The organism is Alicyclobacillus acidiphilus NBRC 100859 (genome assembly GCF_001544355.1).
Classification (GTDB): domain Bacteria; phylum Bacillota; class Bacilli; order Alicyclobacillales; family Alicyclobacillaceae; genus Alicyclobacillus; species Alicyclobacillus acidiphilus.
Map to the genome: position 1 here is coordinate 1 of NZ_BCQI01000016.1, position 57,442 is coordinate 57,442.

General features: G+C 56.7%; 59 protein-coding genes, 1 tRNA gene, 1 other RNA gene and 2 pseudogenes (1 of these 63 cut by a window edge). 55 read left to right on the forward strand and 8 right to left on the reverse strand.

The genetic code is table 11. The annotated features are described in order from the left end of the window. Together AAC01S_RS08260 and AAC01S_RS08265 are read left to right on the forward strand one after the other, a co-directional pair. On the forward strand, positions 1-293 hold a 293-nt coding region (locus tag AAC01S_RS08260; protein WP_217997819.1), incomplete at its 5' end, for a hypothetical protein. A gap of 141 nt (positions 294-434) precedes the next feature. Then, on the forward strand, positions 435-2,111 hold the full coding sequence (locus tag AAC01S_RS08265; RefSeq protein ID WP_067621226.1) for an outer membrane protein assembly factor BamB family protein: 1,677 nt from the start codon (positions 435-437) through the stop codon (positions 2,109-2,111). Here AAC01S_RS08265 and AAC01S_RS08270 read toward each other — a convergent pair. The 3 genes from AAC01S_RS08270 to AAC01S_RS08280 all read right to left on the reverse strand — a co-directional run bounded on the left by AAC01S_RS08270 (position 2,086) and on the right by AAC01S_RS08280 (position 7,136). Continuing rightward, positions 2,086-3,498, reverse strand: a complete 1,413-nt coding sequence (locus tag AAC01S_RS08270) for a multicopper oxidase domain-containing protein (RefSeq protein WP_067621227.1) — start codon at positions 3,496-3,498, stop codon at positions 2,086-2,088. The two genes, AAC01S_RS08265 and AAC01S_RS08270, sit on opposite strands and share 26 nt — an antisense overlap. 821 nt (positions 3,499-4,319) lie before the next feature. Further along, positions 4,320-6,167 carry an asparagine synthase (glutamine-hydrolyzing) gene (gene asnB, locus AAC01S_RS08275; protein ID WP_067621228.1) on the reverse strand — a complete coding sequence of 616 codons (1,848 nt, stop codon included), beginning with the start codon at positions 6,165-6,167 and terminating at the stop codon, positions 4,320-4,322. Between the two features lie 162 nt (positions 6,168-6,329). Further along, the gene (locus tag AAC01S_RS08280) at positions 6,330-7,136 is read right to left on the reverse strand and encodes a YheC/YheD family protein (RefSeq protein WP_067621229.1); all 807 of its coding nucleotides are present in this window, start codon (positions 7,134-7,136) and stop codon (positions 6,330-6,332) included. Positions 7,137-7,193: 57 nt separating this feature from the next. Between AAC01S_RS08280 and AAC01S_RS08285 the strand changes: the two genes are divergently transcribed. The 10 genes from AAC01S_RS08285 (at position 7,194) to AAC01S_RS08330 (ending at position 13,129) form a co-directional block, all read left to right on the forward strand. Next, positions 7,194-7,484 carry a late competence development ComFB family protein gene (locus tag AAC01S_RS08285; protein ID WP_067621230.1) on the forward strand — a complete coding sequence of 97 codons (291 nt, stop codon included), beginning with the start codon at positions 7,194-7,196 and terminating at the stop codon, positions 7,482-7,484. A gap of 5 nt (positions 7,485-7,489) precedes the next feature. Beyond that, a complete protein-coding gene (gene tadA / locus AAC01S_RS08290) occupies positions 7,490-7,981 on the forward strand; it encodes a tRNA adenosine(34) deaminase TadA (protein WP_067621231.1) in 492 nt (163 codons plus the stop codon). A gap of 13 nt (positions 7,982-7,994) precedes the next feature. Further along, positions 7,995-8,084, forward strand: a tRNA-Ser gene (locus AAC01S_RS08295). 86 nt (positions 8,085-8,170) lie between these two features. Further along, positions 8,171-8,270, forward strand: an RNA gene (ffs, locus tag AAC01S_RS20370) — signal recognition particle sRNA small type. Between the two features lie 212 nt (positions 8,271-8,482). Beyond that, the gene (locus AAC01S_RS08305) at positions 8,483-9,598 is read left to right on the forward strand and encodes a two-component system sensor histidine kinase NtrB (protein ID WP_245630128.1); all 1,116 of its coding nucleotides are present in this window, start codon (positions 8,483-8,485) and stop codon (positions 9,596-9,598) included. Positions 9,599-9,684: 86 nt separating this feature from the next. Continuing rightward, positions 9,685-11,421 (forward strand): DNA polymerase III subunit gamma/tau, encoded by a 1,737-nt coding sequence (gene dnaX, locus AAC01S_RS08310; RefSeq protein ID WP_067621233.1) that lies wholly within the window; start codon positions 9,685-9,687, stop codon positions 11,419-11,421. Between the two features lie 6 nt (positions 11,422-11,427). Continuing rightward, positions 11,428-11,739: a YbaB/EbfC family nucleoid-associated protein gene (locus AAC01S_RS08315; protein ID WP_067621234.1), complete on the forward strand. Its 312-nt coding sequence runs from the start codon at positions 11,428-11,430 to the stop codon at positions 11,737-11,739. A gap of 1 nt (position 11,740) precedes the next feature. After that, positions 11,741-12,340, forward strand: coding sequence for a recombination mediator RecR (recR, locus tag AAC01S_RS08320; protein ID WP_067621235.1), 600 nt, complete (start codon positions 11,741-11,743; stop codon positions 12,338-12,340). A gap of 112 nt (positions 12,341-12,452) precedes the next feature. Further along, positions 12,453-12,821: a YaaL family protein gene (locus tag AAC01S_RS08325; protein ID WP_083511623.1), complete on the forward strand. Its 369-nt coding sequence runs from the start codon at positions 12,453-12,455 to the stop codon at positions 12,819-12,821. A gap of 29 nt (positions 12,822-12,850) precedes the next feature. Next, complete coding sequence (locus AAC01S_RS08330) at positions 12,851-13,129, forward strand: pro-sigmaK processing inhibitor BofA family protein (RefSeq protein ID WP_157071101.1); 279 nt, start codon at positions 12,851-12,853, stop codon at positions 13,127-13,129. Between the two features lie 11 nt (positions 13,130-13,140). On the opposite strand, the gene AAC01S_RS08335 is transcribed toward AAC01S_RS08330, so the two are convergent. Further along, positions 13,141-14,835: a putative polysaccharide biosynthesis protein gene (locus AAC01S_RS08335; RefSeq protein ID WP_083511624.1), complete on the reverse strand. Its 1,695-nt coding sequence runs from the start codon at positions 14,833-14,835 to the stop codon at positions 13,141-13,143. 127 nt (positions 14,836-14,962) lie between these two features. Here AAC01S_RS08335 and ytaF point away from each other — a divergent pair, with 127 nt between their 5' ends. From ytaF to rsmI, 9 genes and pseudogenes are all read left to right on the forward strand, one after another. Further along, on the forward strand, positions 14,963-15,577 hold the full coding sequence (ytaF, locus tag AAC01S_RS08340; protein WP_067621280.1) for a sporulation membrane protein YtaF: 615 nt from the start codon (positions 14,963-14,965) through the stop codon (positions 15,575-15,577). Between the two features lie 68 nt (positions 15,578-15,645). Next, positions 15,646-15,876, forward strand: coding sequence for a sigma factor G inhibitor Gin (locus tag AAC01S_RS08345; RefSeq protein WP_067621236.1), 231 nt, complete (start codon positions 15,646-15,648; stop codon positions 15,874-15,876). 149 nt (positions 15,877-16,025) lie between these two features. Beyond that, positions 16,026-17,507, forward strand: a complete 1,482-nt coding sequence (locus AAC01S_RS08350; RefSeq protein ID WP_157071102.1) for an aminotransferase class I/II-fold pyridoxal phosphate-dependent enzyme — start codon at positions 16,026-16,028, stop codon at positions 17,505-17,507. Next, entirely contained in the window at positions 17,494-18,138 is a 645-nt protein-coding gene (gene tmk / locus AAC01S_RS08355; RefSeq protein ID WP_157071103.1) for a dTMP kinase, read from the forward strand. The genes AAC01S_RS08350 and tmk overlap by 14 nt, the downstream gene beginning before the upstream one ends. Positions 18,139-18,178: 40 nt before the next feature. After that, positions 18,179-18,508: a cyclic di-AMP receptor DarA gene (gene darA, locus AAC01S_RS08360; RefSeq protein ID WP_067621237.1), complete on the forward strand. Its 330-nt coding sequence runs from the start codon at positions 18,179-18,181 to the stop codon at positions 18,506-18,508. Positions 18,509-18,564: 56 nt separating this feature from the next. Further along, a complete protein-coding gene (locus AAC01S_RS08365) occupies positions 18,565-19,512 on the forward strand; it encodes a DNA polymerase III subunit (RefSeq protein WP_067621238.1) in 948 nt (315 codons plus the stop codon). Then, positions 19,512-20,150: pseudogene (locus tag AAC01S_RS08370) on the forward strand (PSP1 domain-containing protein); the annotation flags it as partial. The gene AAC01S_RS08365 and the pseudogene AAC01S_RS08370, both read left to right, overlap by 1 nt. Positions 20,151-20,187: 37 nt before the next feature. Then, entirely contained in the window at positions 20,188-20,496 is a 309-nt protein-coding gene (locus AAC01S_RS08375; protein ID WP_067621240.1) for an initiation-control protein YabA, read from the forward strand. A 117-nt stretch (positions 20,497-20,613) separates the two neighbouring features. Beyond that, positions 20,614-21,489, forward strand: coding sequence for a 16S rRNA (cytidine(1402)-2'-O)-methyltransferase (gene rsmI / locus AAC01S_RS08380; protein ID WP_067621241.1), 876 nt, complete (start codon positions 20,614-20,616; stop codon positions 21,487-21,489). A gap of 78 nt (positions 21,490-21,567) precedes the next feature. Here the strand turns inward: rsmI and AAC01S_RS08385 are convergent, their stop codons facing one another. Next, entirely contained in the window at positions 21,568-21,810 is a 243-nt protein-coding gene (locus AAC01S_RS08385; protein ID WP_067621242.1) for an AbrB/MazE/SpoVT family DNA-binding domain-containing protein, read from the reverse strand. A gap of 603 nt (positions 21,811-22,413) precedes the next feature. Between AAC01S_RS08385 and metG the strand changes: the two genes are divergently transcribed. The 5 genes from metG (at position 22,414) to AAC01S_RS08410 (ending at position 27,202) form a co-directional block, all read left to right on the forward strand. Next, positions 22,414-24,399 (forward strand): methionine--tRNA ligase, encoded by a 1,986-nt coding sequence (gene metG / locus AAC01S_RS08390; RefSeq protein WP_067621243.1) that lies wholly within the window; start codon positions 22,414-22,416, stop codon positions 24,397-24,399. Further along, positions 24,399-25,172 (forward strand): TatD family hydrolase, encoded by a 774-nt coding sequence (locus AAC01S_RS08395; RefSeq protein WP_174520840.1) that lies wholly within the window; start codon positions 24,399-24,401, stop codon positions 25,170-25,172. The genes metG and AAC01S_RS08395 overlap by 1 nt, the downstream gene beginning before the upstream one ends. Next, positions 25,172-25,753 carry a ribonuclease M5 gene (rnmV, locus tag AAC01S_RS08400; RefSeq protein ID WP_245630129.1) on the forward strand — a complete coding sequence of 194 codons (582 nt, stop codon included), beginning with the start codon at positions 25,172-25,174 and terminating at the stop codon, positions 25,751-25,753. The genes AAC01S_RS08395 and rnmV overlap by 1 nt, the downstream gene beginning before the upstream one ends. Before the next feature lie 2 nt (positions 25,754-25,755). Beyond that, complete coding sequence (gene rsmA, locus AAC01S_RS08405) at positions 25,756-26,610, forward strand: 16S rRNA (adenine(1518)-N(6)/adenine(1519)-N(6))-dimethyltransferase RsmA (RefSeq protein WP_067621245.1); 855 nt, start codon at positions 25,756-25,758, stop codon at positions 26,608-26,610. A gap of 115 nt (positions 26,611-26,725) precedes the next feature. Next, positions 26,726-27,202, forward strand: a complete 477-nt coding sequence (locus AAC01S_RS08410; RefSeq protein WP_067621284.1) for a ribonuclease H-like YkuK family protein — start codon at positions 26,726-26,728, stop codon at positions 27,200-27,202. A 32-nt stretch (positions 27,203-27,234) separates the two neighbouring features. Here the strand turns inward: AAC01S_RS08410 and AAC01S_RS08415 are convergent, their stop codons facing one another. Further along, entirely contained in the window at positions 27,235-28,089 is an 855-nt protein-coding gene (locus AAC01S_RS08415; protein WP_067621246.1) for a glycosyltransferase family protein, read from the reverse strand. A 76-nt stretch (positions 28,090-28,165) separates the two neighbouring features. Here AAC01S_RS08415 and yabG point away from each other — a divergent pair, with 76 nt between their 5' ends. The 23 genes from yabG (at position 28,166) to AAC01S_RS08530 (ending at position 48,461) form a co-directional block, all read left to right on the forward strand. Beyond that, the gene (yabG, locus tag AAC01S_RS08420) at positions 28,166-29,029 is read left to right on the forward strand and encodes a sporulation peptidase YabG (RefSeq protein WP_067621247.1); all 864 of its coding nucleotides are present in this window, start codon (positions 28,166-28,168) and stop codon (positions 29,027-29,029) included. Positions 29,030-29,148: 119 nt separating this feature from the next. Beyond that, the gene (veg, locus tag AAC01S_RS08425; protein ID WP_067621285.1) at positions 29,149-29,427 is read left to right on the forward strand and encodes a biofilm formation stimulator Veg; all 279 of its coding nucleotides are present in this window, start codon (positions 29,149-29,151) and stop codon (positions 29,425-29,427) included. Positions 29,428-29,594: 167 nt separating this feature from the next. After that, a complete protein-coding gene (locus AAC01S_RS08430; protein ID WP_169794027.1) occupies positions 29,595-29,780 on the forward strand; it encodes a small, acid-soluble spore protein, alpha/beta type in 186 nt (61 codons plus the stop codon). Positions 29,781-29,953: 173 nt separating this feature from the next. After that, positions 29,954-30,787, forward strand: coding sequence for a cyanophycinase (locus AAC01S_RS08435; RefSeq protein WP_067621248.1), 834 nt, complete (start codon positions 29,954-29,956; stop codon positions 30,785-30,787). Next, positions 30,784-33,426: a cyanophycin synthetase gene (gene cphA, locus AAC01S_RS08440; RefSeq protein ID WP_067621249.1), complete on the forward strand. Its 2,643-nt coding sequence runs from the start codon at positions 30,784-30,786 to the stop codon at positions 33,424-33,426. The genes AAC01S_RS08435 and cphA overlap by 4 nt, the downstream gene beginning before the upstream one ends. 105 nt (positions 33,427-33,531) lie before the next feature. Further along, a complete protein-coding gene (gene ispE, locus AAC01S_RS08445; protein ID WP_067621250.1) occupies positions 33,532-34,422 on the forward strand; it encodes a 4-(cytidine 5'-diphospho)-2-C-methyl-D-erythritol kinase in 891 nt (296 codons plus the stop codon). A 38-nt stretch (positions 34,423-34,460) separates the two neighbouring features. Further along, on the forward strand, positions 34,461-35,264 hold the full coding sequence (gene purR / locus AAC01S_RS08450; protein WP_067621251.1) for a pur operon repressor: 804 nt from the start codon (positions 34,461-34,463) through the stop codon (positions 35,262-35,264). 35 nt (positions 35,265-35,299) lie between these two features. Next, positions 35,300-35,677 (forward strand): RidA family protein, encoded by a 378-nt coding sequence (locus AAC01S_RS08455; RefSeq protein WP_067621252.1) that lies wholly within the window; start codon positions 35,300-35,302, stop codon positions 35,675-35,677. Positions 35,678-35,832: 155 nt separating this feature from the next. Further along, complete coding sequence (gene spoVG / locus AAC01S_RS08460) at positions 35,833-36,150, forward strand: septation regulator SpoVG (RefSeq protein WP_067621253.1); 318 nt, start codon at positions 35,833-35,835, stop codon at positions 36,148-36,150. Between the two features lie 181 nt (positions 36,151-36,331). Further along, positions 36,332-37,747, forward strand: coding sequence for a bifunctional UDP-N-acetylglucosamine diphosphorylase/glucosamine-1-phosphate N-acetyltransferase GlmU (glmU, locus tag AAC01S_RS08465; protein WP_067621254.1), 1,416 nt, complete (start codon positions 36,332-36,334; stop codon positions 37,745-37,747). Further along, positions 37,737-38,681, forward strand: a complete 945-nt coding sequence (locus AAC01S_RS08470) for a ribose-phosphate diphosphokinase (RefSeq protein ID WP_067621255.1) — start codon at positions 37,737-37,739, stop codon at positions 38,679-38,681. Before glmU ends, AAC01S_RS08470 begins: the two co-directional genes overlap by 11 nt. Positions 38,682-38,715: 34 nt before the next feature. Continuing rightward, complete coding sequence (gene pth / locus AAC01S_RS08475) at positions 38,716-39,288, forward strand: aminoacyl-tRNA hydrolase (RefSeq protein ID WP_067621256.1); 573 nt, start codon at positions 38,716-38,718, stop codon at positions 39,286-39,288. A 93-nt stretch (positions 39,289-39,381) separates the two neighbouring features. Beyond that, positions 39,382-39,621, forward strand: coding sequence for an anti-sigma-F factor Fin (locus AAC01S_RS08480; protein WP_067621257.1), 240 nt, complete (start codon positions 39,382-39,384; stop codon positions 39,619-39,621). Positions 39,622-39,652: 31 nt separating this feature from the next. Continuing rightward, a complete protein-coding gene (gene mfd / locus AAC01S_RS08485) occupies positions 39,653-43,207 on the forward strand; it encodes a transcription-repair coupling factor (RefSeq protein WP_067621258.1) in 3,555 nt (1,184 codons plus the stop codon). A gap of 135 nt (positions 43,208-43,342) precedes the next feature. After that, a complete protein-coding gene (spoVT, locus tag AAC01S_RS08490) occupies positions 43,343-43,885 on the forward strand; it encodes a stage V sporulation protein T (protein ID WP_067621259.1) in 543 nt (180 codons plus the stop codon). Between the two features lie 180 nt (positions 43,886-44,065). Next, complete coding sequence (gene yabN / locus AAC01S_RS08495) at positions 44,066-45,538, forward strand: bifunctional methyltransferase/pyrophosphohydrolase YabN (protein WP_245630132.1); 1,473 nt, start codon at positions 44,066-44,068, stop codon at positions 45,536-45,538. A 63-nt stretch (positions 45,539-45,601) separates the two neighbouring features. Further along, positions 45,602-45,874 (forward strand): non-specific DNA-binding protein Hbs, encoded by a 273-nt coding sequence (hbs, locus tag AAC01S_RS08500; RefSeq protein WP_067621260.1) that lies wholly within the window; start codon positions 45,602-45,604, stop codon positions 45,872-45,874. Positions 45,875-45,877: 3 nt separating this feature from the next. Further along, positions 45,878-46,171 (forward strand): RNA-binding S4 domain-containing protein, encoded by a 294-nt coding sequence (locus AAC01S_RS08505; RefSeq protein ID WP_067621261.1) that lies wholly within the window; start codon positions 45,878-45,880, stop codon positions 46,169-46,171. Positions 46,172-46,320: 149 nt separating this feature from the next. After that, positions 46,321-46,569, forward strand: a complete 249-nt coding sequence (locus AAC01S_RS08510; RefSeq protein WP_067621262.1) for a YabP/YqfC family sporulation protein — start codon at positions 46,321-46,323, stop codon at positions 46,567-46,569. Further along, the gene (gene yabQ, locus AAC01S_RS08515; RefSeq protein ID WP_067621263.1) at positions 46,566-47,162 is read left to right on the forward strand and encodes a spore cortex biosynthesis protein YabQ; all 597 of its coding nucleotides are present in this window, start codon (positions 46,566-46,568) and stop codon (positions 47,160-47,162) included. Before AAC01S_RS08510 ends, yabQ begins: the two co-directional genes overlap by 4 nt. A gap of 22 nt (positions 47,163-47,184) precedes the next feature. Continuing rightward, positions 47,185-47,529, forward strand: coding sequence for an FtsB family cell division protein (locus tag AAC01S_RS08520; protein WP_245630130.1), 345 nt, complete (start codon positions 47,185-47,187; stop codon positions 47,527-47,529). Between the two features lie 139 nt (positions 47,530-47,668). Then, positions 47,669-48,121 carry a S1 domain-containing RNA-binding protein gene (locus AAC01S_RS08525; protein ID WP_067621264.1) on the forward strand — a complete coding sequence of 151 codons (453 nt, stop codon included), beginning with the start codon at positions 47,669-47,671 and terminating at the stop codon, positions 48,119-48,121. A gap of 148 nt (positions 48,122-48,269) precedes the next feature. Then, positions 48,270-48,461, forward strand: coding sequence for a hypothetical protein (locus AAC01S_RS08530; protein ID WP_067621289.1), 192 nt, complete (start codon positions 48,270-48,272; stop codon positions 48,459-48,461). A 17-nt stretch (positions 48,462-48,478) separates the two neighbouring features. Here AAC01S_RS08530 and cmpA read toward each other — a convergent pair whose 3' ends face one another. Further along, on the reverse strand, positions 48,479-48,589 hold the full coding sequence (gene cmpA, locus AAC01S_RS20080; RefSeq protein WP_157071104.1) for a cortex morphogenetic protein CmpA: 111 nt from the start codon (positions 48,587-48,589) through the stop codon (positions 48,479-48,481). A 132-nt stretch (positions 48,590-48,721) separates the two neighbouring features. Beyond that, positions 48,722-49,180: pseudogene (locus AAC01S_RS08535) on the reverse strand (ComE operon protein 2); the annotation flags it as partial. A gap of 138 nt (positions 49,181-49,318) precedes the next feature. Here AAC01S_RS08535 and spoIIE point away from each other — a divergent pair. From spoIIE to ftsH, 6 genes are all read left to right on the forward strand, one after another. Continuing rightward, a complete protein-coding gene (gene spoIIE, locus AAC01S_RS08540) occupies positions 49,319-51,781 on the forward strand; it encodes a stage II sporulation protein E (protein WP_083511625.1) in 2,463 nt (820 codons plus the stop codon). Positions 51,782-51,873: 92 nt separating this feature from the next. Beyond that, positions 51,874-52,608: a VWA domain-containing protein gene (locus AAC01S_RS08545; protein WP_245630131.1), complete on the forward strand. Its 735-nt coding sequence runs from the start codon at positions 51,874-51,876 to the stop codon at positions 52,606-52,608. Continuing rightward, on the forward strand, positions 52,605-53,519 hold the full coding sequence (locus AAC01S_RS08550; protein WP_067621267.1) for a protein kinase domain-containing protein: 915 nt from the start codon (positions 52,605-52,607) through the stop codon (positions 53,517-53,519). The genes AAC01S_RS08545 and AAC01S_RS08550 overlap by 4 nt, the downstream gene beginning before the upstream one ends. Positions 53,520-53,582: 63 nt before the next feature. After that, on the forward strand, positions 53,583-55,001 hold the full coding sequence (gene tilS, locus AAC01S_RS08555; RefSeq protein ID WP_169794028.1) for a tRNA lysidine(34) synthetase TilS: 1,419 nt from the start codon (positions 53,583-53,585) through the stop codon (positions 54,999-55,001). Positions 55,002-55,060: 59 nt separating this feature from the next. Then, complete coding sequence (gene hpt / locus AAC01S_RS08560; protein ID WP_067621269.1) at positions 55,061-55,612, forward strand: hypoxanthine phosphoribosyltransferase; 552 nt, start codon at positions 55,061-55,063, stop codon at positions 55,610-55,612. A gap of 81 nt (positions 55,613-55,693) precedes the next feature. After that, positions 55,694-57,442: the 5' portion of an ATP-dependent zinc metalloprotease FtsH gene (gene ftsH, locus AAC01S_RS08565; protein WP_067621270.1), read on the forward strand. It continues 60 nt past the right edge of the window; only the first 1,749 of its 1,809 coding nucleotides appear in the window; its start codon is at positions 55,694-55,696; the stop codon falls past the right edge of the window.

Consider the following 57,442-nt stretch of genomic DNA (forward strand, 5'->3'; position numbering starts at 1 on the left):
TATTTCAAAATTCAACAGGCAGTTTAGTTATGGATACGGAAATGGTTGGGAAGAAAGAGGTCGCAAAGACCACGCAATCCACCTTCGTGATCAAGTTGAATCAGCAGCAGTTGGACCAAATCAACGGCCAAAGCGACGCGGACGCTGGTTCGACGGGGAACAGTGTGACGAACAGCGTCTATGGACCAAGCGACGATGACGGATCGGCCAAGACCGTCATGGTGATTCAATTGAATATCAAAACGACCTTCGCCTACGCGAAGAAGCCTGTTTCAAAGCCGAAGGGTCTGTAAACGAGTCGCGAATGCGTTGTGACATGGTGGTTCAACGAATGAAAAGGATCGCCCGGCACTTGCGACTGCTTGTGGCGGCCTTTTTTTTGTGTGTGTCACAAAAACAGGCGTTGCCTCGTCACCTCGGTAAGAGGTGATCCCGTGCAACGGCGATATTCGTGGATGATAGGCGTCGTGATCGCAATCGGCGCCGCGGGCGTGGGCTTGGGAATGGAAAGGTGGGAGCGCGGCGGAGATCGAGTGAAAGCGCAGCCTGCAACAATCGTGCGGCAGGCAGCCAACGCAACTGTTGTCCGCAGTGCTCAGACTCCAGCGGCCAAGCCAGCCGCGAAACTGCAGTTGTCGGCCGACTGGCCGACCTTTGGAAACAACCTGTGGCAGGACAGGGTGTCCCCCATCTCGTTTTCGGCGACGGGGCAGCAATGGACAAAACGATACGAGATCCCCATCGCGTCCGGTGGGAGCAGCGAAACCTTCCCGCTGGAGCAAAACGGGACGCTGTACGTGACGACGATGCAGGGGGCCGTGATGGCCATCGATGCGGCCACAGGCAAGCGGCGCTGGACGTATTCGCCGACGCTCCATCTGGATCAGGGAATTCCGACCATCAACCGTGGAGTCGCGCTCGGCCTTGGCGACGTCTTTGTGCTGACGCCGGATGATAAGCTGGTTGCGCTGTCGCAGAAGACTGGGCAAGTCCGCTACGAGGTGACGGTGGCGGACGAGGACGAAGGGTATTTTGAGTCGATGGCGCCGCTCTATGCGGATGGCAAGGTGTTCGTCGGCAGCGCAGGTGGAGACGAAGGCGTGCGCGGCTTTGAAGCGTGCTACAACGCTAGCAGCGGCAAATTACTGTGGAGGACCTTCACGATACCCCAACGCGGCCAGGGGTGGGTGCCGAAGACGGGCGATCACGGCGGCGGCGCGGTATGGAACTCCCCTGCCTACGACCCGGCCACCAACCAACTGTTTTTTGGAACAGGGAATCCGTCACCGGACTATTTTGGCGAGCAGCGATCCGGGCCGGATCCCATGACGGACGCGATTGTTTCCGTTCGCGCTGACAGCGGCCGCGTCAACTGGTACCGCCAAGAGGTGGCGCACGACTTGTGGGATTACGATGTCGCATCGCCGCCGATGTTGTTTCAGGTAAACGGCCAACTGGCCGTCGGCGAAGCGGGCAAGGACGGACGATGGTATGAATGGTATACGAAGACGGGTCGCCCGGTGTTTGGACCCGTCGCGTTTGTGAAGGAGCATCATGTGCCGCCGACGAGCGAGGCGACCCTGGAATGGCCGGGATCGGAAGGCGGTGCGAACTACGGGCCGAGCGCCTACGATCCGGCTGACGGCGACGTGATCGTCAGCGGCATCAATGGTCCCGAATACGTTCGCGCAGCCCCGACCACGCACACCAGCTATCGCGTGGACGACGGAACCGACGCCACCGCCGCGCCTGCGGGAGATTGGACAGGAACACTGACCAGTATCGACACGGCGACCGGGAACGTGGTGTGGCAAAAGACATTGGCCACGCCCGCGATCGGCGGCGTCACCGCGTCGATTGGAGGCACCGCGTATTTCGGCGAAGCAAACGGATGGCTTTACGGCGTCGACATGGCGACAGGGAAGACCGTCTGGTCGTACAACGCGCATATTCCAGCCGGCAGCGCGCCCATCCTCTATCGCGCGGGCGGGCACACCTTCCTCACTTTCGCGCTTGGCGAAAGCGCGTCCCTGCAAGGACTGTTCCCGTATGACGGCGATGTGGAGATCGTGACCTTCCAGTTGGCTACTTCGTCACGTCGAACATCGTGATCATGCCGCTCATCTGCGAGCCGTCCGTGGTGTGATCGGCGATGTGGCAGTGGAACAGCCATTTACCCGGCTGATTCGCGACAAACGAGAGATCGTAGGTCGATCCCGGCGACGTATCGATGGTGTCCAACGTCAGCGGGTCCTTGATGGGGTACCCGTCCTGGTTGATCACTTGGAAGTGGAACCCGTGCAAATGCATCGGATGGTCCATCGATCCGATATTGATCAGGTGAACGAGCACCTTGTCCCCGACTTTTGCCGGCATGACGGGCGTCGCTGGATACGACAGACCGTTGATGGTGTATCCGAATTGAGGTGAATCGTTCACGATCAAGGTATATTCGTCCTGGTACCCTGGGTGAACTTGCCGCCAGCCTGTCCCTTTTGGCTCGACGATGAATGGGCCCCACAGCCCCATGTTTTCCTGCTTCAGCATATCGGTCATCGGATGGCTGTGGTACATGTAGGTTCCAGCCGGCGCATTCACGGTAAACGTGTACGTCCAGGTGTGACCGGGTTTGATGTCGGGCTGGCTGATGCCGCCCGTTCCATCCTGCGCGAACGGCACATCCAAGCCGTGCCAGTGCACAGTCGTGCCCTCGGGCAATTTGTTGTCGACGATGATTTTGACCTTGTCGCCTTCATCCACCTTGATCTCCGGCCCCGGCACGCTTCCGTTATATGCCCACGCTTCGACCTTTTCACCAGGCTTCACCTGCCACCAAACCGGTTCTGCCGTCAAGTGAAACACCTTGACGCCGTTCACCAGCTTGTACGGCAACAGGCGAATATCGTCCTTTCCCTCCGGTTCGCCAGACGTGCCAGTTCCGAGCGGCGCGACCTTGTCGCTCGTCGTCTCGCTGCTGCCCGCAGCCGAATTGGTGTCGCTGGTGTCGTTTGACCCGGACATGTTCATGCCCATGTTCATGGAGTTGCCCGACGCGGAATTCCCGGATGCGGACGACGCGGACGATCCGGTGGCTGTGACGATCACGGTGCCGTTCATGTCCCCATGGTACGCACAAAAATACGGATACGTACCTGCCTTGGTAAACGTGTACGAGAACGATTTACCCGGATCCAGTTCACCTGAATCGAATTTCCCATCCGCCGTTCGATCCGCGCCGCTCGTCACCGTGTGCGCCATCGAGTCGTCGTTTTTCCACGTGACAGTCGTACCGACGGTCACGTGGATACTGACAGGCTGGAATTGCGAGTCTTGCAGATTTACCGTCGCATGATGGCCTTGAACGACAGGTGAACTCGTCATGTTATTTGTCTTGTTCCCCGCGCCGTTTGTATCTGTGTTTGGCGACTGACAGCCGGCGAGCCCAAGAAGGCTGACGGCCGCGATCGAGAAAAGCGCACGTCTGAGTCGCTTGTTCATCGGCTACGTCCTCTTTCTTCATATGGAATCAGCTCTGCTAGTTTTTCCAAGGTCCAATCATACGGCGTTTGGGTGGGCTTGTCGTCAGCAAAAAGGACCATTTTGAGGCCGAATCGGCCGATTGACAAAAAACGGTCACAAGGCCGGGGCTGGTGGGAGCGGCGTGGCTGGGTGGCTGACACGGGGGTGACACGGGGGTGAAATAAGCGGCCGTCAGCCGCTTATTTTGGCGGAATGACCGGATCGAAAGGAAATAGGCGGCCCCGAGCTGCTTATTTGCCTCCGGTGCCCCCGAAACGGCGCGGTTACAGGCAAATAAGCGGCCGTGGACCGCTTATTCGTCGCGAATGAGACGATTCGACACACATAAGCGGCCTGAGGCGGCTTATGTGCGTGCCATTGGAGATGAGGCCAGTTGCTGGGCATAAGGGTCAAGCATGGGGAAGCGCGATCGCGATGGCCGGCGAAGGGCGAAGGCGATCGCAAGGGGCCGGGGCTGGCGAGCGGCCGGGGTGAAATAAGCGGCCGTCAGCCGCTTATTTTGGCGGAATGACCGGATCGAAAGGAAATAGGCGGCCCCGAGCTGCTTATTTGCCTCCGGTGCCCCCGAAACGGCCCGGCCACGGGTAAATAAGCGGTCGTGGACCGCTTATTCGTCGCGAATGAGACGATTCGACACACATAAGCGGCCTGAGGCGGCTTATTCGCGCCCCGCCCGCGGCCCTGCCCGCGCCCCGCCCTCGCCCCGCCCTCGCCCCTCGCCCCGCGCCGCTCCCCGCCGCCCACCTGGCTGCCGGCTCGGTCGCGCCCCCCCCTCGCCTTTACTTCACTCGAACGCTGTACTGTTTCATCCACTCATTCGTTTCGTAAAGGTAGTGGAACATTTGGGCCGTGCCCATAATCTGTCCGAACCATGGGCGGTGTTCCGTGGGACTGTAACTCATCTGCGCGAGTGCGCGGACAGACGACGGATCGATGAAAGGCAGAATCGGCGACGACGGATCGTTGACCACGGCCAGGGCCTTCTCGCGCACGAGTGCCAAGTACGCGGGATTGGGCGTCGATGGGTATGGACTCTTCTTGCGGTACAACGCGTCGTCAGGCAGATAGCCTTCCATCGCTTTTCGGAGAATGCCCTTCACTTCGTTCCCGACGGTTTTCATCGACCAAGGGATGTTGAATACATATTCGACGAGGCGGTGATCGCAAAATGGAACCCGCACTTCCAGGCCGGAGCCCATGCTCATTCTGTCTTTCCGATCCAGCAATGTCGGCATAAACCTGGTGATGGACAAATAACCGATTTCGCGCACGCGCGCGTCGCGGGCATTTTCCCCGGGGAGTTTCGGAACCTCCGAGAGGGCTTGCAGATACCGTTCACGAACGTATTCATGCGGTTTGATCCGCTGTTTCAACTCATCCGACATGATGCCCATCCGCTCATGCAACCTGAGCGACCACGGGAATGTGTCGGCTTTGAGCGCGTCTTCGCGGTGAAACCAAGGATATCCGCCGAAAACCTCGTCTGCCGCTTCGCCGGACAGCGCCACGGTCACATCTTCCTTCACGCGCTTGCAGAACAAAAAGAGCGATGTGTCGATGTCGGCCATGCCGGGTAAATCTCTGGTGTGGAGCGGATGGAGCAGGTGTTCAGCCAAATCGGGTGTGTCGAAGATCACGCGATGGTGCACGCTGCCAATGAACTTCGAGATTTTCTCAGCCCATGGCCCATCCAAGCTCTTCTGAAACGCGTTCGCCGTGAAATGCTTTTCCATGTCCTTGAACTCAATGGCGTACGTGTGCAAAGCGTCGCGGCCGGTCCGTTTGAAGTAACGGGCGGCGATCGCGGATACGACGCTCGAGTCCAAGCCTCCGGACAGGAATGTCGCGATGGGAACATCGGAAATCAATTGCCGCTCCACGATGTCAACCATCAATTCGCGGACGCGCTCCACCGTGGTGTCGAGCGAATCTTCGTGCTCGTAGCTCTGCAGCTTCCAGTACGATTGCATCTTCATGCCATCCGGCGAACCAATCAGGATATGGCCGGGCAGCAACTCTTCAACCTGCTCGAACACGCCATGGCCTGGAGTCCTGGCGGGACCCATCGAGAAAATCTCGGCCAAGCCCTCTTCCGTGATCACGGGTTCGATGGCCGGGTGCCTCAGCAGGGCTTTGATTTCGGATCCGAAGATGATGCCTTGCCCCACGCGGCTGATGAACAAAGGTTTGACGCCGAGTCGATCACGCCCCATGAACAAACGCTGATTCGCATCGTCCCATATCGCGAAGGCGAAGATGCCGTTCAATTTTTCGACACACTGGGGCCCCCACGCCACATAGGAGACAAGCAGCACTTCCGTGTCCGAATAGCCCTCGAAGTGGTAGCCAAGCGACACGAGTTCCCGGCGAATGTCTTCGGTGTTGTACAGCTCGCCGTTATATACGATGGTGTACGCCCGTTCGCCAAATGTCCGGGTCATCGGTTGAAGCCCGCCGTCGGGATCGACCACAATCAATCGACGATGTGCGAATACCGCATGACTCGTCACCCACAGCCCTTCAGCATCAGGCCCGCGCGAGCACAGCGCATCTCCCATGGATTGCACGATTGGGGTTTCATAACTGAGGTCGCGGGTCCAATCAACCCACCCTGTAATTCCGCACATGCGCTCTTCCTCCTCAAACGTGAATTCCGCCTTACGAACGCAGGCGCTGACAAAATCTCCACAGCTTATGACAGAGATGGGCGTTTGGTGCCCATCGACTCGGCGGATTTGGCTGCGAGTGTTCCGTCGGGGTTCGTGCAAGGGGCCGGGCCAGGGCTTGCGCTATGACTGGTTCAGCGCGTCGGCGATCATTTGCAGCACTCGGGCTCGCGATCTCGCTTCAATCGCTTCATATACTCGCGTATTGGGAAGTTGAGAGAATAGGTCGTGGCTTGGTCCGCCGAGTCGATCGTTGGTGTTTACCTCAAATAACCAAATTCCACCCAATTCATCCAACCCGTAGTCGATCCCGACTTCCTCAAACGGATAATACGTGTCGAGTGCATGGCAGATGGCCAAACTGGTTGTGTTCAATTTTTTTGTGAGTGCGCGCCTGGTTGGCTGCTTTTGATATAATTGTTGCAGTACTGCGGATGTTGGAAGCACTTTGCCGTGCCCCGTTCCAATATTGGACACGATACTACCCAGCCCTCCAACGCGGACAAGCGTGCCAGCCACCAGCCACTGGTCTCGTTGATCGCGTTGACACAGAACGCGAACATCGAACGTGCGGCCGCGCCACTTGGCGACGGGTGCTTCCTGCTGAACAATCGTGGTGTTCAATGGGTATCGGTTTTGCAGGGCTTCCAACGCTTCCAACGCGTTTTGAGGCGTGATGCGCAAACCGGAACTGAATTGAAGCGCCCAGCCTGATTTGCGGCGGTTCAGTCTGGCAATGTCGTTTCCGCCCCATGTATGGCATGGCTTGATGTACCATGCGTCAAAACGGTCCAGCATGCCGGGGGATGTGTGTTGGAGCAGTTGTGTATAAGGTAGATTGAGGTTTGGCAAGTTCGCTTCGGTCAAGGCCAAATACATTTGCCATTTATCGAGAAACAGCCGATTCATGTCCAATTGACCACGCGGCAACGGTAACACCTCCGTTTGATCACCACCATATGCAAAGTGTCTGTGGGAGGGATAAGGGTGACTGTCTTCAATTACACAGAGCAGTTGGCGAAAGAGATGCTGAAACGAGACGAAATCAATTCCATTTTGACTTGCAAATGTGAGCAATGTGTCGATGATGTGCTGGCGATGGCTTTGAACAAGCTGCCTGCCCGCTATGTTTCAACCGAGTCCGGCCGCGTCTTCGTCAAGGCGAACTACATGCAGCCGCAATTGCAGTCCGACGTTCTGAAGGAATTGACGTCGGCTGCCATGGTCGTGGCCAGTCATCCCCACCATTCGCGCGGTGAGCAAGGCGGGAGCGTGTAATACGGATGGATGTCGGCTCGGCACCTGATCGACATGAATTTTGGATGCGCGCCGCTTTGGCTCAAGCGGCCCAGGCGCAAAGGGCAAACGAGGTTCCAATCGGCGCGGTCGTCGTTTTCGAAGACACCGTCGTCGGAGCTGGCTTCAACAGGCGGGAATCCTGGCGCGACGGCACGGCCCATGCGGAACTCATCGCGCTCCAGGAAGCGAGTCGACGGTTGAATCGCTGGCGGTTGACAGGCTGTTCGCTGTATGTCACACTTGAACCCTGTCCAATGTGTGCTGGCGCGATTATGCTCTCTCGCGTGAGCCATTTGGTGTATGGCGCGGCGGATCCAAAGGGCGGTGCCATTGAATCGAAAGTGGGATTGCTGACTCCGGGTCTTTGGAACCATACTCCAAACATTACATCTGGCATTTTGGACGAAGAGTGTGCTAAAATACTAAAGGATTTTTTCCGGCGCATTCGTACGGTTCGTACTGACGGGGCGTACTGAATGAAGTCATCGTGGAGAGATGTCTGAGTGGTCGAAAGAGCTCGTCTCGAAAGCGAGTAGCTCCGCAAGGGGCTCGTGGGTTCGAATCCCACTCTCTCCGCCAAGTAACTTGATGTCCGGCAGAGCGCTCGCACTGTCGGACATCTCCTGTTTGGAACCAACTCAAGTCGCGGTTTCTGACCAAGACCTGACTGGGTCCCATGCGGCGAAAACTCCTGAATCGTGTCAGGTCCTGACGGAAGCAGCACTAAGGGAGACCTTTCGGGCGACGTGGGCGTGCCTAGTCGGGGCTTGGTCAGAGATCGCGATTTTTGCGTGATGGACGTGATGTGCGTCGATTCCTTGCGTGACGTCCCCGGCCTTTCGTAAGCTCCCTGCTCAAAGCCCCATTCCTGTTGTCATATCCTGTCGAGCCTGCGGAAGTTTTGTCACGGAGAAGGAATCGTTCAATCGCCTTCGAATACTCCCAGAACAAATCTGAGCAGGAGACAGGTGATTCTGGTGAAACAACTCGTCAAACAATCCCAGCAATACCGAGAACATGTCCCTGACATCGAATTGTTGAACGCGGGCGTATTGTACATTTCAAAGGATCTCGAAATCGGCATATTGAACGATATTGCGTCCGACTTGCTCGGAGCGCCCAGAGGTGTGATGCAGCACCAGAATCTTCGGGATTTGCTGGGAGAAGATACCGAAGAATACGAGTTGATTGCGCACATGGTGCACAGCGAGGCGGAGTACCGAGACGCTGTGGTGAAGTGGGAAGTCGGCGGAATTGTGCGGCACGTGTTAGTGGATACCTATTTACACCAGTCGTCGGATGGTCGCGTCTATGGGATATATATGGTCATGAAAGATATGGGCAACTTTGCGCTGCTGGATCAAACGACGCAGCGGGTCGAGAAAATGGCGACTGTCGGGAAGCTGGCGGCCGGGATCGCCCATGAAATTCGCAACCCGCTCACGACGGTGAAAGGGTTTCTGCAGGTTTTGGAGCAACGCCTGCAGAACGGCGTGATGAGCGAGGAAGTTCAGTACGTTCAGATGATGATGGGGGAAATCGAGCGAGTGAATTCGCTCGTGGCGGAGCTCTTGTTGCTGTCTCGTCCGCACGAGATGACATGGTCGACGTTTGCGGTGGCCGACGTGATCCATGACGTCTGTCGCGCAATGGAGGACGCGGCGCGTCAGGCGGGCATCCAAACGTCTTTTCATATCGACGGGGAGATTTTGTTGCAGGCGGATCGCAAGATGATCCAGCAACTCTTGCTTCATTTGATCCGCAACGCCATCGAGGCGATGGAAGGGGGGGGCTCGCTCCACGTCGAGGCGCGGGAAGTGCAGAAGTGCGTCGAGATCAAGATCTCCGACACGGGGCCCGGCATTCCATACTACCTGTTCGATAGGATTTTCGACGCCTTCTATACGACCAAGGAAAAGGGTACAGGCCTTGGCCTTGCCATATGCCAGCGGATTGTGACCGATCACGGCGGACACATTCGCGTTTCTTCCAAAGGGTTCGGCACGATATTCACGGTTTCGCTTCCGGTGAGGCGAGAAGCCTCCATCCATCCGCTTGTGCACTCGAACTCGAAAGACCAGGATTCACCTTGATGGGGCCGGTTCATCGACTGCGCGAAAGCGTACTTCGTGAAACGTGGTCGTTCCTGTGGTAGTGTTAGACCAGAGGGGGGACGCGTGTGGCCTACCAAGCATTGTATCGGACCTGGAGACCACAGTCGTTTGCCGATTTTATTGGGCAACCACATGTCCGGCAGACGTTGATGAACGCCATAGCCAGCGGGCAGGTTGCCCACGCCTACTTGTTCTGCGGCCCCCGTGGGACGGGCAAGACGAGCGCGGCAAAGCTGTTCGCGAAGGCTATCAACTGCACGGCGCGCAATGGCTCGGAGCCTTGCAACGAGTGCGATGCGTGTGTTTCGATCACGCGCGGGAACAATGTCGACGTCGAGGAAATCGATGCGGCTTCGAATCGCGGTGTCGACGAGATCCGGGAATTGCGCGATAAAGTCCATTACTTACCGACGACGGTCAGCAAGAAAGTTTACATTGTTGACGAGGTACACATGTTGACGACGGAGGCGTTCAACGCCCTGCTGAAGACGTTGGAGGAACCTCCCGCGCATGTCGTGTTCCTGCTTGCGACGACGGAGGCCCATCGCCTCCCCAGCACCATTGTATCGCGCTGCCAGCGCTTCGATTTCCACCGGATTGCCACGGAGACGATTGTGGAGCGGCTGTCGGAAGTCGTTCAACATCAGCAGTGGACGGCGGAAGCCACGGCGCTTTGGAAGCTTGCGGAGGCGGCCGACGGCGGCTTGCGCGATGCGCTGGGGCTGCTTGAACAAGCGGCCGCGTTCGGCCAAGGATCCATCTCGGAAGAAGAAGTCGCTTCGGTGATTGGCGGCGTCGATACGCGTGCTTTGCTGAGTCTGGTCGCGGATTTGGCCGCCGCCGAGCATTTGAAGGCGTTGGATCGCCTGGCGTCGTGGTACGCCAACGGCAAGGACCCGACGCGGATCGCAAACGACCTGTTGCAAGTGTTTCGAGATTTGTTTATTGTCATGCTAGCCCGTGGGGACGACGCCTTGGCCGGCAAGCCGGTGGAGCCTTATCGGGCGATCATCGACGACACGAAGGTATCGACTGAATGGATTCTGACCGCGTTGACCAAACTTGGTGAACTATACACGCAAATGCGTTATGTCGAGCAGCCCCGACTGGCGTTGGAAACCTGTTTGCTGACCGTCTCAGCCTTGCCGCGAGGTGGCAAGGCTGAGGCTGTGCCGATCGCGACGGCAGAGCCAGCGCAGCGGGGGGCGGCACCGACCGCCGTTGCACCGACCGCGGTCAGACCAAGTGCCGCTCCGACGGCATCGGCTGCCGCGGTGCCGATCACCCCGCTGAACCAGCCGGTTGCGGAGCCGGGATCGACGCGCGCGCCCAGTCAGGCTGCCACCAGGCGGCGCCCTGGGGCGACTGGCGATCGCAAGCGGGAGACGCTGGAGCGCCTGTTTGCCGAACGCAATCCAGAGCTCGAAGACATGGTGAAGTTGCGCTGGCCGGATGTGCTGGACAAGGTGAAATCGGACAGAATCCAGACGCACGCGTGGCTGACCCACGGTGACGTGGCGCTGGTCACAGACTACGCCGTCGTGTTGTCGTTTGGGAGCAAGATTCACCGCGAGGCGGTGATGAAAGCGACGGATCGACAGACCATCGAAGCGGCTTTTCAGGTCATTTTGGAGCGGGATTTTCAATTATTCGCTTTGTTGAAATCGGATTGGGACGACTATCTTGCCGAGCGCGAGGCGAGTCAGCGGCAAGCGGAATCTGAACAGCCGCAGAGGGATATCGTTGCTGCCGCAGTCGAATTATTCGGCGCGGATAAAGTCATTTTGGAAGACGAGGGATGATGAGTCATGAAAAATATGAATCAACTGATGCGCCAGGCCAAGAAAATGCAGGAAGAATTGCTGAAAGCCCAAGAGGCCTTGGGAGAGCAGGTCGTCGAAGGCAGCGCCGGCGGCGGTGCGGTGAAAATTTCGATGAACGGGCACAAGGAAGTGACATCGGTCGTGATTAGTCCAGACGTTGTCACTCCAGACGACGTCGAAATGCTGCAGGATTTGGTTCTGGCGGCGTTCCAGGACGCGCTTGGGAAAGTGAACGAGATGACCGAATCGACCATGGGCAAGTACACTAAAGGTATGAATATTCCAGGGTTGTTCTAACATGTGGGGATACCCGGAACCTGTAGCACGCATGATTGAGCAGTTTATGAAACTGCCCGGCATTGGTCCAAAGACGGCTGCTCGACTGGCCTTTCACGTCATGGGCATGGAAGAACGAGACGTTGCCGAGTTTGCGAAAGCCTTGCAAGACATCAAGACGCAGCTGACCGAGTGCGTCATCTGCTGCAATATTACGGAAACATCGCCGTGTTCGATCTGCAGCGATCCAAGGCGGGACAAGTTGGTGATTTGCGTCGTTCAGGAGCCCAAGGACGTGATGGCGATGGAACGCACGCACGAGTATCACGGGCTGTACCATGTGCTTCATGGGGCTATCTCGCCGATGGAAGGTATCGGCCCGCAGGAGATTCGCGTCAAGGAACTCGTGACGAGAATCGGCCAAGAGGATGTCGATGAGGTGATTTTGGCCACCAACCCCAACGTCGAGGGGGAAGCTACGGCGATGTATATCTCCCGTCTCCTGAGGCCGTTCAACTTGAAGATTACAAGGATTGCCCATGGATTGCCTGTCGGCGGAGATTTGGAATACGCCGACGAAGTGACACTCGCGAAAGCCCTCGAAGGCAGACGTTCGCTGTAATCTCCTGAATCCTCCATCGTCTCTCATCATCTCTAGCAAATTGTCTCGTTTCGGTCATATTCGGTCCCCCTTGCGACTAAGATGTACTAATTGGACAAGGGGGGCGATCCGATTGGAACACGACGATCAACTTCAAACGAATTCCCCAGCCGTATCCGTGGATGTGCAACACAGGACAAGCGTCGATTCACTTGGACAGCAGCCGCCGAAAGGTCACACTTCGCCATCGCACGAAGTGGATCTCGACCGCATCAACCCTCAGAATTTCCTGAGAGAAGTCCTGAAGAGCCATCGAGAACTGGAGATTGCCAGAAATTTGTTTGATCAAGTATCCGATCCGTTGCTCATTGACCATATCGTATTCCGCATCGGCGCCGCCGAGCGACATCTGAATTATCTGTTCCGGACGGCGCGCGAACGGGGGATTTCCTTTGAAGGCCGCCAGTGGGACTGGGTTTCCGACGAATGGCGGATCAACTGAACTGGTGTTGCGGCAGGAGGTGAGGAACCATGGCTGGTCTGCACATTCCGCCCATCTGGTTGTGGTGCGGAGCAATCGTGATTGGCGCATTTTTGATAGGGCAGTTCTTTCGTAGGCCAGGTCGCGCGACATGGGTCATCTTGCGCAACATCGCCATCGGATGTGTATTGGTTTTGGCCGTCAATTGGGTAGGCGCGTATCTGCATTTTCATCTGCCATTCAATCCGCTTACCGCAGTGACGGCGGGCATCCTGGGGATCCCCGGGATCGCAGCCCTGATTGCGTTGAAGCTGTGGGTGATGGTGTAAACCCCAGGGTGTTACCGCCGCCGATGGGTGCGAAGGGGCGCCGCCTGGCGCGTCTTCACGAAACGTGCTCCGTATTTCGCCAGAATGCGTCCAATACCCGGGATGGACCGCAATTCGTCTTGGCGCAGCGCGCCGCTCCTCAGGACAAGCAGCAGGTACAGCAGGGCGCCCAGTCCGCCGGTGACAAGCAGTTGGATCACATAGGCGATCTGGCGCTCTGCCTTCGTTCCTGTCAACATGCCGTGCAGGCCTGCATGGATACCCCAGTTGACAACGAACAGGAAGATGACAAGAACGATAGAGGCTCGCAGAAACGGGCGCATGATCCTCGTGACGGAAAAATGGACTTGACCGTACTTGCGCACAGCCGCAACGTTCAGCAGCGACGAGAACAGGTACCCTACGGTCGTCGCGATGGCTGCGCCAATCACGGAGTGTGTCGTGAGAATAAGCGCGAAATTGAGCCCCGTCTTGATGGCCACGCCGATAAACATGTTCCGCACTGGCCGATACATCTTCCCCAAACCTTGCAGAATGTACGTCGAAATAAGCTCCATACTTGCAAAGATGCTCATAAACGAGACGGTGGAGATGATGGTCGATCCCGCGGACATGCCGAACAGGGATTCGTTAATCGGGCGGCTCAGTACGAGCAGGACCGCCGACGTCGGAAAGCTTAACAGAAACATGCTCCGCAGGGTAAAGACGATATTGGATTGCAGCTCGGACTGATCGCGTTTCGCACGGGCCGCAGAGACCGACGGCAGGACAGATACGCCAATCGCGTAGGCAAAGGACATCGGTAGCATCACAAGGTACATGGCTTGGCGCGTGTAGATGCCGTAGTTGGTCAGCGCTTGCTGGTACGTTTCACCCGTGGCCTGCAACAGGTTGGTTACGGTCCAAGAGTCGACCACATTGGCGATGGGGACAACCAGCCCGCCCAAGCTGACGGGAAGGGCCAATTTATAGACCATGCGCAAAATCTGTCCGTTGCGAAATGGGCTCTCTTCATATCCGTACGCGCGTTCTTTGCGCCGGAGCCTCCAAGCGAATCCAATCAGCAGGACCAATGCCGAGATTCCGCCGACAAAGCCTCCAAACGTCGCCGCGGCGGCCCCGTCAACGGTCCGGTTGCCCTTCCACACATCGACGACCAGATATGCCCCAACTACCATTGTGATGACGCGGAACAACTGTTCTATCGTCTGCGAGTAGGCAGGGCCTTCCATACGCTGGAATCCTTGCAAATAGCCGCGCAAGCCGCTGATCGCCGGAATCACCAGAAGCATCAGCGACACCGCGCGAATGGACGGTACATTTTGCGCGACAGATTCGTGCGCGTTCTTCAGCGAGGTCATGTTCGCGAACAGCGGTGCGCCAAACCACATGCACAGGAAGGCGACGATGCTGAACAGCATCAGCGATCGCATTGTCACGCGATAGATATGTTCCACAACAGCGCGCTCACCGTTGGACCTTCGTTCGCTGATCAGTTTGCCCATGGCCAGCGGAAAGCCGGCTGTTGCCAGTTGTTGAAGAATGTTGTAGATGGAATAGGCGTTGCTGTATATCGCATTGCCAGCAGGTCCGATGATGGCCGTCACTGGGATGATCCAAACCAAGCCAAGCACCTTCGCAATGGCTACGCAGATCACATACAGAGAAGCTCCACGGGCTAGGCTCGACGTTCCGGGACGACTCACCTCTTCACCCCCATATCGATGAGATTATAGCACAGGCCGTCACCCCTGTTGGACAAGTACCGATCCCCTTTCAGAAACAAGGACGTGCGTTCGTCATAAGGTGTGGAGAAGACCGGGGGTGGGACGCATGGCAATCACAAGTCTGTTGACCATGCTCGCTTTGGCCATCGCAGCAAACCTAGACAATGCCGGCGTCGGCATCGCATACGGCGTTCGAAAAATCCATATTTCCACGTTGGCAAATCTGATTGTGGCGTTTATCACTGGAATTGCCACCATCCTGTCAGGATGGGTCGGCAGCACGCTCAGCCGCTATATCCACCCGGTTGTCGCAAACGGAATCGGCGCGGCGGTGATGTTTGCCGTCGGCCTTTGGATCATTTCGGAACCGTATCGATCCCGCCGAAAGCGTCTCAAAGCGGCACGGAACGGCAGCGTGATTGGGAGAATATTGGAAGATCCGGCTGAGGCGGACTTCGACAAATCCAAGACCATAGGTATGCTAGAGGCCGTCATATTGGGCATCGCGCTCGCGATGAACGCGTTCGCAGGCGGTTTCGACGCAGGCGTCACGCATTTGAACCTGTGGGGCACCACGCTGTTTGTCACGGTTTTCTCCTTCGTTCTACTTGGCTTGTCTGCCTATCTGGGGCGGCGCTATGCAGCGAAGGCGCTCGGCGACAAAGCCACGCTGATTGCCGGACTTTTGTTGCTGGCTATCGGTGTGCATCAGATTTGGTAGGTATACGGAAAAGGGTTTTGAGACAAACTAGAGCAAGATAGACAAGGTTATGCGAGAAGGTGTGTTGGATGGTGGAACCCGTGAAAAATGTGTCGCTGGCGTTGTCAGAGTGCATCATCTGCCACAAGCCGAAGGAAGAAGGCATCCGGATATTCGGCCAGATGATTTGCTTGGATTGCGAACGCGAGATCGTGCATGCCGATGTCGGAGACGAGGCTTATTCCCGCTACGTGGAAGAAATGAAACGCATCTGGTTGTCCGCGCTGTCGTTGTCACATTCGATTGACGAAATGAACTGACGAGAAGTCAGATCACGGGCCGCGGACCTGCACAAGGCCGCACAGTATCGACGAATCCGGGCCGATGCTCGGATTTTTTCATTGCTTCAAAATGGAGCTTCCCGATATGATGGAAAGACACAATAGTCGATGCGGAGAGGCGGTCGTCGATGCGGGCCGAGCAACACACAGCAGATGATGTATCAAAATTCGGCATGGGAGACGGAACTGCGGCGGGGGCTGCGCCCGTCTTGGACGCTTTGTTTCGCCACGCTGGTCAAGAGCGGGTCTCTCTTCATGTTCCAGGTCATCATGGAGGGAAATCCATCCATCGGGCGTTGTCGCCGTGGCTCGGTCAGGCAACCCGACTGGACGCGACGGAACTGCCCGGTTTGGACAATCTCCACCAGGCCACGGATTGCATTCTTCAATCGCAAGAAAGAACAGCTTCATACTACGGTGCACGTGCGACCTACTACAGTGTGAACGGTTCGACCGCCTGCGTGATGGCAGCCATTCACGCGTGCGTGCGGCGAAACCGTCGACAGGTCGTCCTGCTCGGACCGTGCCACGTGAGTGTTTGGCGGGGATTGGCTCATGCGGATGCCCTGCCTGTGTGGATTCCGTCGGCGTGGTGGCCGGAATGTCAGACGTTTTATCCGCCGCGAGGCGCAGATCTGCACGCGGTCTTGCGGGATCGCGCCGATGTGGCGTGCGTCGTTGTGACATCTCCAAGTTATCAGGGATTCTTGGCGGACATCGCGGAGATGGTCCACATCGCGCACGAGTACGGCGTGCCTGTCATTGTCGACGAAGCGCACGGCGCCCATCTGGGCTTGACGACCGGGCTTCACCAACACAGCGTTCAATTGGGAGCCGATATCGTCGTCCAAAGCCCGCACAAAACGTTGCCGTGTCTGACGCAGGCGGCTTGGGTGCACGTTGCGGGTGATGTTGTGGACCCAGCCCAAGTGCGCGAAGCGCTGAATTTCTTGCAAACGACAAGTCCCTCGTACCTGTTGCTCGCGGCACTCGACGCCGCCCAGGCATGGCTGCACGGCGAAGGGCCCGAAGCGGCCAGCGCGACACTGGCACGGCTCGCCCGTTATCGCGATCCCGACATTCACACCGCACAAGGCATCAAGGCGGATCCGATGCGGATGTGGATACCGACTGGCAGACTGGAGTTGAGTCTGGCCCTGAACGACGTGCTGGTCAAGCAAGGTGTTTTTCTCGAATACGCGGATGGGTCCGGGGCGTTGGCGATTTTTGGCTTCGGCCAGCCGATCGCGGAATTGGAACGGTTCTTTTCTGTTTATCAGCACTGGCGCGATGCGAATTCATTGGAACTCGCCGAGCCACATATGGATAGCGTAGGCGACTTGTACAGGAGTGTATCGCCTGACGACCTTGTGCTGACGCCCCGCGAAGCCTGGCTCGCGCCTGGCCGGCTCGTCTCGCTGGCGGACGCCGTCGGTCGGCCTTTGAAAAGGGCCATCGCGCCGTACCCGCCTGGTGTTCCCATGCTGTGGCCTGGGCAAGTCGTTCAAGGCCATCACGTGGAGCGGATTCGCGCGCTGTCGGCTGCCGGATTGACGGTTCTTGGAGTTTCGGACCACGAACAGATTGAGGTGTGCGATGACGTTGGGTAAGGGTATTTTCATCACGTTTGAAGGGATCGACGGCGCTGGCAAGACGACGCAAATTCTGCGGCTGTCGCGGTGGCTCGAAGGCCAAGGTCTGCACGTGGCACGGACGCGCGAACCCGGAGGCACCGCGATTGGCGACGCCGTTCGCTCCATACTCCTCAACCCTGCGTACGACGACATGTCCCCCAGGGCGGAGGTTCTCCTGTACGCCGCGTCGCGCGCGCAATTGGTGGACAGGGTGATCCGACCGGCGCTGGCGGAGGGAAAGGTCGTCCTCTGCGATCGATTCGTCGACGCGTCCATCGCGTACCAAGGCGCTGGGCTGCAGTTGGGTCCGGAACTGGTGGCGCAGGTCAACGCGTTTGCGCTCGATGGCTTGCGTCCGGACATCACGATTTTGTTCGATCTCGATTGGGCGTCCGCCCGCGATCGTCTCGTCCGCTCGCGGGGAGGCGGGCAGTTGGATCGAATTGAACAAAGGGATGACGAGTTCTTCCACCGGGTTCAATCGGCCTTTCGCGAGATCGCCAATCGTGAATTGGAACGCGTCAAAATCGTCGACGCGGCGCAGGATCCAGACGCCATAGAGCAGGAAATACGCGACATCATATGGAAATATATCAGACAAAGTTAAAGCAATGAACGACACGAAATCCATAGGCAGGTGACTGAGAATGAAGCTGATCATTGCGGTTGTGCAGGACAAAGATAGCGCAAAGTTGGCACAAAACCTGGTCAAAGAGAATATTCGGGCGACCAAGCTTGCGTCGACAGGCGGATTTCTTCATGCCGGCAACACCACCTTCCTCATTGGCACCGAAGATCATTTGGTGGATCACGTCAAGAGCATCATCCAACAGTCGTGCAAGGCGCGCGAACAGGTCGTGGCACCGATGTCGCCGATGGGAGCCAGCATGGAGTCGTACATTCCCTACCCGGTCAACGTGCAGGTGGGCGGGGCGACGGTATTTGTCCTCGACATCGAGCAGTTTGCGCAATTCTGAAGTGCGGTTGACCGCGTCGCTGCGTCGCACAACGAAGATGCTGGGGGGTGTCGCAGATGATGGACGAGCGCAGCGAATCCGTTTTGCCACATGTCGACTTGCCAACGTCGCTCCTGGAAGGACTTGTGTCGGGCAGGATGCCGCACGCGCTTCTGCTCATCGGGCCGGTTGGGCCAGCTTCCATCGCGCGCGTCGCGGCACGTTCCCTTGCTCAGCGCTTGTTGTGCGCCAATGGCGAGATTTCCTTGGCGGAGCCCTGCGGCAGTTGTCCCTCCTGCGTTCAATTCGCATCCGGAACACATCCTGATTATTTTGAAGTCACCGACGCTCCTATCCGCACAGGCGATGTTGAAGCGGTACAACGCTGGTTGGTCACCAAAGGCCATTCGGGCAAAAAGGTGTATCTGCTCGAGGGCGTTGACACGATGACAGGCGTCGCCGCGAATCGCATGTTGAAGACCCTGGAGGAACCGGAAGCCAACGTGTACGCCATTTTGACGGCCTCCCGACGGCAAACCGTGCTGTCCACCATCCGCTCTCGGGCGTTTATCTACGAACTCGCCGCGCCCGACGCGTTTCGGTCTTCGGATCACGACGTCATTCCCAAACTGCAAGCTTTGCTCGGCGATACGGAAAATGATTCGTTTGATGGCTTCGTTGAGAAAATGATAAGATGGACGGAGATGTGGCTTCTTGAAAGAGAACCCACTCTCCTGTTGGCTGCCAGGTGGCAGTCGTATTGTGAACAGGTACCTGCGACAGACAGCTTGATGTTTCTCGCCGAATGGCTGCGTGACATCCTGTATTCCCGCATCGGTGCTTCGCAGCGCCGATTTCGCGATTGGGAGAATCACATCTTGCGCTTTGCTCCCATACTGGAAGTTGAACAGTGGGCCAACGCGGTACAGATTGTATTAGACAGTCGATCCCGTCTGCAGTCTCACGTCGTTGCACTCCTCAACTTCGAGCAGATGTGTATCCGATTGCGGGAGGTTTCAAACTGATGTATGAAATAGTCGGCGTCCGTTTTAAACCCGCGGGAAAGATCTACTACTTTGATCCCGGGGATCTGCCGATACAAAAGGAAACGCACGTGATCGTTGAAACGGCCCGAGGTGTTGAATACGGCAGGGTTGTCGTAGGCAAGCGAGAGGTGTCAGAAGAATCGGTCGTTCTTCCGCTGAAGCAAGTGATGCGCATCGCCACGGAAAGCGACGAACTGACGCTGGCAGAGAATCGCGAACGGGCACGCCAAGCGATGACGACGTTCCGTGAGAAAGTCGCCCGTCATCAGCTCGAAATGAAATTGGTCGATGCTGAATACACGTTTGATCGAAACAAGCTCATTTTCTATTTTACGGCCGAAGGTCGTGTCGATTTCCGCGAGTTGGTCAAGGATTTGGCCAGTGTGTTTCGCGTCCGAATCGAGTTGCGGCAAATCGGTGTTCGCGACGAGGCGAAAATCCTCGGTGGCATTGGTCCATGTGGACGTTTGCTGTGCTGCTCGACGTGGATGGGCGAGTTTGACCCTGTATCCATACGCATGGCGAAAGATCAGAGTTTATCCTTAAATCCGTCGAAAATATCGGGCCTGTGTGGCCGCTTGATGTGTTGTTTGAAGTTTGAAAACGACGCTTATCAAGATCAGGACGCGATGGCGTAAATGAGGTCGGTCCGCTATGGACAAACAATCGTTGTTTGTGCAAGTTGCCAATTTGGAAGAGCGAATCGGCGAATTGTACATGGAACTCGGAACTTTGAAACACACCATCCAGGAACTGATCGAGGAGAACCAACGACTTCGGCGCGAAAACGAGCATTTTCAAGCCGAGTCTGTGGGTAAATCGACGAAACCTGAACTGGGTTCAGCCCAAGAGAACCTTTGGCGAATATATCGAGAGGGATTTCATATCTGCAATGTCAAGTATGGGAGCTTGCGTACGGAAGGCGAGTGTTTATTCTGCCTCTCGTTCATCGAGAGGGCGTAGATCATTGAGGTTTCACTTGTTGAAAGCAAGATTTCACCAGATAACTCAACGGGGTCTGTGCAGTCTCGAGCATCCGCTCGAGGCTGCGCATGGCCCCGTTTTTGGCAGGTGACTCGGTTGAACGGCGACGATTTGACGTTGCAAAGAGCGAAGCTCTCCATTTGTTCCACCCCAATCGGCAATTTGTCCGATGTGAGTCAACGTCTGTTGGATACGCTGCGATCCGCGGACGTTGTGCTGTGCGAGGATACCAGACACACGCGCAAATTGCTCACGCACTTTGACATTCATCCACTGCGCCTCGTCAGCTATCATCAGCACAATGAGAAAGCGAGACAAGGCTGGATCGGGGAACTGTTCGCCAGTGCCAAGCATATTGCACTCGTGTCTGACGCAGGGACGCCTATGGTGTCCGATCCAGGGGCGCTCATCGTCGAGACCGCTATTCAACTTGGCGTCGACATCGTTCCGGTGCCTGGTCCGAGCGCCTTGTTGGCAGGTCTGGTCGGAAGCGGGCTGCCTGTGACGCCCTTTGTGTACCTTGGCTTCCCGCCTCGCCAGCAGAAGGAGCGGCAAGCTTGGATTGAACCCTTTGCGAAAGTTCCAGCGACGCTCGTCATCTATGAGGCGCCTCATCGCTTGACATCGACTCTCGCATTCTTGCTTGATACGCTCGGGGACAGGGCCGCCGTCCTTGCCCGCGAGTTGACCAAGCGCTATGAGACGTTCTTGCGATCCACACTTTCGGCGTTGCTCCGCGATGTAGAAGCGAATTCGCCGCGAGGGGAATACGTCGTCATGGTCGACAACAGGCCGTCGGCCGACGATCTCGAAGAGGATGCCGACATGTCGATGACGAGTGCGATGGAACACGTGATGTCGGCGTTGGGCAGCGGTGTGCGGCACAAAGAAGCTGTCGCCGAGGCGGCGCAGCGCTTTGGTGTCAACCGGCGCGAACTCTACAACATGACCTTGAAACGCCGCGACCCGTAAGAGCCTCTGGACGACAAACAAAAGGACTGTCCCGTTCGCCTTGCGGCGTTCATGGACAGCCCTTTTGTTTGTGTTGTGTTACGCGTGTTGCATTTCAGTAATACAAGAAGGACAGATGTTCTTGCCTTTGAAATGAATAATCTCGTCAGCTTGGCCGCAGAAGATACAAGCTGGTTCGTACTTCTTCAGGATGATTCGATCACCATCCACGTAGATTTCCAAGGCATCTTTTTCACCGATGCCAAGCGTGCGGCGGAGCTCGATGGGAATTACAACACGACCCAATTCGTCAACCTTGCGTACGATGCCTGTAGATTTCACTGTACCATCCCCGTTCAAAAATTTGTCTTTCTCTGTATAGTGTTGTTGGAAGTAGCTGCTCCTGCACGCGATTTCTACCGAAGTACGCGAAGCAAGCAATTACTTCTATAGTCTTACTATAATGGATGTATTGTTTTTTGCAAGTCCTTACATTTTTGAATGTCGTTGACGTTCCACGTGCTGACATTCCAAGCTTTCCTGCTATCGTCGTGCTCAGGCTTGCGATCCGGCGTCGTCATCCCGTATCATGTGATGGAACAAGCAATATCCATAGGTCAGATTCTGTGAAGGAATGGTACCCAACGATGCGGTTTTCAGCGAGCCGGGAGGGTGGAAGCCGGCAACAGTGCGGTTGGGGAGTATGGTTCCGGAGAATCGATCACTGAGGTCTGTGCCAAACGGTGCGCTGAGGTGATCGCGGGTTTCCCGTTAGCGAAAGGACGTCTATCGTCCGCGACAAGGCGCGAACTGTGTCAAGGTGTTACTGCTTTGACAAGGCGGCGCGAAGTTGGGTGGTACCACGAGCTTGGCCTCGTCCCAATTGGGACGGGGCTTTTTGGGCTTCGTTGGGCACCTGTATCTGTACACAAAGGAGGATCTTCCATGTCAAAGCCGTCGTTTTACATCACGACACCCATCTACTACCCGAATGACAAGCTCCACATCGGACATGCGTACACCACGGTCGCGTCTGACACCATGGCTCGCTACAAACGCTTGCGAGGCTATGACGTGTATTTCTTGACTGGAACGGACGAACACGGGCAGAAGATTCAATCTCGGGCAGAGCAGGCCGGACTTGAACCAAAGGCGTTTCTGGATCCCATCATTGAGTGGATTCAAGCGCTCTGGAAAAAACTTGATATTTCGTACGACGATTTCATCCGAACCACGGAAGAGCGCCATGAAAAAGTGGTGGCGGACATCTTTGAACGCCTTCTGGCGCAGGACGATATTTATCTCTCCGAGTATGAAGGCTGGTACTGTACGCCGGACGAATCGTTCTGGCTCGAACGGGAACTGAAAGACGGGAAGTGTCCCGAGTGCGGGCGGGAAGTTCAGTTCGTGCGTGAGGCGTCGTACTTCTTCCGGATGGGTAAGTACGTGGATCGGCTGCTGCAGTATTACGAAGACAACCCCGGATTTATCGAACCGGTCGGGCGCAAGACGGAGATGATCAAGAACTTTATCGAGCCAGGGCTGCAGGATCTGTGCGTATCGCGGACGTCGTTCGATTGGGGCGTCCATGTCAAGAGCGATCCCAAGCACGTGGTGTACGTCTGGCTCGACGCGCTGACAAACTACATTACCGCGATTGGCTACGGATCGGACGATCCCGAGGCAAAGGCGAAGTTCGAAAAATACTGGCCCGCCGACGTGCACGTGGTCGGAAAGGACATCGTTCGCTTCCATACCATCTACTGGCCCATCATTCTGATGGCGCTCGATTTGCCGCTCCCGAAGAAGGTGTTCGGACACGGGTTCTTCCTGGCCAAGGGCGGGAAGATGAGCAAGTCGAAAGGAAACGTGATCGATCCCCTTCAACTTATTGATCGCTACGGCCGCGACGCGTTCCGCTATTTCCTGATGCGCGAGATTCCATTCGGCCAGGACGGCGTCTTTACGCCGGAAGCGATGGTGGACCGTTTGAATTACGATCTCGCGAACGACTTCGGCAACCTGATTCATCGTACCGTCGCGATGCTTCATCGGTTCTACGGCGGCGCGATACCTGTGCCGGCTGGCTTGACGGACGAGGAGGAAGCGCTCATCAGCTTGGCCGCTCAAACCCGCGAACTGGTCGAGCGCTATATGGACGAAATGCAATTTTCGCTGGCGCTCTCGGAAATTTGGAACCTGGTTCGCCGCGGAAACAAGTATATCGACGAGTGTCAGCCGTGGAAACTTCATAAAGAGGGCCAGACGGAACGGCTGCAGACCGTGCTGTACCACATGGCCGAGGTGATTCGCCTGGCGACCATCATGGTCCAGCCGGTGATGCCGGACGCGCCCAAGGTGATCCGTCGACAATTCGGTTGGACCGACGAGGAATTTGCGTGGACGGCCTTGAACATCGGTGCCGGCGTCGGAGGGCGCAGGGTGGCCGAGGGAGAACCGCTGTTCCCGAGATTGGACGTGGAAAAGGAGATTGAAGCTTTGACTGAGATGACAACGAGCACCGTGCCGAACCAACAGGCGGCAAAGGATACCAGCGGCCAGCAGGCCAAAGCGGCGGAGAAGGGGCAAGATAAGTCGGGGGCCAAGCCGCAGATTGGCATCGACGTGTTTGATCAGGTCGAACTCCGCGTGGGTCAAATCAAGACGGCCGCCAAAGTCGAAGGCGCTGACAAGCTTCTGCAATTCCAGATCGACCTAGGCTCGGAAACCCGGCAGATTGTGTCGGGCATCGCCAAGTACTACGCTCCGGAAGATCTGATTGGAAAGAAGGTCATCGTGGTCGCCAATCTGAAACCCGCGAAGCTGCGCGGCGTGGAATCGCAAGGGATGATCCTGTGCGCCTCCGAGGGGGATGCCTTGACCATCGCAACGGTTCCGGACAGCATGCCAAACGGGGCCATCGTGAAATGATGCTCGTCGACACGCACTGTCATTTGATGGATCAGCAATTCGCGGACGATCTCGACGATGTCATTCGCCGCGCCGAAGCGGAGGGGATCGGCCGCATGATTGTGCCTGCGGTCGATCTCGCCACCGCGCACGAAGTCATTCGCATCGCCGAGGCGTATCCGAACGTGTACGCGGCCGTTGGCATCCATCCGGAGTCGGCGAACGATGTGCCAGCGTCGCACTTCGACGAGATCGAACGATTGGCCAAGCACGAGAAAGTGGTGGCGATTGGCGAAATTGGCCTCGATTACTACTGGGATTCGGCGCCGCACGCGGTTCAGCAGGATGTGATGGCCAGACAGATCGAGATTGCAAAGCGCGTCGGCTTGCCGATCATCGTCCACAATCGCGAATCGACAGAGGACATCATCCAACTGTTGGACAGAATGAACGTGGCCGAATCGGGCGGCGTGATGCACTGTTTCAGCGGATCGGAGAACGATGCCAGACGCTGTTTGGCGATGGGCATGTACATCTCGTTTGGCGGCCCTGTCACGTTCAAGAAGGCGGACGACGTCCGAGCGGTCGCGGCCGTCATTCCGGATGACAGGATTTTGGTCGAAACGGACAGTCCCTATCTGTCGCCGCATCCGTTTCGCGGGAAGCGCAACGAGCCGAGTCGCGTGAAGATTGTCGCCCAGCAAGTCGCGGACGTGCGCAACGTCTCGTTGGAAGCCTTGGCGGCGCAGACGACGGCAAACGCGCTGCGCCTGTTTAGCAAGGTGGGGTTGTGATGCATGAGTCGTTCATGGATGCAAAACCTGTCATTGCGGAAATTGTGGTGGTGGAAGGGATCCACGACAAGCAGCGCGTGCTAGAGGCGGTTGACGCCGACGTGATCGTGCTCGGGGGAGACAGGCTTGGGTACCGCGTCCTCCAACTCCTGCGCAAGGCGGCGGCGAATCGCGGCGTAATTGTTCTGACAGATCCCGACGGCCCGGGCGAGCGCATTCGCCGGCGGATCGATCAATCGGTTCCTGGCTGCAAGCACGCCTATATTTCACGGGCTGATGCCGCCAGCCCAGCCGGCTTGGGCGTGGAGCACGCCTGTGCGCAGGCGGTTCGGGCGGCGCTTCTCTCCGTCCGACCGATCGGGGACGAATGGCCAAAGGGCACCGACAGGTCTGGTGTCTTTACACAGGCGGATTTGCTCGCGCACGGGCTGCTTGCCCACCCGGACGCCGCCAACCGTCGACGCATCGTGGGTGAGGCCCTCGGCATTGGTTATGGGAACGCCAAGGCTTTCCTGCACAAGTTGAATGCGGTTCGGATTACGGAGGAAGAATTCAAGCGAGCGGTGGAAAGGTTGCGGTAAAGGTGGCCAGTGTGCCTTATGGTTCGGAAGGGACGAGATCGCTCCTTCAGAAACATCATTTCGTGACCAAGAAACAATTGGGGCAAAATTTTCTCATCGACACGCGGGTGCTCGATGGCATCGTCGAGGCAGTGAACCCGAGTGATCGGACTGTGGTGCTGGAAGTCGGACCGGGGGCTGGCGCCTTGACAACGCATCTTGCAAAGCGGGCGAAACGCGTGATCGCCATCGAAAAGGACGAGTCGCTGCGCCCTGTATTGAGCGACGCGCTGACGTCCGCCACAAACGTCGACGTGGTGTTCGAAGACTGTTTGAAAGTGGACCTCGTCCAACTCGTGACGCCGTACCTGGATGAAGGGGACGAACTGGTCTTTGCGGCAAACCTGCCCTACTACATCACGACGCCCATCCTATTCGCCGTCCTTGAGTCGGGATTACCTGTGAAACGCGCGGTGGTCATGGTGCAGCGGGAAGTGGCGGACAGGATGGCGGCCAAGCCCGGCGGCAAGGATTACGGTGTTCTTTCGGTCAGCGTGCAGTATCGGGCCCGGGTGAATCGGCTGTTCATCGTCCCGCCGAGCGCGTTCGTCCCGCAACCTGGAGTCGATTCGGCCGTGGTCCTGCTGGATTGCGCGAATCCTCCGGATGCGCGAGTCAAAGACGAGGCCGTGTTTTTTCGCATCGTCCGAGCGGCGTTTGCGACTCGGCGAAAGACCTTGCTCAACGCCTTGGCTGGCGCGCTTTCGATCCCGAAGGACGTGTGCGCCGCGCGCATTGAAGCTTCCGGGATCGATCCGTCAGCGAGAGCCGAGACATTGTCGATCTCGCAGTTTTCCAAGCTGGCCGAGCAATTTTGACGTGGGCCAGCTTTCGTCGAAATTGGCCTGTGAATTGTAAAAATTCTGTTGACGTTTCCCGCTTTCGCTGAAGGAGGAATATACTAGCCTTAGGTACAAGGGGGGATGCGATGTGATGTTTCGCAGTCCGACACTAGGCATGCTGACACTTGAACAGGTCGCCAGGGATATATCCAGGCAACGCGGAACAAACCCTCGAGGCGACTACCGACTGATCATCGGCACGGACTCTCAGCCGAAAGCCCAAGGGACGGAAGCGACGTTTGTTACAGCGGTCATCCTTCACCACGTCGGGCACGGTGCTCGATATTTCGTCCACAAAGAACATCATTCCAATATCCGCGCGCTTCGCCAGCGCATGTTCACCGAAGCCTCACTCTCCATTCACACCGGTGGTTTGCTCACGGAACAACTTCAAAACGACGGGAACGATTGGCATATCGAAGTCCATTTGGATATCGGGGAACACGGCGAGACGAAGCAATGGATCCGGGAAATCGTCTCGTGGATTGAGATGAACGGCTACGCCGCTCGCATCAAGCCCGATTCGTTCGGAGCGTCGAAAGTGGCGGATCGATACACAAAGAATTAGTGCCGCAAAGAATTCGTATCGGAGACCGCGCGTCATTCCTCGTTGTTGTACGTCAGTCGACTCGCAAATCGGTTTAATCTCTGGACGTCTCGCGTTGGCAAGTCGCGAATCAGTGACACCCGACTACGCTCATAGGCGGCGTGCGCGCTGACGTCGCTGTCTCCGCTCTGGAGCCACGCCAAAGCCATTAAACCGTCTGCGTGAATCAACTGGTCCACGGACTTTCGGTGCGCCGCGGATCGGCTGAGATGACCCAATAGGCGCATGTCCCATTCTGGGTGCGACGACCAGCGGCATCCGGATTGGACGGTCGCGGCGAACCATGCGCCTGGGTATGCCAGCCAGCGCGGGGAAACGGATTGAAACACGCTGCATTTGACCCACATCGGCAATACATAGGGCACGATGTCGGCAGGGGCATTGTGTTGCATGGACAGGGCCATTGTCCACGCTTCGTCGAGCGCTGCGGCGCTGCCTTCCGGCAGGCTGCTGGAATCGATGCCCAATATGTCCGCACTCTGCTCCATGGCTCGGGTGAGAAACCCTTCGAGCATGGGTCCGAACGATCCGGCCCAGTCGCCATCGACAAACAACACTCCACCTGCGCCTCGATAGGCGCGTAAGGCCGCGTACGCGCCTATCGCCCGCGGCACATCATGGCCGAGCGGACGCTTAAACCACAGCAACTGTGCGCACATTCCAAGCTGACCGATGGTCTCGCGCGCCCGTTCCAGCGTTTCGTCTTCGCTGCCGTTGCAGACGAGAACGACGTTGTCGACGCCCGCTCTCGCCAGTTGACGCAGCACATTGGATATGGATTTTTCTTCGTTTTGCGCCGATATGACGGCAATCGTGCGTTTCTTTTCGCTTTCTGAGCTTCGAAGCATCCTCCAACCTCCGCTCCTGTCACAAAGGTGCTGCCGTGCATATGGTATGTCAGATGCGTTCGTGAGGGGTGGTTACATGTGGAAGGCGGGCGAAATGGTTACGCGCAAGTCGTACGGGAAAGACGTCTGCTTCGTGGTCGTCGAGATCGATGAAGAGACGGAGACGGCCATCCTCAAAGGTATCGACGTTCGACTCATGGCGGATGCCCCCTTTGACGATCTCGCCAAGGTGAGCGAGGATGAGCTGCGGCAATTCGAGGCAGCGCGAAACCAAGTCGAGGGTGAATGCCTTCGATTGATACAGACACGCCGTGCGCACGAATACGAAAAGCGTGCCCTGCGAAAGGAGAGCCGATTTTTAAGCCATCCCGATTTTTTTGAGCGTCCCGGCCGGGTGCTTCATCTCGATGGGGATGGAACCTATCTTCAGAAGTGCTTGAAAATGTATCAAGAGCTCGGTATTCGGGCTGTCGGGCAACATGTTTCGGAGGTTCAAATGCCTGCCGCCGTGATCGGCCTGCTTGAACAGTATGAGCCTGACATCCTAATTATCACGGGGCACGACGGCGTCATCAAAAAGGGCAAGGATTGGTCGGATATTCGCAACTACAGAAATTCGCAAAACTTTGTGAGGACCGTTGCGAATGCCCGGAAGTACGTTCGGAACATGGACGATCTCGTCATTATCGCCGGCGCATGCCAATCTCACTTTGAAGGCATATTAGACGCAGGCGCCAACTTTGCGTCTTCGCCCCAGCGAATCATGATTCACGCGTTGGATCCGGTGTTTATCGCCGAGAAGATCGCGTTCACGCCCATCCATGAGACGGTCAACCTGTACGACGTGGTCAAGTCGACGTATACAGGGACGGACGGGATCGGCGGGCTGGAGTCCCGAGGTAAATATCGGCTGGGATTGCCCAAATCAGCGTATTCGTGACCCGTCAACGTCGTAAAATACCCATTGACAACAAAAATCATGCGCTGATATAATGTTTTCTTTGTATTGACACCACCCTTGTGCCGTGATATAATTTTCACGGAAAGAGGTGGTGTGTGTTGGCAAAAAATGCGCTCCACGAGATCAAAAAGAGTCTGGATGGACTCATCGGCGAACGCGTGTTGCTCCGGGCAAACGGAGGAAGACGAAAGACGGTCGAGCGCTTCGGTGTTCTGGAAGAAACTTATCCATCGGTGTTTGTGGTGAAATTGGATCCACCCGATGGTTCGTTCGAGCGTGTATCGTATAGTTACGCAGATGTTCTTACAGAAACCGTGGAACTGATGCTGTTCAAAGATGACGGCAATACCGCGAAGTTCGCTTTGGAACAATCATGATAGAATGCTGACGAATTTGATTCGTCTTTTCGGCGGGGCGCGAGCCCCGCTTTTGTTGTCTTTCGGCACAAAGGCCATGAGTGTTTATGGAAATTTTATACAGAATGGAGACCTCGGATTGGAAACACAATAGTTGTGTCGTTGCTGACTGCAAGGAGGGATTTGGCATGGCAAGGCGTGGCGGAACGATGTCAGAGGCTTTGAAAGTGGAACTTGCGAAAGAACTGGGCTTCTACGACACCGTGGCCCAGGAGGGCTGGGGTGGAATAAAAGCGCGGGATGCAGGGAACATGGTGAAGCGCGCCATCGAGATCGCAGAGCAGGCTATGGCAGATAAGACCGCGCGTCAGTAACGAACGAAGGGGCTGTCTCCTCAGTCATCGTCGATGACTGAAGAGGCGGCCCCTTTTCGCGTTCTTCAGGGGGTTGATGCGCACGCGGGGGATATCATCGCGCATAGTGGGCAAACATAGTTCTGTTGTTTTTTCGAGAAATGCGCCAGGTAATCTGAGGAGGAGAAGACCGTTTGGCTCATCCGGGTGCTTTGGTGATTGTGGGCGGTGCAGAGGACAAGACAGGCGAGTGCCGGATCTTACGTCGGTTCGTGGAACTAGGCGGCGGTTCGCATGCCCGGGTGCTTGTGATCACGGTGGCCACCGAATTGCCTGTTGAAGTCGGCAGCGAGTACATCGAAGTGTTTCAGCGGATCGGCGTGGCCGATGTCCGGACATTCGATGTGTCGCACCGGGAGGCGGCCAACCTCGATAGCGCCATCAAGATGATTCAAGATGCAACCTGTATTTATTTCACAGGAGGCGATCAGCTCCGAATTACAAAACTCCTGGGAGGCACGCGTGTCGACGCTGCCCTCCACGAAGCGCATCATCGCGGCGTCGTGCTGGGTGGAACCAGCGCGGGGGCTTCCATGATGTCGAGCACGATGATCGTCGAGGGCGAGGCCGAAACCAACCCTCGAGCCTCCATCGTCGACATGGCGCCTGGCATGGAGTTTCTCGACGGTGCCGTCGTTGACCAGCATTTTGCGCAACGCGGGCGGCTTGGCCGTCTGCTGTCGGCAGTGGCGCAGTACCCGCACCACCTGGGGCTTGGTATCGACGAAAACACGGCGGTCATTGTGAAAGATCACGTGTTGCAGGTCATCGGACAGGGGGCAGTCAGTATCGTCGATGCTGGCAGAGTCACGTATTCCAACTTGGATAGAGTGAGGCGGGACGAGTCGTTGGCCTTATGCGGGGTGACATTGCACATGCTTCCTGAAGGTTGTGGATTTCTCTTGAGAGAACGCAAACCAATTCCAGACTTCGATGAATGGGTTCGTCACAAGGAGCTTGCTCAATGAAAATCATATCTGTTCGGCATATTGAGGGTCCGAACGTCTATTTGTATAAACCGATTCTCGTCGCCAGAGTCCATCTTGAACAGTGGACAGAAAAAGAGAGCACCGATTTTCCTGGATTTACGGAATCGCTGCTGGGTTATCTTCCCGGATTGGCGGAACACCATTGCGCGAAAGGCGAGCCAGGCGGTTTCGTGGAGCGGCTCTACGGCGGCACGTACTTTGGACACATTTGCGAACATGTCGCCATTGAGTTGGCCACGCTGATTGGCCTGAACGTGCATTACGGCAAGACCGTCTACGCGGATGGCCCAGGGCATTACGACATCGTCATGGAGTGCGAGTGCTACGAATTGCAGAAGGAACTGCTGGCTGAGGCCATCCGTGCGGTCAGCGCCTTGACGGAACGCCAAGACCCTCCGTCGCTGGATGAGATTATCAATCGCGGCAGGCAGTTGCACGAACGGTACTCGCTCGGACCGAGCACGCAAGCCATCGTGGATGCCTGCAAGCGGCGCAACATTCCAGTTCGGCGGATTGCCGGCAGTCTGTTGGAGCTCGGCTACGGAAAGTGGCTCAAGCGGGTCGAAGCCACGATTACGGATCAGACGTCGTGTGTGGCGGCGGATATCGCGTCGGACAAAGCGTTGACGAAACAGTTGTTGAGCGACGCAGGGATTCCTGTTCCGTACGGCGGGATCGCGACAACGGAAGATGAAGCGGTCGACTGGTTTGCGTACATTGGCGGCCCAGTCGCGGTGAAACCGCTCGATGGGCGGCAAGGGATCGGCGTTTCGCTGAACGTCGCCACGGAAGCGGCGGTTCGCCAAAGTTATCAAATTGCGAGGAAATACGGGCGGTCCATCGTGATCGAAGAATATGTGACAGGCACGAATGTGCGGCTGCTGGTCGTTGGGGGGCGCTGTGTGGCGGCGGCGGTGCGCGAACCGGCATCCGTCCTCGGCGACGGCAATCACTCCGTCCGCGATTTGATTGACCTTGTCAACCGCGATCCACGGCGCGGCAGCGGCCACGGAAAGCCGCTTTCGATCATCGAGGTGGACGAGGTGGTCGAGGCCACCCTGCGCAAGCAGGGCATCACGTTGGACGATGTTCCGGCGTTTGGAGAGCGGGTCTATCTGCGCGAAAGCGCCAATCTGTCGACGGGCGGCGAGGCGCGCGACGTGACCGATGAGATCGACATATCCTATCGCCGCATGGCGGAGCGCAGCGCGCGGCGCATCGGACTGGACGTCTGCGGGGTCGACATGGTCGTTCAGGATATCCACGTGCCGGCCTCTCGCGACACTTGCGCCGTGATTGAGGTGAACGCCGCGCCGGGGATTCGCATGCACGAACATCCGTCGCATGGGAAGCGGCGCGCGGTTGCCGACGCGGTGGTTCAATCGCTCTACCCAGACGAACAGACGGGGAGAATTCCGATTATCTCCGTGACTGGGACCAACGGCAAGACGACGACCACTCGCTTGATTGCGCACGGTTTTCAAGTGGATGGCAGAACGGTCGGATTCACGTCCACCGGCGGCGTGTACATCGGCGGTGAGCTCATTCAACCGGGCGACACCACGGGGCCGCGCAGCGCGAGGCTCGTGCTGTCCGATCCCACTGTTGAAGTGGCGGTCCTCGAGACGGCGCGCGGCGGCATCATCCGCGGCGGCTTGGCCTACGATCTCGCCGATGTCGCCGTAATCACGAACATCTCGCTCGATCACGTCGGACAGGATTCGCTGGACACACTGGACGACATCATGCACGTCAAGTCGCTCGTCGGCGAATGTGTACATCCGTATGGTACGGTGGTGCTCAACGCGGACGATGAACACGTGATGGCGATGGCCAAAAAGTTCAAGGCTCGGCCTGTCCTGATTGCATCGTCGCCGGAAAACCCTCATGTCCGTCAGCATGTCTTGAGTGGGGGGACAGCATTTTATGTGGACGATCACGCGATTGTCGAGGCGTCCGGAAAAACGCGTCGCACGCTGCTCTCACTGACCGATGTGCCCCTGACCCTCGGCGGCACGATTGGTTTTCATGTGGAAAACACCTTGCTGGCGACGGCCGCCATGCGCGCGGCTGGCTTGACGCGGCGGGTGGTCGCGAAGGCCCTGCGAACGTTTGCGCCAGAGGACAACCGAGGGCGATGCATGATCTACCGTTTGCCGAACGGCTCGCACGTCGTCCTCGACTACGGGCACAATCCAGCAGGGTTCAAGCGAATGGGCGAGTGGCTGGCGGCGGTTCCGCATCGTCACCTGATCGGCGTAGTCGGTGTGCCGGGGGATCGGGCTGACAGCGTGATCGAACAGGCGGGCGAGGCCTTGGCGCCTTGGTTCGATCGATTTGTCATCAAAGAAGACGAGGATCTTCGCGGGCGCCAACCGGGCGAGGTTGCGCGCTTGCTCAACGAAGCCATACGAAAGTGCGCGCCGGAGAAGTTGACGGTGATTCGCCTCGAAGAGCCGAATGCACTGCGGCTGGCTGTGACGATGTTGGAGGCGGAAGACATCGCCTGCATGTTCTATGAAAAGGCCGATGTGCTGGAAGCCGAACTGGCGGCAATGGGCGCGACGCGCGTTCAACAAATCGAGTGGACGCAGAAACCGACGTACGCGCTGCTGTGATATACGCATTGTTCTGAGGATCGCTTCACTTCTCGGACAACCCCTACGGGAGCTTGACTTTGTGTCCCTGCCTCGGCATGCTAGTTTTAGTCGAGGTGGGGACTTTTGCTGCTGAATCGGGCATATGCCAAAATTAATTTGACACTGGACGTCCTTCACCGGAGAGATGACGGTTATCACGAGGTGGACATGGTCATGCAAAGCATCGACTTGTCGGATCTCGTGTGGCTGGATAAGCGTCCTTCCGGCGAAATTACGTTGGACAGCTCGTCGCCGGGCATTCCAACAGATGATCGCAATTTGGCTGTTCAGGCAGCCAAACGGTTTTTCGAACATACCAGAACGGATGCCGGGGTACATATTCAACTTGAAAAACACATTCCTGTCGCAGCGGGTTTGGCGGGGGGATCCAGCGATGCGGCCGCGGTGTTGCGCGGTCTCAACGAGCTGTACGAGACTGGGCTGACGTTGGATGAATTGGCTCACATCGGCGCTCAGATTGGCTCCGATGTGCCGTTCTGCGTGTACGGCGGCACCGCCGTGGCGCGGGGGCGAGGCGAGCGGCTGACGCGGATTGTCCATGGCTGCAATCTGCACGTGGTGCTGATTCATCCGCGCTTGTTCGTGTCGACGGCGGACGTGTACCAGGGACTCGTCCCATCCGATTTCACGGACAACCCTCGTTCGGGAGACATGGTGGAAAAATTGCAGGCGCTGCAAATTGACGACATTCCTTCAACAGTTTCGAACACACTGCAGCGAGTCACCTTTCGCATGTACCCCGAGCTTCAGGCTTTGGCGGACAAAGTGGCAGCCGTGACGCATCATCCGGTGCACATGTCCGGCAGCGGACCGACACTGTTCTGTTTAGCCGCGACCGCGGGCCAGGCAAATCGGATGTACAACGCCTTGCGCGGTGTGATGAAAGACGTCTATATCACGCGTTTCGTGTCCGGAGAAGGGACATCGGAACCGGAAGAAATGAAATCCGTGTGATGGCCGCGACGCGGATCGTGAGGCGGAGGGGGAGTATCATGCAGCGCCTCGAACGATTGATACGGCTTACCCAACGCTTGATCGAGCGTCCGGCGGCACCTGTCGGCCTCACGCAGTTGTCCGAAGTGTGGGGGATATCCAAGTCGACTTTGAGCGAAGACGTCGCGTTGGTGCGAGACACGCTGGCGCAGGCTGAGACGGGGGTCATCGAGACGTTCGTCGGAGCGCAGGGCGGCGTCCGCTTTCATCCTCGAGTGCCTCGTGCCGAGGCGGAGGCGTTTCTGTCCGATTTGGCCCATCGGTTGTCCAACGAAAAACGCGTGTTGGCGGGCGAGTTTGTCTACTTGTCCGACATATTGGGCGATCCGGACGTGCTCGACATGGTCGGGCGGCTGGTGAGCTCCCGCTTTCGATCCGACGGAATCAATGTCGTGGTGACCATTGAAACGAAAGGCATCACCCTCGCCGCTGCCGTCGCGCGCTACTTGCACGTGCCTGTGGCCATCGTCCGCCGGGATCAACGCGTGACAGAAGGGGCTTCCGTCACGACGCACTATGTGTCGGGATCGGCCAAGCGCATTCAAACGATGTCGCTGAGCAAGCGGTTGATTCCGAAAGAGGCCAGGGCGTTGATTGTGGACGACTTCATGCGGGCTGGCGCGACCGCTCGGGCTGTCCGCGAGCTGCTGGGTGAGTTCGAAGCGGAAGTGGTGGGAACGGCCGTCTTCATGTCGACTGCCGAGCCAGCGCGCAAGATGGTCGATTCTTATGTGTCGCTTTTGCAGATCCATCTTCTGAGCGAAAACCAGATCGACATTCGCCCGTGTTTTTCTGAACGATAACCATCAAGATATCCATCGACGAGGAGAGTGTGTTCATGCAGATCATCGAGACCAATCAGGCTCCAGCCGCCATCGGCCCCTATTCGCAGGCAATCCAGGTCGGTCCGTTTCTTTACACGTCAGGCCAGATTCCACTGACCGTCGACGGCGAATTGGTGACTGGCGGCGTCGAGCAACAGGCTGCCCAAGTGTTCAAAAATCTCGACGCGGTGTTGCAAGCTGCTGGCGTGTCTCGCAATCAAGTGGTCAAGGCGACCATCTTTATGACCGATCTCGGCGCCTTTGCGACGGTCAACGAACAATTCGCCGCCTTTTTCGGTTCGCACAAGCCCGCACGATCCACGGTTCAGGTTGCGGCATTGCCCAGAGGGGCCGAGGTGGAAATCGAGCTTGTGGCCTATTGCGGCAACTGATCAAGGGCGGTCGACAGCAGGCTGCGGTACAGGATTCGACCTATAACGTCGAATTCTGAAAAAATTATGACGGATATGCAGGAGTTCAAAACACCCTGTTGAATTGGTTAAAGAGGAATAATCGACCAATCGTGGCCAGCAGGGTGGTGATAAGGGTGCAAATCACAGATGTCAGACTTCGAAGAGTGTCGACGGACGGACGGATGAAAGCCATCGCCTCCATCACAATTGATAGTGAGTTTGTCGTTCACGATATTCGAATCATCGACGGCAACAACGGAATGTTCGTTGCAATGCCAAGCAAAAAGACGCCCGACGGTGAATTTCGAGATATTGCGCATCCCATTTCGTCCATCACGAGACAGAAGATTCAAGACGCGGTCCTTCAGGCGTATTTCCAGGGCGGCGATACCGAAGAATCTTCGTTGGACGTCCAACAACAAGAACTCCATGTAGAAGAACCAACGGCATAATCATTTTTGCCCTGACAGCGGTCAGGGCTTTTTTACGTCCATTTGCATGCCTATGTCCTTTTTGTGTCCACTCGGTTCGAAAATTGAAATGCGGAAGCTCCTTCGGGTACACTGAGGTTCGGAGCAAGTGTCTTACGAAAGCTCGGAAACGTCCACTGTTATCCGTTGTGGAGGAGATTATATGACCAAGAGTGCGATTGTGCTTGCTGCCGGCCACGGCACACGCATGAAGTCGCAAACTCACAAAGTGCTTCATCCCGTTTGTGGGAAGCCGATGATCCATCATATTTTGGATACGCTCGAAGAGCTGGGCGTCGACCAAACGATTGTTGTGGTGGGGCAGCAGCGGGAGAAAGTGATAGAGGCTGTCGGATCCAGAGCGGATATTGCGATACAAGAGGAGCAAAAGGGCACTGGCGACGCGGTGAAGGCGGCCTTGCCCAAATTGCGATCCGACGTGGACACAGTCGTCGTTCTCTATGGAGATGCTCCGTTGATTCAAGCAAAGACCATCGAGGGTCTGTTCAAGATGAAGGACAGTGAACAGGCCGACGCGGTGATACTGACCGCCGATGTCCAGGATCCGACTGGCCTTGGTCGCGTGTTTCTCAACCATCAAGGTCACGTCGCCAGGATTGTCGAAGAGAAGGACGCTACCCCAGAAGAACGCGCGAACCACGTGATCAACACAGGTGTTTACGCGTACGACAGAGCCGCTTTGCGGATGTCGGTGGAGGAATTGAAAAACGACAACGCGCAAGGTGAATACTACTTGACGGACACGCTCGCCATCATCGGTGACAAAGGTGGCAAGGTGGTACCCCTCCAAGTCGAAAATCCCCATGAAATTGCGAGTGTGAATGACCGTTTGCAGCTGTCTCAGGTCGAGGCGCTGGCCAGACAAATGATCTTGCAAAAGTGGATGCGGGATGGCGTCACCATTGTGGATCCGGGCAACACGTACATCGAGGCGTCAGTGCGGCTTTCGCCGGATGTGACGCTGTTGCCGGGAACCATCCTCGCTGGTGAAACCCATGTCGCTTCCTTTGCGACCATTGGGCCAAACACGCGTCTGGTGGATACGGTCGTCCGGGAGCGGGCCGTTGTGCAATACACGGTCAGCGTCGAAAGCGAGATCGGCGAAGAAGCTCAAGTCGGGCCGTTCGCCTACTTGCGCCCAGGTACCAAGGTCGGCGCGCGCTGCAAGGTCGGGGACTTCGTGGAACTGAAGAATACGGTTCTCGGAGACGACACCAAAGTCAGCCATCTTGCGTATGTTGGTGACGCGGAGATCGGTCGAGACGTGAACATCGGCTGCGGCGTTGTCACGGTGAACTACGACGGTGAGAAAAAGCACCGGACTGTCGTGGGAGACGGGAGTTTCATCGGCTCCAACGCGAACCTGATTGCTCCGTTGACGATTGGCGAGGGCGTGTACGTATGCGCCGGATCGACCGTGACGGAGGACGCGGCAGACGACGCGTTTGTGATTGCTCGAACACCGCAAACGACCAAGCCCAATTACGTGCGGGCCTGGAAAGCGAGAAGAGCGGGTAATCAACCCACAGTGAAAGGCGGGGAAGCTGGTGGCCATTGATTCGGACTTGAAACTGGTCACGGGAAACGCCAATCCCGCATTAGCCCAAGAAATTGCGGACTACATTGGTGTATCGCTGACTGCATGCGATGTCAGTCGGTTCAAAGATGGAGAAGTGCGAATTAAATTGGGCGAAAGCGTTCGCGGCAGCAACGTGTTCATCATTCAGCCGACAAGCGCTCCGGTAAACGAGCATCTGATGGAACTGCTCATTATGATCGACGCCATCAAGCGGGCTTCGGCGAGGGCCATCAATGTCGTGATCCCGTATTACGGGTACGCGCGCCAGGATCGCAAAGCCCGGGCCAGAGATCCCATCACGGCCAAACTCGTCGCCAACCTTCTGGAGACGGCGGGGGCCACGAGAGTGATTTGCATGGATCTGCACGCCGGTCAAATCCAAGGGTTCTTCGATATTCCTTTGGATCACCTGATTGGCATGCCGATATTGGCTGATTATTTTGTGGACAAGCGCATCGACAATCCGGTCGTCGTGTCGCCCGACATGGGTGGTGTCACGAGGGCGAGGCAGTTCGCGGAACGCTTGGGCGCTCCCCTTGCGATCATTGACAAGCGCCGCCCGGACGTCAATGAAGCTCAGGTGATGAACATCATCGGTGACATTCAGGGCAAGACTGCCATCCTCATTGATGATATGATCGATACGGCCGGCACCATTGCGGCTGGCGCGAGGGAATTGCTCGCCCGTGGCGCAAAGGGCGTGTACGCTTGCTGTATCCATCCGGTTTTATCCGGGGATGGCGTGGAACGGATTGAGAATTCGGACATCCAGGAAGTGGTTGTCACGAATACCATCGCGCTTCCCGAAGCCAAGCGAATCGAAAAAATTCGCGTGCTGTCCGTGGCGGAATTGATTGCGGAAGCCATCATTCGCGTTCATACACAGCGCTCCATCAGTCAGTTGTTCGATTGACCGAGTGACGGAATCGCGGTGGGAGGAACGCACGATGAAGGCAATCATCGGACTGGGCAACCCAGGGCCGAAGTATGAAAAAACGCGGCATAACGTCGGGTTTTGGGTGATTGACGAGTGCGCGAGACGACTCGGCACATTGGTTATCCGGTCCAAGTTTCAGTCGCTTGTCGGCGATGGGCGGATCTCGGGTGAACCTGTCTTGCTTGTCAAGCCCCAGACGTTTATGAATCTGAGCGGTAACGCGGTGCGTGAGGTCGTCGACTTTTATAAATTGGATATCGAGCAGGATATCGTGATCGTGTACGACGATATGGATTTCGCACCTGGCCAGATCAAGCTTCGCCTATCCGGGCGGGCTGGCGGCCACAACGGTATCAAGTCGATTATCCAGTCGCTCGGGACAGAGTCGTTCTGTCGGATTCGTATAGGGATCGGTCGGCCTGTTTCAGGGCCGGATATCATCGATCACGTTTTAGGCACGTTTTCGAGGGATGAGCAGCAACTGGTTGAGCGAGCTTGTCAGACTGCGGCAGAGGCGGCGATCTTGGCGGTCGAACGCGGCTTCTTGCACGCGATGAACAAGTATAATTCCACGGCAACGTAGACCCTGGATAAAATTGCGTCGGCACGTATGCTTGCCGTGTTCTACCCCCATACTAGTGTTCAGATGAACTTGACTGACACAGGGGTGGATCGCATGCGGTTCGAATACGTTTGTCGATATTGCAAAAGGCCCATAGGCGCCGTGGACGCGGCGAACTGGACGTATGCCGACGCGGTGCAGCGATTGGGGCTGCACCACTTGGACAGCGATCATCAACGCGACGTCATCCAGTCGCGCGCTGGTGACGTTCAGATCCAAACCGTTTGCGAGGCGTGTGAACAAGCGGTCGCGATGAATCCAGAGCTACTGATTGAGGGAAACGTCATACAGTAGATACAGGTGCAAGATCGGGAGGAGGAGTAGCGTGAAAGGTCTCGTCCAACTCGTGGCAGCCGATGAGTCACTGCAAGCGTTGGCGAAGGGGATGGGGCCAAGGCGCAACGACGCGCTGGTAACAGGGATCTCCGGTGCAGCACGTCATTTAATGATGGCTTCGCTGTTCGACTTGCGCAATTCCGGAAACCATGCTGAATCAATGGTCGTCGTAACACATACAGCGAGCCAGGCCCAAACGATTTGGGAAGATTTGAAAGAGTTTCTGCCGGATTCACAGGTTCTTTTGTTTCCAGAACGCGAGAACGCCATGGTCGATTTCGATGCCGCGTCCTCTGATGTCATGTCTGAACGGTTACATGTGCTTGAGGCCCTCCTGAAAGAGGGTCCTGTTGTCGTTGTCACGACACTTCTGGGCGCTCTGCAGCCCTTGACCAGCAGAAATTACTTTGTCGATGGAATGATTCGCCTGCGGGTGGGCGACGACAATCCGATGGAAAACGTTGTCGGCCAGATCGTTCGCGGGGGTTACGAACGGGTCGATCTCGTGGAAACCCGCGGCCAGTTCAGCGTGCGCGGCGGAATTGTCGACGTGTTTCCCATGTCCGCGGAGGCCCCGTATCGGATCGAGTGGTTCGACACAGATATCGACTCCATACGGACGTTCGATCCTGCGACGCAGCGTTCACTCGATAAACTCACCGAGACGGCTTTCGGTCCCGCCGTCGATCTGGCGGTCCCGGCGTCGGTTGCAAGCCGTGCCGCGGAGAAACTGGAGCAGCATTTGGAGGCGCGGATTCGAACGGTCACCGATATGGAAATTCGTGATCGCCTGCAGACGAACATCGGAGCGGATATTCGGAAATTGCAGAATGGTCAAACATTTACCGGGATCGTGCGGTATCAGGCTTTGTTTCCAGAGCATATGGACACGCTGTTCTCCTACGTGACAGGTCCGTATTTCCTCTGTCTCGATGAAACGACCCGCCTGTCGGAGCGCAGCAAGTCCTTGGTCAAGGAATTTTCCGAATGGCTCACGGCAGCTTTGATGCGCGGCGACGCGTTGTCGGGGACGATGAAAGAAATCGATTACGAAGCGGAGATCGCGTCCTTGGTCGCGCCGAAAGTGCAGTTCTCCACGTTTGCGCGGGCCGCTGGGACGACTCGGCTGGCGAACGTTCTCAACGTGACATCCCGGAGCATGCAGAACTTCCATGGACAAATGAATGTTTTGAAGTCCGAGGTGGCGCGCTGGCAGCGTTCTGGACTGAGAGTGCTATTCGCCGCCGCGACAGCCGAGAGAGCGACTCATTTGGAACGCGTCCTGGCCGACTATCGGATCGAGGCCCACAAAGTCAACGAGTTTTCGCCGGACGCGACGGTCCCGCAAATTGTCGTGGCAAACTTGTCAAGTGGATTCGAATTGCCCCTCAATCGACTCGTTGTCGTTGTCGAGAACGAAGTGTTCACGGCGAAGCGGAAGCACAGGCGGATGAGGCCCGACGTCTCCGACGCGGAACGTATCAAGAGCTACCAAGAACTCAACGTCGGCGACTACGTCGTCCATGCAAACCACGGGATCGGCAAGTACATGGGGATTAAAACGCTCGAAGTCGACGGACGACACAACGACTATCTCTATCTCAGCTATGCCGGAAACGACAGCCTCTATGTCCCTGTGGATCAAATCGACCAAATTCAGCGCTATGTCGGATCGGGCGAACGCGAGCCCAAATTGTACCACCTTGGCGGCGGGGAATGGCAAAAGGTCAAGAATCGCGTCTCCAAGACGGTCAAAGACATCGCCGCCGACTTGGTCAAGTTGTACGCGCAGCGCGAAGCGACGCCAGGCCACGCCTTTTCGCCTGACAGCCCATGGCAGGCCGATTTCGAGAACATGTTCCCTTACGAGGAGACGCCCGACCAATTGCGCGCGATCGCCGATATCAAACGGGACATGGAGCGATCACGGCCCATGGATCGACTGCTCTGCGGCGATGTGGGATATGGCAAGACGGAAGTCGCGGTGCGCGCCGCGTTCAAGGCGGCCATGGACGGGAAGCAAGTGGCTGTCCTGGTGCCGACGACCGTGTTGGCCCAGCAGCATTACGAGACCTTCAAGGAGCGCTTTGCAGGGTTCCCAGTCACCGTCGATATGCTCAGCCGTTTTCGAAGCCGCAAAGAGTCCCAGGCATGCATCCGAGGCCTGAAGGACGGCAGCGTCGATATCGTCATTGGAACGCACCGTTTGTTGCAGAAATCGATTCAGTTCAAGGATTTGGGCCTGCTGATTGTCGACGAAGAACAGCGTTTTGGCGTGACGCACAAGGAGCGGTTGAAGCAGTTGCGAGCCAACGTGGATTGCCTGACGCTGACGGCGACGCCCATTCCGCGGACGTTGCATATGTCGATGATGGGCGTCCGGGATCTGTCTGTCATTGAAACGCCGCCGGAAAATCGGTTTCCGGTGCAAACGTATGTCGTGGAATACAACGACAGCTTGGTCAAAGAGGCGTTGGAACGCGAACTGGGCCGGGGCGGTCAGGTCTACTTTGTCTATAATCAGGTTCAAAGCATATACCGGATGGCGGAACGGATCAGCGCCATGGTTCCGGACGCAAGGGTCAGCGTCGCCCACGGCCAGATGGCGGAAGCCGAATTGGAAAGGGTGATGCTCGATTTCCTGGAAGGCGAGATCGATGTGCTCGTCACGACCACCATCATCGAAACCGGGCTCGACATTTCCAACGTAAATACGCTCATCGTCTACGACGCCGACAAGTTTGGGTTGTCCCAGCTGTACCAACTGCGCGGACGGGTTGGTCGCTCGAACCGGATCGCCTACGCGTACTTCACGTACCAAAAGGACAAGGTGCTCACGGAAGTCGCCGAGAAGCGGCTGTCCGCCATCAAGGAATTTACCGAGTTGGGCAGTGGCTTCAAGATCGCGATGCGTGATTTGGCCATTCGCGGCGCAGGCAATCTGCTTGGCGCGGAACAACACGGCTTCATCAACTCCGTCGGCTTTGACATGTACAGTGAGATGCTGGCGCAGGCGATTCGCGAATTGCGCGGGGACGAAGTGGAGAAGGTCGTCGAACCGAGCATCGATCTTCCGATCGAGGCCTACCTGCCAGACACCTATATTTCGGACGCCGCTCAAAAGATTGCGATGTACAAACGCTTCCGCGGCGTACAAACGCTCATGGAGGCAAACGATCTCGAGGAAGAACTGGAGGATCGCTACGGCGATCTCCCGACCGAAGTCAGAAACCTGCTCGACGTGACGCGGTTGAAGAGTTTGGCGGCGCAGGCCGGCGTGGACCAAATTTCTTCCCACGGAGCGGAAACAGCCGTTCGCTTCGGAAACGAGGGTGTGCGTCCAGTCGATTTCGGCAAGGCCTTGGCGATGGCCATGAAACATCAGGGCCAGCCGACGCGTCGGCCGAACGGCCTGTTCTTTGTGTCGTTCCGAACGAAGGGCATGGAAGCGTCGGAACTCTTGAAGCGGCTGATCAACTTCTTGTCCGATTACCTCGACGCCGTGCGGGCGTCTGAAGATCGCGAGGAGCTGGCCGAAGTATAGAAGCTGTCCGAGAAGATCGCAGGCAAGCTGTGCGCCCATGGATTGCTTGGTGCATAGAGGATCAACTGGTGTCGCATAATACTGTCACGCAGACATCCGTTGCACCAAACTTCATGAGGGTGAGGCGATCTTTTCTTGAAAGCTACAGGCATCGTACGGAGAATTGATGACCTCGGTCGTGTGGTGATTCCGAAGGAAATTCGACGCACGTTGCGGATCCGCGAGGGCGATCCCCTTGAGATTTTTGTCGATCGCGACGGAGAAGTCATCCTAAAGAAATACTCTCCTATCGGGGAATTAGGCGACTTCGCCAAGGAGTACGCGGACTCGCTCGCGGAGTCCACAGGGCACATCGCAATCATTGCGGATCGCGATGTCATTATCGCAGTAGCTGGTGCATCGAAGAAAGACTTCTTGGAAAAACAGGTCAGCGAAGACATCGAACAGGCGATGGAAGACAGAAAGACCATCGCGAATTTGACTGCGGGCGAATATTCGATTGTCAAGGATCGGGACGAACGCTTTGGTGCCCGCGTCATTGCGCCAATCATCGCCGCTGGTGACCCAATCGGTGCGGTTGTACTCGTCTCTCGCGAGGAAAACGTCAAAATGGGCGAAACCGAAACGAAGCTCGCCGAAACCGCAGCAGGATTTTTAGGTAAACAGATGGAACAGTAATGTCTCTCGGTTTGACTATGTTTTTGGATTTGTACGGTGTTATTCCCTGAAGGGTCTGTGGAAAGGCGAGACGCCTGACTGCAGACCCTTTACGATGTTCGAGTACGATGTTCGAGGCCGCTCACCCAGTTTGATATACTTGTCCTCAGTTGTGCCGAGGAAGGATGAATGATTTTGGGAATGGTGCATGTAATCGGACTTGGACCAGGCGATATCTCTGGTTTGCCCATGGGTACATACCGCCTGTTGCAGCAGGGCTGGCCAATCATTTTGCGCACGCGGATTCACCCCGTTGTCCGCGACCTTGAAGCGATGGGCATCGCGTTCACGTCGTTCGACGATTTGTACGAGACGAGCGATCGTTTTGACGAGATGTACAGGCAAATGGCCGAGCGCGTCCGTGTGCAAGCCCGTGTGCATGATCACGTCGTCTACGCGGTGCCTGGACACCCGTTGGTGGCTGAAGCAAGTGTGCAGTATCTGCTGGCCTGCCAAGAGGAAGATCTCGACATCGAGATTGGCCCAGGCCAAAGCTTTCTCGACATTGCGGCTGCCAGACTGCAAATCGATCCGATAGAAGGGCTGGTTCTGCTCGATGGCACCGCCCTGTCAGCGCGGCAGTTGCAGACGACATTGCATACGCTCATCGCCCAGGTGTACCAACGGTCGATCGCGACAGAAGTGAAACTGACGCTGATGGAAGTGTATCCAGACGACTTCTCCATCACGGTGTTGCGTGCGGCGGGTGTCGCGGGCGATGAACGGATTGAGCAAGTGCCTTTGTACGAATTGGACCGGATCGACTGGATTGATCATTTGACGACGGTCTACGTGCCGCCGCTGAAGGAGCGGATGCAGCGATTGCGAGATCCCTGGGAGGCTGTCGAGATCGTTCGGATTTTGCGAGAACCTGGGGGATGTCCGTGGGATCGGAAACAGACGCACGAGTCGCTTCGCAGGTACGTGATCGAAGAGGCGTATGAGGTCGCGGAAGCGATCGACGAGGGCGATCCGGCGCATCTTGCGGAGGAACTGGGCGACCTGGTGTTGCAGGTCCTTTTGCACGCGCAGATCGGCAGCGAATTTGGCGATTTCGACGTTCGGGACGTCTTTGAAACGCTGTCGGAGAAGTTGCTCCGCAGACACCCGCACGTGTTTGGCGACGTACGGGTCGAGACGAGCGAAGACGTGGCTCGCGTGTGGGATGCGGTGAAGCAGGCTGAGCGCGCAAATGAGAGCCGAGAGAGTATCGTCTCGGGTGTATCATTGGCGGGACCCGCGATTACGGTGGCCCAAGAGGTGCAAAAAGCCGTTTCGAAGGTCGGTTTTGACTGGAAACAAATAAAAGATGTATTAGAAAAGGTAAAAGAGGAAATGACTGAACTAGAAAACGAGATTCTTCGAGAGCGTATTCGGAGTGAATCGGTGTCGGAGGAGCTTGGAGATCTGATCTTCGCATGTGTGAACGTCGGTCGATTTCTTCAGTTGGATGTGGAAGCTTTGCTGATGCAAGCCACGCGCAAGTTCGTCACGCGATTCCAGTTTGTTGAAAAGCGTGTCGCGGAAGAAGGGTATTCATGGAATTCCTTGAGCCCTGAGGCCCTCGACAGGCTGTGGAATGAAGCAAAAATCGCGTTGGCGGACAAAATCTAGCAGGAATCCTGCATTGGAACACGAATAAGATTCCCGACATTCCCACGAAAGGGGCATTACGCAGTGAACAAGATGGAATTGATAAACAAAGTCGCTGAGAAAACCGGCTTGAAAAAGAAGGACGCAGAACTCGCTGTCAACAGTGTATTCGACGTCATCGAGGAAACGCTTTCCGCCGGTGAGAAGGTGCAAGTGATTGGCTTCGGCACGTTCGAGACCCGCGCTCGTGCAGCTCGGTCGGGCAGAAACCCGCAAACGGGCGAAGTGATCGAAATCCCGGCTTCCACCGTTCCGGCGTTCAAACCAGGCAACAAACTCAAGGAAAGCACCCGCTAATCCTTGCGACTCGACAAGTTTTTAAAAGTGTCGCGCCTGATTAAGCGTCGGACACTTGCGAAGCAGATCTGTGATGCGGGGCGCGTCTCGGTCAATGGTCGAACCGCGAAGGCTGCGGCGGATGTGAACGTTGGGGATGAACTGACGATTCGCTATGGAAATAAGACTGTTGTCGTTGCGGTCAGGAAGATCCTCGAACATCCTCGCCGCGACGAAGCGCCGGAATTATACGAAATCCTTTCGACCGAGACCAAGCAAGATGTTGATACAGCCTACGTCGACGATGAAGAGGATTGAATCCTGTCGCGACTTTGGCTGACGAGAATAAGGACTAACCTATCAGGTTGGTCCTTATTTTGTCGTTGGTGGCCCGATACCGTTCATATGTCCAGGTTTGCGTCATAGACTTAGGTTGGGTGACTTGGACAACTTGGGGGTGGGTGCCTATGAGTCACGATGTTCGGCTGACGGATCGACGCGAACTTGAAATCACGGGCGTGAAACGGGTGGAAACCTTCGACGTCAACGCATTCGAATTGGCGACCTCGGAAGGCGGGCTGTATATCGAGGGCAGCGCCTTGCACATGAAGCGCTTCGACGTGGAGTCGGGGACGGTGCTGATTGAGGGGCGCATCACATCGCTCTCTTACGACGATGAAAAGCGGCGAAATCCGCTGGGACGGTTGTGGAAATGAACACGGCGGGGAACGTTTCGTACGTCCTTTGGATGCTCGTCTGCGGTGCCGGCATGGGCGCGGTGTTTGATTTCTACAACACGATTCTGGGAGCTATCCGGTTGTTGCGCCGCATGCGGGGAGCCGTCGATCTGGTGTTTTGGCTGGTCTCAGGTCTGATCGTGTATTTCTTCACGTATCGAACCATCTCCGGAACATTTCGCATCTGGACGTTTTTGCTTCTTATCGTCGGATATTTGATCTATCGGGCCGCCTTGCGCAAAGTCGTGATCGGAAGCGCGTTCGCTGTCCTGCGTATCACGCGGTTGATTGCTCTTGGAATTGCCAAGTTCGTCTACGTGATGGTTGGAGTGCCGATGATCTGGCTCTTCCGGCTGGTCTTCGCCATTCTCAAACTGCTGTACGCGATTGGGCAGCGTCTGGAAAATGGTGTTGCTCGATTGGTTCTCGGCGTCGCGCTCGTTCTTCTGTTTCCGTTTCGACGGTACTTGAAGCCTGACCGGCTGTGGCGGAAAAAACTTCGAGAAGCCGAGAAGGGTTTTTGGGACTGGGTGTCGAAACTGCTACAGAAGAAGCCCGGGTCGGTTTCCTAAATCGTTAAGGGAGCGTTACGAAGTGCCAGCAACTCGAAAATCTCCTGGTGGTCGTCGGCAATCAACAACCTCATGGAAGCGACACCCCTTGATGCGTTTGCGCTATGTTGCGCTGATCGCCGTTTTCGGCTGGGCATCCATGTACTTCCTTCACGAAGAACGTCCCCAACTCACGCAACTCCAGGCTCAAAATCAACGGCTCAAGACCGAGCTCGGCCAAATGAAGACCCGACAGCAAGCTCTCCAAAAACAGAAGCAACAATTGAGCGATCCGTCGTATATTGAAAAGTACGCAACGGAGCATCAAAATCTGGTCATGCCGGGCCAAGTTCCGTTTGATTTGCAACAAGGTGGTCATACAGGATAAGATTGTCGTGGTTACAACTCGGTTCTTGTGTGTTCTTACCCCAATGAGGACATCCTTCATACAAGGTCATCTGGGGAACATCGTCATTATTTGATTTGATACTTTTCGTTGACACGAATAGGGAGGAACGGACTTCTTTATGGCCATTGAGGTCGGCAGCAAGTTGACAGGGAAAGTTACGGGAATCACGCGGTTTGGCGCGTTTGTGACTTTACCCGATGGTGCTACTGGTCTGGTTCACATCTCAGAGATCTCTGACAGTTACGTGAAGGACGTTCACGATTTTCTTCATGTGGATGATGAAGTGACCGTAAAGGTCATGAGTGTCGGCGACGACGGCAAGATTGCTTTGTCCATCCGTCAGGCGAACGAGTCAGCTTCCAGTGTTTCGAGCTCACAGCACGGCGGAAGAAGTCACGGCGGCAACAGCCATGGCGGTTCCTCGCGCGGCGGACGCGGGCCTCGGGGCGATTCACGTCCACCTGGTTTCGAGCAAATCATGAACAGATTTCTGAAAGACAGTGAGGAACGGCTGTCGGCATTGCGGCGCAACGAGAGTAAACGCGGCGGACGCGGCGGACGGCGCGGATGATTTCAAGAAGCCGGGTACCGTAGTGCACCCGGCTTTTCTGTTTTCGGCAGCTTCCGAAGCAAGCGGCCGACAATGCGATAATTCACATCGTTCGTGGAGAATCGCGGAGATCGACCAGGTCCGAGCGGGATTGGATGTGCGTACAACGGTGGAGCAGTATTACCTGGAGTATGAAATAGCGAGCGGTGCCCGTTATTTTGTCGTTTTTGACGATGAGAATGATCGCGATGGATTTCACATTTCGCTGGATATGTATAAGGCCCAGTTAGGGCCGGTCACGGAAGAGGTTTTTCACCGGATCCGCGAAAAGTTCCGTGGAACGGTTATCGGGCCGCGCTAACGAGCGGCCCCTTGTCGTCATGTTCTCGTTTGGCGATATCGATAAAAGGCTTGATTGAGCATCAATATGGATTTGGAATCGCGGTTTTGGAACGCTCTTCTAAGTTGACTGCGGAGCCATTCCGGCATTCCAGGTCACCTCGCCTCCGATTTTCCTCAAGAAGCAACCTCCTTGACGCTTGATGCTATTCTACGCAGGATTGGGCGAATGTGCCCCAAGGACAGTGCGTGATTTTACCCTTGATGACCGTTTAAGAGCATATCGAGCTGACTGGACACCTGCTCCAAGGTGACCCCGGCCTTTTGCAACAGATAGGTGGCATACGGGTCCGCGCGATAATCCGTTTCATAATAGACGCGCACGATACCCGCCTGGATGATGCTTTTTGTGCAGTGCAGGCAAGGTCGGTGCGTGACGTACAGATCCGCGCCTTCTGTCGAAACGCCAAAACGGGCACATTGCAACAAAGCGTTTTGTTCAGCATGAATCGCGCGAACACAATGTCCGTCGACAACTTTGCAACCCACGTCGACACAGTGTTCGTCGTGGTTGATACTCCCATTATAGCCACTCGCAATCATCCGTTTGTCGCGGACGATCACGCATCCCACGGCGAGCCTGGGACAGGTGGAGCGCAAGGCCATCACGCGGCTTTGCGAAGCGAAGAAGGCGTGCCAACTCATGCGCTCTGGGCGATCTGTGGACCTCTGATCAACCATCTCGATACTCCTCCTGAAGACGACGAACCGCATCGCAAATTGTCGGAATATTTATGGGCTCGCGGGACGCGGTTTGACAAATTATTTGGCATATCGCTCGTATAATGGCCATACACATCCGAGAAGGGAGTTCGTGTCATGGTACAACTTTCCCTGACGCACAAACGATCCAAGCAGGGCGGCTCTGGAACGGCGAGCACCGGGACACTGTCTCCTGCATGGACATGGCGTGCGTGGCGTCGCGTTACTCTGTTGGTCGTCGTCGCTTTACTGCTTGGACGAGCCAATATCGATCACGTGGTTTCACCATTCGGCTTAGCCTATTTCGCTGTGCTGTACGAAGTGGCGGGCAAGCGCCGGGCTTGGCCTGCGTACCTGTCCGTTGTAGGCGCGACAACGGTGGGCATCGACGACGGTATCCTGATGTTGGTGTCGATTCTGATGTATCGCGTGGCTCGCCGTTTCGTGTTCCGCCGGAAGTCGCCAGATCTCTTGTGGATTCCCATCACGGCTGGCGCGGTGGGGTTATTGGCGAAACTTGCCCTCGTCGGAACGGTCATGACCCGCTTCGACCTTCTGATCGGGATTGCGGAAGGCGCTTTGGTGACTATTTTATCGCTTATCTTTATCCAGTGCATGAATCTCTTTGTAGGTCAGGAGAGTTCGCGGACGCTCCGTTACGAACAACTGCTAAGCCTGGTCATTCTGATTGCGTCGGTGATCATGGGGCTGGACGGACTATCCGTGCACGGTGTCGAAATCGCCATGGTCGCGGTCGACTGGCTGATCTTGTTGATGGCATGCGGCGGGATCGGCGTGAGCACGGCCTGTGCGGTCGCCGTGAGCATGTTGACTCTGCTCAACCACCAATCCTCGCTGACAGAGGTGGCCATCCTCGGCTTTGGCGGGTTGTTGGCCGGTCTGCTTCGGGACGTGCACCGGGTTTGGATTGCGCTGGCTTTCGTCCTTTCGGACGCGGTGCTGACGACGACGTACGTACATACCTTTGCGCCGCTGCTGTCCACCTTGCTCGCTTCGTCGGCGGCCGGCGTTCTATACCTCGTCACGCCGAGCGCGCTCTTGCGCGAACTGCGTTCTTTCGTGCCCGGCACAACCGAGCATCGCACGTCTGAACGGGAACGGGCTCATCGCATCCACGCCTTGCTCTCGGAGAAGATCAGCGAAGTCAGTCTGGTCTTTGACGAACTCGCAAAATCGTTCGCCGAAGTGGGTGACACGGAATACGCGGCGGCTCAACAGCTTGTCACCCAGATTGTGTCCGCGACATCGCAGAGCGTGTGCTCCATGTGCCCACGCAGATCGAAGTGCTGGGACAAGGAGAGCGTCCAGACCTACCAGGCGATGAGCAATACCCTGCGGAACATCGAGTCGGCCTCGGGACGACGGGCTTCCCCCACGCCGGAACTGCGCGAGCGGTGTATTCGCATCGATCCGCTGCTCAACACACTTCGCTACAATCTGGATGTCACCAATCGCGACGCGAAATGGATGAAGAAACTGCGTGAACATCGGACCCTGCTGTCGGCGCAATTGTCCGGAGTGGCCGAAGTGGTGAGAACGATGGCGCAGGAGCTCGATGAAGAACAGAAGACATCCCTTTCCGAAGAAGAGCAGATCCTTGCCGCGATTGAGCAGCTTGGAATCTACGTAGACGATGTGCACATCGTCAACCTGGAGCCAGGAAAGGTCGAAATCGAGATCGTTCAACCGACCGAAGGCGCCTACGAAAACTCGGCGCGCATGATAGCGCCGCTGCTGTCGGGGATACTCGGCGAGAACATCTCGGTCGCGCACGTGGAGGGCGAACCTGGATCCGGTCCTTGCACCAGCGTGTTTGCCTCGGCGCGGCGCTTTCAAGTCAAGACGGCTGTGTCGGCAGTGGCGCGCGACGGCCGGACAGTTTCTGGGGACACCTATGCCAGTGTCGATCTCGGCAACGGGCGGCACGCGATCGCCGTGAGCGACGGCATGGGCAACGGCGAACGGGCGAGCCGGGAGTCGAAGGCGGCAATTGACTTGCTGAAGAAGCTGATGAAAGCCGGCTTCGATGAAAAGCTGGCGATTCGGACTGTGAATTCGACACTTCTGCTCAGGTCGCGCGACGAGATGTTCACGACTTTGGATATGGCCTTAGTGGACTTGTTCAACGCGCAGGCGGAATTTCTCAAAGTCGGTTCGGCGCCGAGCTACATCAAACGAGGCGATCAGGTCATCGAGATCACGGGCAGCAACGTCCCTATCGGCATCCTGCAAGACATCGAAGTTCAGTCTGTCGCTGAGCAACTGCAGGCGAACGACATTTTGATCCTCGTTTCCGACGGCCTTTACGAAGCGCCGGCACACCGGTACGACGGAGAGAATTGGTTGAAAGGCGCGATCGCGCAAATTGAAACGAGAGATCCGCAAGAACTGGCCGACACGCTGGTCGAATACGCGGTTCGCATGAATCACGGCGTCATTCGCGACGATATGACGGTGATGGTGGCCGTGATCGAACACCGAGACGAAGAGTGGGCCGCCATCCGACTGCCCAACGTTCCGAGCCTGCGCAAGGGGCTGAAGGACAAGCGCGGCGCTTAATCCGGTGCCGTGGTTCAGGCAATGCAATCTATTCATTTGATTGAATGAATCGCAACTTCGGCGTCCATACTGGAGACTAGAACGACGCGGAGGTGGATTCATTGAATAAAGAGGCAACGATACGCCAAATTCTCGTGATCACAGACGGATATTCGAATATCGGGCCAGACCCCGTCGATGCGGCAAGGCGCGCGCAGAAGCGGGGTATTGTTGTGAATGTCATCGGTGTCGTGGACAAGGGCGAAACAGGCGGCCAAGGTTACGACGAAGCCCATTCCATCGCGGATGCGGGGGGCGGCATGTGCCGCATTGTGCAGCCTGTCGATCTATCGGCGACAGCCCAGATGATGACCCATCAGACGATGCAACTGACACTGCAGCAAGTGGTCAACCAGGAACTTCTCTCCGTGATGGGGAAGACCGCTGAAGACCTGCCGCCGGCCGAGCGGACCCGCATCGCGCAGGTGGTTGAGAAACTCGAAGAAGAGGTGGCGCTCCAACTCGTCGTCGCGATCGACATGAGCGCGAGCATGAAGGACAAGGTGGATATCGTGCGCGAAGCCGTTCGGGATCTCGCCCTGTCGCTGCAGGTTCGAACGGGCGCGCTCTCGGTGGCCGTCATCGCTTTCCCTGGCTCCGGCGACGCTCCAACGCGTCTGGTACAGCCGTTCGCCAGCCAAGTGGATGTTCGGGCGCTCGAATCCGCGTTGCAACCGCGCGGAGGTACGCCAACAGGACCGGCCATCGATCACGCCGTCGCCTTGATCCTTGAATACTACCAGGCACCGGTTGAAGACGAGGACGGGCCAAGGCGCGATTTTGCATGACGCCGGGAGCTTCGCCGCGCCTCGCGCAAGGAACCTGGATATCTGGCAAATGGACTCGTCATCGCTGGCGGGTTCGCCAGTGTCTTGGGGAAGGCGCCAACGGCACTGTGTACAGCGTGGTTCGCGACGACGGGCTTATCGGTGCGATGAAAGTGTGTGAAGGCTCGGCGCAGGTTGCGTTTGAGTGGTCGTTGCTGGAACGGGTTAAAGGAGCCGCTGGTTCGCCCTTTCCCGTTCCCCAGACCATCGATGACTCGGACGATCCCCGCGCTTCGTATTTTTATGTCATGGAGCGCGTGGGCGGATCGCCCCTAAACGGCGTGTGGAGCCAATTGTCGCTTCGAGATCAAAAGAAAGTATTCTACGACATCGTTCGCAGCTTGGAGAGCGTACACCGCACAGGTCACGCGTTCTGCGATGTAAAGCCGCAAAACATTCTCGTGGACACGTCGCGGGGCTTGCAGGTCCGCTTCGTCGACGTCGGCGGGGTGACACCTTTTGGCCGTGCCGTGCGCCAATTCACTCCGACGTCCGATCCGGCGTATTGGGGCTTCGCCGAGCGGCGCGCATCGTGCACGTACGACGTCGCGGCGATTGCCTTGACGATTCTGCTGTTGGAGAACGCTGTACCGAAAAATTTGGCGGCATGGCCGATGCAGAAGCGGAAAGAGTGGATGAAGCGGCTGGTTGACAACGTCGCCGAAGGCTCTTGGCGAGCGACATACCACAAGGCTTTGTCCGGCGCCTATCCAGATGCGGGGAGTTTCGCGGAGGACATTTTGAGGCTTTCGGACGGAACGCGAGTCAAAGGGGCGAAGCGCGATTGGACCGCCAAGTTGATGTGGGCGAGTCTCGCCAGCGCCTGTTTCTCCACTGCCTGGGCTTGGGCGCTCTTTTTTCATGTCGTCTAGGACCCGACGGGATCTGCTACAATGGCAGCAGAATTGCAAAGGGGCCGACACGGAGTGGAGCGCATGAACTTACTACATACCTTCACCGACTTTTGCCAACGCCATCAGCTTCAAGACCGCCATCTTGTCCTCGGAGTATCAGGCGGCATGGACTCCATGGTCCTGCTGCACATCTGTATCGCCGCACGGAACAGCAATCCTCGTCCATTTTTTGATTTTTCGGTTGTCCACGTCAATCACGGACTTCGTCAGAAGGCCGACGACGACGCGGCGTTCGTCGCCGCGTATTGCCGAGATCGCAACGTCGGGTGCAAAGTCGTGCAAGCGAATGTGCGCGACATGCGCGGCGAAGGCGTCGAGGCCGCGGCCCGCCGGGAGCGCTACCGAGCCCTGTGCCAAGAGGCGCAGGCGCGGCAAGGCGTTTGCATGGTGGCCCACCATCGGCGAGATCAATTGGAGACATTTTTGATTCGCTGGCTGCGCGGAGCCAGTTTGACGGGACTCGGCGCGATGCGCGAACAGTCAGCTTACCGTGGTGTGCCCATATACCGCCCGTTGCTCGATGTGGATCATGCGGACATGGCGCAGTACGCCCAGGAAAGCGGCCTTCCTTTTGTCGTCGACGAATCCAACGCGGACCGCAGGTTCCTCAGGAATCGGCTGCGGCACGACATTGTGCCTCTGCTGACGGATCTGCAGCCGCGCCTTGAAGAGCGGACCGGTTTGTTGACCCGATTGCTTCAAAGCGACGACGACTATTTGCAGAGCCAGGCGGTGAAGGCGTTGGCCGACGTCGTGGCGGAGTCCGCTGACACCTCTTCGAGCGTGCTGCGGATCGACCGTTTGAAAGACTTGCACGTTTCTTTACAACGTCGTGTGATTCACATACTATTGAATTGTTTATCTGAAGACGAGTGGGGGTATCGCCACATCGATGCCGTGTTGCAGCTCACAGCGGACGGTACGTCTCCATCGGCGTTCAGGCAGCTGGCAAACGGCGTGGCTGCGTGGCGAAATTATGGGCTTCTGTACATAGGATATGGTACGCCTGACGAGCAGGAAGGGAACGTTCGCCATTGGCGTTGGGATGTAGAGCGAACTCGGCGTTTTCGTTTTGAAACGAGCACCGTCAAATGGCGTTTTCGAGCGTTTCCGTTCCGACAGACTCGCTTCCAGGCGTCAAAGAGATCCCTTTGGCACGCTTGGCTGCCAAACGTTGCCAGCGTCGAGATCGAGACAGGCCTAAGTACCAGTGTACGCCTTCGCCCACTGGGCCTGGATGGCTCCAGGAAGCTTCAGGATCTCTATTCGGATCGAAAAATCCCGCAGGCGCTTCGATCCGCTTGGCCCGCCGTCGCGATCGACGGCGAGGTGGTTTGGATCCCTGGCGTGGTCCGAACCGACGCCCACCTGGTGACTGCATCCGCTTCAGCAGGGTGGGTCATGTTCGCTCAAGCGGTTGGTCACATGCTGCGAACATAAGGACATGTGACCGTCTCGAGAGGCGTATGATAGTGTAATGACACGATGAGGAGGCAGTCATGCATCCGGATTTAGAACGCATTCTATTCGACGAACAGACTATACTTGAAAAGGTCGCTCAACTCGGTGCCCAGTTGAGCGTCGATTACCGCGACAAGCACCCGCTGTTTATCTGTATCTTGAAAGGCGCCGCGCTGTTTATGGCAGACTTGGTCAAGCGCGTGACTGTCCCGATGGAAATGGATTTTATGGCGATATCGAGCTACGGTGCTTCTACCCGTTCGTCGGGTGCCGTGCGTATTTTGAACGACCTGGATCGACCTGTTGAGGGGCGCGACGTCATTATCGTGGAGGACATCGTGGACACGGGTCTCACCCTCGCATACCTTCGCGACACTTTGTTGCGGCGACAGGCGGCTTCCGTGCGCATTGTGACATTGTTTGATAAACCGAGCGGGCGGAAAGTCGACATTGTGCCAGACTATTACGGATTCACGGTTCCCGATGCCTTTATTGTCGGCTACGGTTTGGATTACGCGGAAAAGTATCGCAACCTCCCGTTTGTGGGCGTGCTGAAATCCGACATCTATGCGACAAACGATTCGGTCTGATGGATCGGGGCTTGACACGAGCTAGGAACCCAAAAATGGGTATGGTACAATATTCGCGCCATGACCGAGAGGAGGTAGGGCATGAACCGTTTTTACCGAAGCATCGTATTGTATGTGCTTATTTTGCTAGTCATTGTCGGCGTCGTGCAATATCTGACTGGCTCAGATCATTCTCGAGGCCCGATTCCATACACGCAATTTGTATCGGACGTGAAAAACGATCAGATTGATGGACTGGTTACGATCACGCCGGACGGTTTGACGGTGACGATCGATGGCAAGTTGAAGAATGGCGGCAACTTCGAGACACGCGGCTTGTTCGACGACAATCTCGACGAGTTCCTCTCTGACAACAACGTGTCCTACGCGGTGGCACCTGAACCCAAAGGAAGCGTCTGGATATCGTTCCTAGAGTCCGTGGTGCCGTTTGTCTTCCTGTTTATTCTGATGTTTTTCCTGTTTAATCAGGCTCAAGGCGGCGGCAGCCGAGTGATGAACTTCGGCAAGAGCAGGGCTCGATTGTATTCCGAGGAAAAACGCAAGGTGACCTTCGCCGATGTGGCGGGTGCGGACGAAGAAAAAGCGGAATTGGCTGAGATTGTGGACTTTCTGAAAGATCCCAAGCGGTTTTCGGCTTTGGGAGCACGCATCCCGAAAGGCGTCTTGCTGGTTGGTCCGCCTGGTACAGGTAAAACGCTTCTCGCGCGGGCTGTCGCAGGTGAAGCCGGCGTTCCTTTCTTCAGCATCAGCGGTTCCGACTTCGTTGAAATGTTTGTCGGTGTCGGTGCTTCCCGCGTGCGCGACTTGTTTGAAAACGCCAAGAAGAACGCGCCGTGTATCATCTTTATCGACGAAATTGACGCAGTTGGGCGGCACCGTGGAGCTGGTCTCGGCGGCGGTCACGACGAACGCGAACAGACCTTGAACCAGTTGCTGGTCGAAATGGACGGGTTTTCGGCCAATGAGGGAATTATCATTATCGCCGCGACCAACCGTCCGGATATTCTCGATCCGGCATTGCTCCGCCCGGGCCGGATGGATCGCCAAATCGTGGTCAACCGCCCGGATGTGAAGGGCCGCGAAGAGATTCTGCGCGTGCACGCCAGAAATAAACCGTTTGCGAAAGACATTCGGATGGAGACCATCGCCAAACGGACTCCCGGGTTCACGGGCGCTGATCTTGAGAACGTTTTGAATGAAGCCGCGCTGTTGGCGGCACGGAGACGAGAAAAGGAAATCACCGATAAAGATATCGACGAAGCAATCGATCGCGTGATGGCCGGACCGGAGAAACGCAGCCGCGTCGTCAGCGAGCACGAGCGGAGGTTGGTCGCGTTTCACGAAGCGGGGCACGCCGTCGTCGGTTACTTCGTTCAGACGGAGCGAACTGTGCACAAGGTGACCATCGTGCCGCGGGGCATGGCCGGCGGATACACCTTGTCGCTGCCAAAAGAAGACCGCTACTTCGTCACGAAGCAGCAAATGCTCGACGAGATTGCGATGGCTTTAGGCGGACGCGTGGCTGAGGAAATCGTGCTAGGCGAAATCAGCACCGGTGCGTCAGGCGACCTCGAACGAGTCACCAATATCGCGCGTCAAATGATCACGGAATATGGCATGAGTGATCGGCTGGGGTTGTTGCAGTATGGAAATCGTCAAGGCGGCCAGGTGTTCCTGGGCAAAGATCTCCAGGGCGAGCAAAACTACAGCGATCAATTTGCGTACGAGATCGACAAGGAAATGAAGGAAATCGTTGAACTTTGCCACGAACGGGCGCGCAAGATTCTCACCGAGAAGCGGGCATGCTTGGACGCATTGGCGGAGCGGCTG

What these genes read in the sequence shown, in the direction of transcription:
- AAC01S_RS08270 (WP_067621227.1), bottom strand. Translation starts at nt 3,498, where the DNA reads ATGAACAAGCGACTCAGACGTGCGCTTTTCTCGATCGCGGCCGTCAGC.
- asnB (WP_067621228.1), bottom strand. Translation starts at nt 6,167, where the DNA reads ATGTGCGGAATTACAGGGTGGGTTGATTGGACCCGCGACCTCAGTTAT.
- tadA (WP_067621231.1), top strand. Translation starts at nt 7,490, where the DNA reads ATGGATGTCGGCTCGGCACCTGATCGACATGAATTTTGGATGCGCGCC.
- AAC01S_RS08315 (WP_067621234.1), top strand. Translation starts at nt 11,428, where the DNA reads ATGAAAAATATGAATCAACTGATGCGCCAGGCCAAGAAAATGCAGGAA.
- recR (WP_067621235.1), top strand. Translation starts at nt 11,741, where the DNA reads ATGTGGGGATACCCGGAACCTGTAGCACGCATGATTGAGCAGTTTATG.
- AAC01S_RS08330 (WP_157071101.1), top strand. Translation starts at nt 12,851, where the DNA reads ATGGCTGGTCTGCACATTCCGCCCATCTGGTTGTGGTGCGGAGCAATC.
- ytaF (WP_067621280.1), top strand. Translation starts at nt 14,963, where the DNA reads ATGGCAATCACAAGTCTGTTGACCATGCTCGCTTTGGCCATCGCAGCA.
- AAC01S_RS08345 (WP_067621236.1), top strand. Translation starts at nt 15,646, where the DNA reads ATGGTGGAACCCGTGAAAAATGTGTCGCTGGCGTTGTCAGAGTGCATC.
- AAC01S_RS08350 (WP_157071102.1), top strand. Translation starts at nt 16,026, where the DNA reads ATGCGGGCCGAGCAACACACAGCAGATGATGTATCAAAATTCGGCATG.
- tmk (WP_157071103.1), top strand. Translation starts at nt 17,494, where the DNA reads ATGACGTTGGGTAAGGGTATTTTCATCACGTTTGAAGGGATCGACGGC.
- darA (WP_067621237.1), top strand. Translation starts at nt 18,179, where the DNA reads ATGAAGCTGATCATTGCGGTTGTGCAGGACAAAGATAGCGCAAAGTTG.
- AAC01S_RS08365 (WP_067621238.1), top strand. Translation starts at nt 18,565, where the DNA reads ATGATGGACGAGCGCAGCGAATCCGTTTTGCCACATGTCGACTTGCCA.
- AAC01S_RS08375 (WP_067621240.1), top strand. Translation starts at nt 20,188, where the DNA reads ATGGACAAACAATCGTTGTTTGTGCAAGTTGCCAATTTGGAAGAGCGA.
- metG (WP_067621243.1), top strand. Translation starts at nt 22,414, where the DNA reads ATGTCAAAGCCGTCGTTTTACATCACGACACCCATCTACTACCCGAAT.
- AAC01S_RS08395 (WP_174520840.1), top strand. Translation starts at nt 24,399, where the DNA reads ATGCTCGTCGACACGCACTGTCATTTGATGGATCAGCAATTCGCGGAC.
- rnmV (WP_245630129.1), top strand. Translation starts at nt 25,172, where the DNA reads ATGCATGAGTCGTTCATGGATGCAAAACCTGTCATTGCGGAAATTGTG.
- AAC01S_RS08410 (WP_067621284.1), top strand. Translation starts at nt 26,726, where the DNA reads ATGTTTCGCAGTCCGACACTAGGCATGCTGACACTTGAACAGGTCGCC.
- AAC01S_RS08415 (WP_067621246.1), bottom strand. Translation starts at nt 28,089, where the DNA reads ATGCTTCGAAGCTCAGAAAGCGAAAAGAAACGCACGATTGCCGTCATA.
- yabG (WP_067621247.1), top strand. Translation starts at nt 28,166, where the DNA reads ATGTGGAAGGCGGGCGAAATGGTTACGCGCAAGTCGTACGGGAAAGAC.
- AAC01S_RS08430 (WP_169794027.1), top strand. Translation starts at nt 29,595, where the DNA reads ATGGCAAGGCGTGGCGGAACGATGTCAGAGGCTTTGAAAGTGGAACTT.
- cphA (WP_067621249.1), top strand. Translation starts at nt 30,784, where the DNA reads ATGAAAATCATATCTGTTCGGCATATTGAGGGTCCGAACGTCTATTTG.
- purR (WP_067621251.1), top strand. Translation starts at nt 34,461, where the DNA reads ATGCAGCGCCTCGAACGATTGATACGGCTTACCCAACGCTTGATCGAG.
- AAC01S_RS08455 (WP_067621252.1), top strand. Translation starts at nt 35,300, where the DNA reads ATGCAGATCATCGAGACCAATCAGGCTCCAGCCGCCATCGGCCCCTAT.
- glmU (WP_067621254.1), top strand. Translation starts at nt 36,332, where the DNA reads ATGACCAAGAGTGCGATTGTGCTTGCTGCCGGCCACGGCACACGCATG.
- pth (WP_067621256.1), top strand. Translation starts at nt 38,716, where the DNA reads ATGAAGGCAATCATCGGACTGGGCAACCCAGGGCCGAAGTATGAAAAA.
- AAC01S_RS08480 (WP_067621257.1), top strand. Translation starts at nt 39,382, where the DNA reads ATGCGGTTCGAATACGTTTGTCGATATTGCAAAAGGCCCATAGGCGCC.
- yabN (WP_245630132.1), top strand. Translation starts at nt 44,066, where the DNA reads ATGGTGCATGTAATCGGACTTGGACCAGGCGATATCTCTGGTTTGCCC.
- AAC01S_RS08510 (WP_067621262.1), top strand. Translation starts at nt 46,321, where the DNA reads ATGAGTCACGATGTTCGGCTGACGGATCGACGCGAACTTGAAATCACG.
- yabQ (WP_067621263.1), top strand. Translation starts at nt 46,566, where the DNA reads ATGAACACGGCGGGGAACGTTTCGTACGTCCTTTGGATGCTCGTCTGC.
- AAC01S_RS08525 (WP_067621264.1), top strand. Translation starts at nt 47,669, where the DNA reads ATGGCCATTGAGGTCGGCAGCAAGTTGACAGGGAAAGTTACGGGAATC.
- cmpA (WP_157071104.1), bottom strand. Translation starts at nt 48,589, where the DNA reads ATGCCGGAATGGCTCCGCAGTCAACTTAGAAGAGCGTTCCAAAACCGC.
- spoIIE (WP_083511625.1), top strand. Translation starts at nt 49,319, where the DNA reads ATGGTACAACTTTCCCTGACGCACAAACGATCCAAGCAGGGCGGCTCT.
- AAC01S_RS08550 (WP_067621267.1), top strand. Translation starts at nt 52,605, where the DNA reads ATGACGCCGGGAGCTTCGCCGCGCCTCGCGCAAGGAACCTGGATATCT.
- tilS (WP_169794028.1), top strand. Translation starts at nt 53,583, where the DNA reads ATGAACTTACTACATACCTTCACCGACTTTTGCCAACGCCATCAGCTT.
- hpt (WP_067621269.1), top strand. Translation starts at nt 55,061, where the DNA reads ATGCATCCGGATTTAGAACGCATTCTATTCGACGAACAGACTATACTT.